Source organism: Corynebacterium bouchesdurhonense, assembly GCF_900078305.2.
Taxonomy (GTDB): Bacteria; Actinomycetota; Actinomycetes; order Mycobacteriales; family Mycobacteriaceae; genus Corynebacterium; species Corynebacterium bouchesdurhonense.
This window is the reverse complement of sequence record NZ_LT546028.1, coordinates 814570-869105: the sequence shown is the minus strand read 5'-3', so window position 1 is coordinate 869105 and position 54536 is coordinate 814570. Positions and strand designations below refer to the sequence as shown.

Below are 54536 nucleotides of genomic sequence, written 5' to 3'. Positions count from 1 at the left end.
GTGATGCGGCCCCGGTCCAGGTCGTACGGGGAGAGCTCCACGATGACCCGGTCCTCGGGGAGGATGCGGATGTAGTGCTGGCGCATCTTGCCACTGATGTGGGCGAGAACCTCGTGCCCGTTGTCGAGCTCGACACGGAACATCGCGTTCTTCAAGGGCTCGACGATGCGGCCCTCAACCTCGATTGCGCCTTCTTTTGCCATACACTCCACTTCCTACAGTGCCCGCGCATTTGCGCAGGTACTTAACGTTTTTCCACCAATTGCTACGTGGCACCGCACCCGGAAGCCCGGCTTCTGGAGCAGCACCAACGGGAAACTTTATCCAACTACCAGCAAAAAGACAACCCAGTACCACACGGGCACTGGGTTGACGGGGATCGGCGCGCGCCGGCTAGAACACGTACACCTTGTCGCCGTACTGCAGATCGTTGAAGTAACGGACCGCGTCGTTGTGGTACAGGTGGATGCACCCGTGGGACATCACGTACGGATCGCCCTCGTGGAAGGCGATGCCGTTGTTGGTGAAGTAGACGGAGTACGGCATCGGGGCGTTGCCAAACTCCCAGGAGATCTCGTCCTTGACCTTGCGGTTGACGTAGAAGGTGCCGCGCGGGGTCTCGTACCCCACGCGGCCGGTGCTCACCTGCACCGGGCCGTAGTAGATCTGGCCGTTGTTTTGCAGCCAGGACTTCTGGTTCTTCAGGTCGATGCAGGCCTTCGCGTCGGCCGGGCACGGGTTCGCTCGCGGTGCCGGCGCGGGTGCCGGGGCCGGAGCCGGAGCCGGCGCCGGTGCCGGGGCGGGAGCCGGCTTGGGCGTGCGCTCCGCGATCAGGCCGGGGAAGAAGGCCTCCACAGTCTGGTCGATGCCTGCCTTCGCCTGCGCCGGGGCCTGCGGTCCGAACACGGACAGGGCGTCGGCCTGCTGGCGCAGGGTGTTGCGGGTGTTCCAGGCGGCGTCGCGCGCGGCCTGGTTGTTGCTGGAGCCGAGGCCCGAGAGCTGCTCGGTTACCTGGGCGTTGAAGGCGTCAATGCCGGAGGACAAGCCAGCAACACTCGGGGCGGCCTCAGCCGCTCCCGGGTGAGCGGCCAGCGATGCGACGACGCCGAGGCCGGCAGCGACGGACGCAGCTCGGCGCTTCCACGGGGACGGCTTCGCGTGACGGGGAGTGTAAGACATGCGTCGAAGTATAGCCCCCATGCAACGCACCGCATATATGGAAACGCCTCACAGGTTTTCGCAGGCGTTCGTTACGTGCGCGGCGTGAGGATGCGCGGCCCGCCGGCGGTGGCCGCCACCGTGTGCTCCCAGTGGGCCGCCGGGGAGCCGTCGACGGTGACCACGGTCCACTCGTCCTCGAGCACCTCCGAATCCACCTCGCCGCCGAGGATCAGCATCGGCTCGATGGCCAGCACCGACCCCTCCTGGATGAGCGGCCCGCGGTGGGGCCGGCCCTCGTTGGCCAAAAACGGCTCCTCGTGCATGGTGCGCCCGATGCCGTGGCCTCCGTAGCCGTCCAGAATGCCGAGCTCAACCCCGAAGCGCTCCTCGGCCTCGCGGGTGGCCACCTCCAGCGCGTGGGAGACATCGGTGAGCTTGTTGCCGGGCACCATCGCCTCGATGCCGCGCGCCAGCACCCACTCGGTGGCGTCGTTCATCTTCGCCACCGCCGGGTCCAGCTCGCCCACGCCGAAGGTCCACGCCGAGTCCCCCACCCAGCCGTCGAGCGTGGCCCCGCAGTCGATGGACACCAGGTCGCCCTCGCCTAGCACCACACTTGCCGACGGAATCCCATGCACCACCACTTCGTTCACCGACGCGCAGATGGAGCCCGGGAACCCGTTGTACCCGAGGAACGTCGGGATCGCGCCGTGGTCGCGGATGACGGCCTCCGCCACGCGGTCCAGGTCGAGCGTGGTCGCCCCGGGCTTCGCGGCGGCGCGCACCTCCTGCAGCGCGGTACCGACGATGCGCCCGGCTGCCTCCATGGCGTTGAGCTGCTCGGGCGTCTTGGCCGCGATCTTGCGTTTGCGGAAGGCCATTGCGGTGTCTCCTTCAGGTTTCGTCGATAAGCAAATGCAAAAGGCCGGTGCACGCACCGGCCCTGAACAACGCGAAGGCTACCGCTTGAGTGCCTGCATGGCGCGCTCGTTGATCTCGTCCACGTCGCCCACGGCGTCGATGGAGATGATCTGGTCGCCGTAGTGCTCGATCAGCGGGGCGGTCTCGTCGCGGTACACGCCGAGGCGGGTGCGGATGGTCTCCTCGTTGTCGTCGGCGCGGCCGCGGGCCAGCATGCGCTCGACCACCACGTCCTCGTCCACCACAAAGTTCAGCACACCATCCAGCGAGTGCCCGGACTTCTGCAGCAGCTCCGAGAGGATCTCCGCCTGCTCCACGGTGCGGGGGAAGCCGTCCAGCAGGAAGCCGTCGGCCGCGTCCGGCTCCGCGAGGCGGGCCTCGACCATGCGGGCGGTCACGTCGGTGGGCACCAGCTTGCCTGCGTCGATGTAGCTCTTCGCCTCCACACCCAGCGGGGTGCCCTCGCCGATGTTGGCGCGGAACAAGTCGCCCGTGGAGATGTGGGGAACGCCCAGCTTGGTGGAGAGGATGGCAGCCTGGGTGCCCTTGCCGGCGCCGGGAGGGCCGAGAAGTACGAGACGCATTATCGCAGAAGTCCTTCGTAGTTGGATTGCAGGAGTTGGGATTCAATTTGCTTGACCGTGGTCAGCGCGACGGAGACCATGATCAGGATCGCGGTGCCGCCGAACGCGCTCATACCCATCCTGCCGGAACCGGTCACACCGGCATCCATGGCCAGGTTCGGCAACACAGCGATCGCGGCCAGGTAGATCGAGCCGACGAACAGCAGGCGGTTCATCACAAACCCGAGGTACTCGGCGGTGGCCCGGCCCGGGCGGATACCCGGGATGAAGCCGCCGTACTTCTTCATGTTGTCCGCCTGCTCGACCGGGTCGTACTGGATGGACACGTAGAAGTAGGAGAAGAAGATGATCAGCACCACGTAGCTGAGGATGTACTGCCACGAACCCGGGTTCTGCAGCCACGCCATCACGTGGTTCATCCACCAGTTGTCCGGCGGGGTCGGCTTGTTCATGGTGACGATCTGGGTGATGAGCACCGGCACGTACATCAGCGAGGAGGCGAAGATCACCGGGATCACGCCGGCCTGGTTCACCTTCAGCGGCAGGTAGGTGGACGAGCCGCCGTACTGGCGGCGGCCCACCATGCGCTTGGCGTACTGCACCGGGATCCGGCGCTGGCCCTGCTCAATGAAGATGATGCCCACCACGAGCGCGATGATTGCCAGTACCACCAAGGTCAGCGTCAACGGGCCGGAGTTCTGGTAAATGAACACGCCTTCCGACGGAATCTTGGTGGCGATACCGGCGATGATGAGCAGCGACATACCGTTGCCCACGCCCTTCTCGGTGATGATCTCACCCAGCCACATGATAAGGATGGCGCCCGAGGTCATAACGATGATCATCATCACCAGAGTCCAAATGTTGCGGTCCTCCACCAGCACGGGCATGCCGCGACCGAGCAGCTGCTCGCGGTCGGCGAGCGCCACGATGCCGGCGGATTGCAGCAACGCCAGCGCCACAGTGAGGTAGCGCGTGTACTGCGTCATCTTCGCCTGGCCGGACTGGCCTTCCTTCTTCAGCTCCTCGAACTTCGGAATCACCACAGTGAGCAGCTGCACGATGATGGACGCCGTGATGTAGGGCATGATGCCGATGGCGAAGATGGACAGCTGCAGCAGCGCCCCGCCGGAAAACAGGCCGATGATGGAGAACATCGTGGCCTGGTCGCCCTGCGAGATGTCCTGCAAGCGCTGGTTGATCAGCGCGTAGTCAACACCCGGGGTGGGGATCTGGGCACCGAGCCGGTACAAAACCATCAGCGCGACGGTGATCAGGATCTTCTTGCGCAGATCCGGATCCTTAAACGCCTGAGCAATTGCGGACACAAAGCCTCCTGGCTCCCAGCACGTACCGCGCTCGGGAGGTAGCGGACAGTTGACACTGGCAGATGCGGCGCACCCGAAGTTGGGCACGTCAAATCCGACCCAGCCGTCTTCGACCCCACCACCCTAGCAGCCGTCCCCCCGCATCCGGTATTTGCGCCACCGCTATGTGCGCCTCAGCCGTCTGCAGCCATCTGCAGCCACCTGTGCCTCCACGCGCAAAGACCCCCGCCGTCCCGGCACAGTGCCGGAAGGCGGGGGTCTCGGGCTGGCTAACCCGCTGCGTACGCACGGGCTGCCGCGGCGGCTTACGCCTCGGTCTGGTCAGCCTTGATTGCGGTGGAACCGCCCTGCAGCGGGTCGGAATCCAGCACGCCGCGGGCACCCTCGGTTGCCTCAGCGGCCGGGGTAGCCTCCCCAGCTGCGGACGCGGACGGTCCCTCGACGTTCTTCGGGGCGCGCTTGCTGTAGGACTCCGTGCTCACGGAGCCGCCTGCGGCCTCGATCTTCTCCACAGCGGACTTGGAGAACTTGGTGGCGGTGACGTCGAGCTTGACGTCGATGTCGCCGTTGCCCAGAACCTTCACCGGCTCCTTCGGGCGCACGAGGCCCGCGGCGACGATGTCGGCAATGGCAATGGTGCCGCCCTCCGGGAACGCCTTGGCCAGGTCGGCAACGTTGACAACCTGGTACTCGACGCGGTTCGGGTTCTTGAAACCCTTGAGCTTGGGCAGACGCATGTGCAGCGGCATCTGGCCACCCTCGAACGCGGCGGACACCTGGCGGCGAGCCTTGGTGCCCTTGGTGCCGCGGCCGGCGGTCTTACCCTTCGACGCTTCACCGCGACCGACGCGGGTCTTCGCCTTGTTGGCGCCCTGAGCCGGGCGCAGATCATGGAGCTTAATGATGTCAGCCATGTTCTATCTACTCCCCTGCTACTTCTTCAACGGTGACCAGGTGGCGCACCTTGAGGATCTGGCCGCGGGTAGCGGCGTTGTCCTGCTTGATCACAGACTGGCCGATCTTGCGCAGACCCAGAGCTTCCAGGTTCTTGCGGGTCGCCGGCTTCTCGCCCACCTTGCCGTGGTGCAGCGTAATCTTCAGTGCCATTTCGCTTACGCCTCCTGACCTGCGCGGGCGCGCAGCATACGGGCCGGAGCGACGTCCTCGATGGCCTTGCCGCGCTTCGCCGCAATCTCCTCGGGGCGAACGAGCTGCTTCAGGCCGGCAACGGTTGCCTGGACAACGTTCAGGGCGTTGTCGGAACCGAGGGACTTCGCCAGGATGTCCTGGATACCAGCGCACTCGAGCACCGGGCGGACAGCGCCGCCGGCGATGACACCGGTACCGGGGGCTGCCGGGCGGAGCATGACGATGCCCGCGGCCTCCTCAGCCTGCACCGGGTGCGGGATGGTGCCGCCGATCATCGGGACGCGGAAGAAGTTCTTGCGAGCTTCCTCGGCGCCCTTCTGGATGGCAGCCGGAACTTCCTTCGCCTTGCCGTAGCCCACGCCGACCATTCCCTGGCCGTCGCCGACCACCACGAGGGCGGTGAAGGACATGTTGCGGCCGCCCTTGACGGTCTTGGCCACGCGGTTGATGGTGATGACGCGCTCGATGTACTTATCGCGCTCGTCGTTCTGGTTGCGGCGGTCGTCGCGGTCGCGGCGGCCGCGGCCACCACGATCGCCGCGCTCGCCGCGGTTGTTGTTGTTCTCGTTGTCGGCGGAGCGCCCGCCGTCACGCCGTTCACGTTCGGCCATTACGCGATCCTTCCGTTGTTGATGTTGTTGGCGGTGATCATTAGAACTTCAGACCACCTTCACGAGCTGCGTCAGCCAGGGCCGCCACGCGGCCGTGGTACTTGTAGCCGCCGCGGTCGAAGACGATGGCGTCGATGCCGGCGTCCTTCGCGCGCTGGGCCACGAGTGCACCAACCTTGGCTGCCTTCTCCTTCTTGTCGCCCTCAAACGCGCGGATCTCCGGCTCCATGGAGGAGGCGGAAACGAGCGTGTGGCCCGCCAGGTCGTCGATGACCTGCACGTGGATGTGGCGCGAGGAGCGGTGCACGACGAGACGCGGGGTCTCCGGCGTGCCGCGCAGCTCCTTGCGGATGCGGTAGTGGCGACGAGCGCGAGCCTCGCGGCGGCGGGTAGAGATGTCCTTGCCCACCGGAGTGCGCTTCGCGTTTGCTGCGTTCTCTGCGGTATTGCTCATGATTACTTACCCGTCTTTCCGACCTTGCGGCGGATCTGCTCACCCTCGTAGCGGATGCCCTTACCCTTGTACGGGTCATCCTTGCGGAGGCGGCGGATGATCGCTGCGGTCTGGCCAACCTTCTGCTTGTCAATGCCCTCGATCGAGAACTTGGTGTTGCCGTCGACCGCGAAGGAGACGCCTTCCGGCGCCTCGATCAGGATCGGGTGCGAGTAGCCGAGCGAGAACTCGAGGTCCTTGCCCTTCTGCTGCACACGGTAACCAACACCGAAGATCTCCATGTTGATCTTGTAGCCCTCGGTCACGCCGACAACGAGGTTGTTGACCAGCGAGCGCGACAGGCCGTGCAGAGCGCGGTTCTTGCGGTGGTCGTCCGGACGGGACACCAGGATCTGGTTGTCCTCAACGGAAGCGGTGATCGGCTCCGGCAGCTCGAGGGAGAGGGTGCCCTTCGGGCCCTTCACCTCAACGTTGCGGCCGTCAATCTTGGTCTCCACGCCGTTCGGGATGGCGATGGGTGCGTTACCTACACGCGACATAGTCTGTGCAACCTCCCTTTACCAGACGTAAGCGAGGACTTCCCCGCCTACACCCTTCTCTTTTGCCTGGCGGTCGGTGAGCAGACCCTGGGAGGTGGAGATGATAGCCACACCCAGGCCGCCGAGCACCTGCGGCAGGTCGTTGGACTTTGCGTACACGCGCAGGCCCGGCTTGGACACGCGGCGCAGGCCAGCAATGGAAGCCTCGCGCGTCGGGCCGTACTTGAGGTCGAGGGTGAGCTTCTTGCCCACCTTCTCGTCCTCCACCTGGTAGTCGTTGATGTAGCCTTCCTGCTTCAAGATCTCGGCGATGTTCACCTTGAGCTTGGAGGAGGGCATGGACACGCTGTCGTGCTGCGCGTTGTTCGCGTTGCGCACGCGGGACAGCATGTCCGCGATCGGATCAGTCATGGTCATAAGGTGACCGTTTCCCTTTCTCGTTGCGGTTCCCTTGCCCACCTGACCCCGTGAAAGGTCGCGTTCTCCGTGTGGTCTGTCGGGGGCTACTTCACGCTCCCCGCGCTCAGTAACGCGGGGCGCTCGCCGCCTCCCTTGCACGCGGTCCGCATTCGGCGGGGGGCCTGCAACAAAGTTGGTTTCTTACGTTCTTGTCGGAAACGCGCGCACGGCAACACCGGCGCACAAGTCCGACGGTCTAAGCTACCTGCCCCGGCTGCGCATTAGCAAATTGCTTGTCGACGCCCCCTTCGCGCCCTCAACGCCTTCAAAACGGAAGTGCGGGCCGCGACTGCACTCGCGTCTGGCCGAGGTCGGTCATGCTCCCGGCATCCTGGCCCCGGTAGTACGCGTCGGCGTCGAAGGCGCGGCTGCGGCGGGTGGCGCCCGCCTTAAAGTACAGCCCCTGGGATTCGGCGTACGCGTTGCGGGCGCGCTCGGCTTCCAAGGCATCGTCGACAAGCGCGAGCTCATACGCGGAGCCGGCGGGCGACACCGTGCGCTCCGCGCTCTGCAGGCGCTTCGCGACGGTGGCGGCGAAGCCGCGCATGAACGAGCGCCGGCGCACCACCGCAGAGGCCCAGCCGTCCGGCTCCACGCCGCGCGCTCCGGCCATCATGACAGGCAGCAACATGGAATAGAGCAGGTCCACGCGCTCCATGTGCCGCCGCAGCCCGAAGACGTCCGCACTCTCCACGCGCGTGGACTGGGGTACGCCCTGGTAGTACCCGGTGCAGTGCAGCGCCTGTGCGATGGCCAGCAGCAGCCGCGACTGCATGTCGCTGTACGCGCCGGCGAACTCGTAGTGCTTATGGGCCACCAGATCCCCTTCGTCGGGCGCGGTCAGGTCCCGCTCATCGAAGCCGTAGGCCGCCATGAGGGCAAACGCCTTTTCGTAGAAGGAGTCCCCCTCGGGCGTGCCGGCGCGGTCCGCCGCCAGGTTGAGCAGCTTCTGCACCTTCTCCTTGATCTTGTCGATGTCCCGCATGTATCCCCCTTGTTTCGGTAGTTTCCTTGCTGTTGCATCGGTTATAGCAACCGCCCCCAACACGCGGAAGTGCTCGACGCCCGGCCTGTGGAATTCGGCGAAATTGGGGTGTGGATAACCCCCATGCGCACGGCTAGAGTCGTGCGCATGTCCGAGAAGGAACCACTGCGCACCACCCACGAATGGCTGGACGCCGTTTCCCGCGAGCTCGGGGTCGACCCCCAGCTCACGCGCGAGCTCGTCGGCGACGTGCTCGATATGACGGCGGCCGTGGCCCCCAACGGACCCGCCCGCCCCGCGGCCCCGCTGACCGCCTTCGTACTGGGTTTCGCCGCCGCGCGCCAAGACCAGCCCGGACCCGACCCGACCCGCGCGCTGATCGGGCAGGTCACGGAGCTGCTCGGGCGCTACGACAGCCCCGCCGCCCGCACCCCGCAAGCAAAGGACCTGCGCTAACCACATGAGCCGGATCAACCGACGATTCGCCGTTACCAAAGTCACCCGCGGCACGGGCGCGAACGAGGGGCGCTTCCTCACGGACACCCGCGCGGACACCGTCACGGCCGAGGAGCCGCTGGAGATCCGCGCCGGTGGCGAGACGCTGACCACCACCATGCGCACGCCCGGCCACGATGTCGAGCTCGCCCACGGCTGGCTCTACGCCGAAGGCCTCATCACCTCCGCCCGGGACGTCACCACCGCCCGCTACTGCGCGGGCGCCACCGGGCCCGACGGGGAGAACACCTATAACCTCCTGGACATCGACCTCGCCGCCAGCGCCACGCCGGTCACCCCGGAGTTCATCCGCCTCACCCCCACCACCAGCGCTTGCGGAGTGTGCGGCACGCAGTCCATCAGCGAGCTCCTGCACAAGGTGCACCAGCCCATCGAGCCGGTGGCGCTCGATCCAGAGCTGGTGATGGCACTGCCGGACCTGCTCGCGGCCGAGCAGCAGCAGTTTAAGAAAACCGGCGGCATACACGCTGCCGGCGCCTTCGACATGGACGGCAACGCGATCGTGGTGCGGGAGGACATTGGCAGGCACAACGCAGCCGACAAGGTCATCGGGCATTTGCTGCTTAGCGGCGCCCTCCCCGCCCGCAACACCATCCTCGTCATAAGCTCCCGGGCATCCTTTGAGCTGGTGCAAAAGGCCGCGATGGCCGGCTTCCCCGCGCTCGTGGCGGTCTCGGCCGCCTCCTCGTTGGCCGTCGAGCTGGCCCGCGAGGCGGGGATGGTGCTGGCGGGCTTCACCCGCCGGGACCGTTTCAACCTCTATTCCGGGGACGTGGCCGCCCCGGTGCGTTAGCGTGGGGGCATGACCACCCGTGATCTTTCCCCCGAGTACCAGGCCCCCTTCTACCCCGCGGTGCAGTACCTCGAGTCGGCGCTCGAGCCCGAAATCGCCGAGTACGCTTTCCTGCGTGCGTCCGCCCTGAACGGCTGCCGGGTCTGCACCGCCACGCACCGCCGCAACTCGCGCGGCCTCGGATTCCCGGAAGCCAAGATCACCGCCATCGAGCACTGGACCGAGCACAGGGCCGAATTCGAAGACAAGGAGATCGCACTGCTTGAGTTCACCGACGCGGTGACCACGCTCGAGGGCCGCGAAGCCGCGGTGCCCGACGAGTTGTGGGCGCGGATGGAGGACCACTACGGCAAGGACGGCACCCGCAACGTGCTCGTGGCCATCATCACCATGAACGTGTTCAACCGCTTCGGCATCGCGGCGCAGATGGACCCGGCGAAGGTCGAGGGCGCCAGCGAGTTCGACCTCGCCCAGTAACCCCCCGCGCCGCGCGCCGGCACACGTCAAAACCCGCACCTCCCAGTGAACGAGCAAGGGGAGATGCGGGTTTACTCGTGCGAAGCCTCGGCCTAGTCCTTGTACACGGTCTTTGTGTTGTTCAACCAGGCGTACACGGCGCCGATGCCGAGGCCGCCGCCGACGAAGTTGCCCAGCCACACCATCAGCCAGTTCAGGCCGACGGCCCCGAGCGTAAAGTTGTCCGGCTGCGGGTCGGCGAACAGCGTCATGGTCATCAGCGAGAAGTTGGCGATGATGTGCTCGAGGCCCAGGCCGACGAAGATGGCGATGATCGGCACGATGGCGAAGAACTTGGACACGATCTCCTTGGACTGCAGCGCCATCACGATGGCCATGTTGACCACAAAGTTAGCCAGCACCGCCTCAATGAACGCGCCCCACGCGGACTTGTTCAGCTTGCCCTCGGAGATGGTGGCGATGAGATGGGTGTTGTCCATCGAGCCGAGCTTGGCCGACTGGCTCAGGATGGCGGCTACCAAGAACGCGCCGACCAAATTGCACAGGGTCGCTGCGACGACGAACCAGACGGTCTTTCCCCAGGACTGGTTGCCCTTGGCCGAGGCCCATGAGCCAAACATCATGTCGCCGGTGGCCAGCTCACCGTTGAGCACCACGATGGCAAAGAGGCCGAAGCCGAAGAGCAGGGCGAATACCACGCTGCCGAGGCCGGGAGCCAGCTTCTCCACCGCGTTGCCCGCAACGCCCGCGAACGCGGTGGCCACGGTGAGGTAAATGCCGGCGAGGACGGCGCGGCCGGCGAAGCGGCCGAAGTCCTGATCGAGCAGCTCGACCTTCTTGGCCGCGCCCTTGTCAATGGTTTCTGCGAGAGACATGAGCGATACCTTAGCAGCGGGTGTGCTGCATCACATAGTTCGCTGCCCGCCCAGTTGCCGGCGCGAACGAGCCCATGCGAAAGCCCCCTGGACCGGGAAGCCGGTACAGGGGGCCGTCGGGAAGCACATGCTCCCTCAGCTGGCGTTTAGGCCTGCTGCATCTTGCCGTCCTTGTCCACGAACGGGAAGCCGAGGTGGCGCAGGAGCGCGCGGCCCTCGTCGTCGTTGGTGGCGGTGGTCACGAGCGTGATGTCCATGCCGCGCACGCGATCGATCTTGTCGATGTCGATCTCGTAGAACATAGTCTGCTCGGACAGGCCGAAGGTGTAGTTGCCGTTACCGTCGAACTGCTTGTCGTTCAGGCCGCGGAAGTCGCGGATACGCGGCAGTGCCACGGTGAGCAGGCGGTCCAGGAACTCCCACATGCGGTCGCCGCGGAGGGTGACCTTCGCGCCGATGGGCATGCCCTCGCGGAGCTTGAAGTTCGCGATGGACTTCTTGGCGCGGCGCAGCTGCGGCTTCTGGCCGGTGATGGCGGTGAGGTCCTCGAGCGCGCCGTTGATCACCTTGGAGTCGCGGGCGGCGTCGCCCACACCCATGTTGACCACGATCTTGGTCAGGCCCGGGATCTGCATCACGTTGTCGTAGCCGAACTCCTCGTTCAGCTTCGCGCGGATCTCGTCCTGGTAGCGCGTCTTCAGACGCGGGGTGTACGTGTTCACAGCCGAAGTGGATTCAGTCATGTCTAGATGTCCTTCCCGTTCGACTTGGCCACGCGGACCTTCTTGCCGTCCTCGTCGAAGCGGTAGCCCACGCGGGTGGGGCGGCCGTCAGAGTCGAGCAGCATCACGTTGGAGACGTGGATCGGAGCCTCCTGCGTAACGATGCCGCCGGACTCGGCGCCGCGCTCGTTGTAGGAGTTAGCAACGTGCTTCTTGATGCGGTTGACGCCCTCGACGAGGACCTTGTGGCGCTGCGGGTAGGCCTCGATGACCTTGCCCTGGGCACCCTTGTCCTTGCCGGAGATGACCTGCACCATGTCGCCCTTCTTGATCTTCATAAGTTAGATCACCTCCGGTGCGAGAGACACAATCTTCATGAACTTCTTGTCGCGCAGCTCGCGGGCCACGGGGCCGAAGATGCGGGTGCCGCGGGGCTCGGTGTCGTTCTTGATGATCACGGCGGCGTTCTCATCGAAGGCGATGTAGGAGCCGTCCGGACGACGGGTCTCCTTCTTCGCGCGGACGACGACGGCCTTGACAACCTCGCCCTCCTTGACGTTGCCGCCCGGGGCAGCTTCCTTCACGGTGGCGACGATCGTGTCGCCGATGCCGGCGAAGCGCTTGACAGAACCGCCGAGAACGCGGATGCACAGGATTTCGCGTGCGCCCGTGTTGTCGGCGACCTTCAGGCGCGATTCTTGCTGAATCACTTCTTGGTCTCCTGACCTGGATCGATGTGCGTCAGATTTCCGTCCTGTACGCACGTGGTCAATGTTTTCTCGGAGCCTATTGCTTATCGACGAACCCCGCGCGCCCGTTCCCCTCAAGCGGAGAAGCGCGCAACGTGGTCGAAGGGTCTCGGCCGGTTCACTCGGAAACGCGCGTTCCAGCCGACCAGCATTAGACAACTGGAGTATTCAACCACGTCGGTGGCGGTTTCCCAAAATCAGCTCCTGGAAAATCAGCTCTGGAGAATCGCGGGGAGGATCCGTCTATCGGTCTCGCTTTTAGGTATTACCTGTAATAGATTTGTGGCGTGAGTTTCTTTGAAGCAGCCCCCAAAATCATTTCGAACAAGCTGGCTCTGTTCGGGCAGGAGCCGGCCCGCTTCGCCACCCGCGCAGTCCTCGCGGGCGTCTACCTCGGCATCATGACCGCGTTCGCGGCCACTACCGCGCAGCTGCTCGACGAGTACGCGCCCGGCTGGGGCAAGTACGCGTTCGGCGCCATCTTCGCCTCGACGCTCTATATCATCATCGTCCTACAAGGCGAGCTCGCCACCGGTGACATGATGTTCATGACCTACGGGTCCATACACAAACTGAATTCGTTCTGGCGCGGCGTCCTTTTGGTCCTGTTCGTCACCTTGTTCAACCTGGTCGGCGCCGTTGCTATCGCCTGGCTCATCTCGCGAACCACCATCGGCCAGCACGTCGATGCGGACAGCTTCCTCCACGGGCTCCTCGTGGCCAAGCTGCAGAAGTCATCCGCCACCCTGTTTGTTGAGGCGATCCTGGCCAACATGGTGGTCAACATCGCCTTCATGCTGGCCACCCAGGCCGGCAAAGACTACAGCGCGAAGCTGTGGGGCGTCATCCTGATCATCCCGTCCTTCGCAACGATGAGCTACGAGCACTCCATCGCCAACTTCATCCTCACCACGCTCGGCGGCTTCACCCTCGGGCCGGACGCGATCGACGGCTTCACCGCCTGGAACGTGATCCGCAACTGGACCGTGGTGTGGCTGGGCAACTTCGTCGGCGGCGGCTTCATCATGGGTGGCCTCTACGGCTGGCTCAACCTGACCAAGACCGACTACAAGGATTAACCCGCGGCTCGCCGCGCGCCGGCCGGCCTGCGGGGCATGGGCGCGGGCGCGATCTGCCACAATAGGCAAGGTGAGCACACCCGAGCAGCTGCCCGAGCGCGCAGACGCAGACAGAGTCCCCTCCCACCAGGATGACCCGACGCAGGCGGTGCGCCGCCTGCGCGACACCGTTGCCGCCTCCGCCCTGCCGCCAGACGCGGCCGCCGAGGCCCGGGCCGTGGTGAACCAGTTCGACGACTACATCCTGCCGCGCCTGGCCAACCTGGACGCCCCGCTGCTGGCCGTCATCGGCGGCTCCACCGGCTCCGGCAAATCCACGCTGGTCAACGGCCTGTTGCGCGAGCGGGTCTCCAACCCGGGCGTGATCCGCCCCACCACCCGCCAGCCCATCCTCGTGGCCAACCCCGAGGACGCCGGCTGGTTCAACTCCCCCCGCGTCCTGCCGGGCCTTACCCGCTCCCACGGTGCCGGGGACGAGCAGTCCACCGCGCTGCGCATCGTGGAAACACCCTCGATCCCCGCGGGGCTTTCGCTTCTCGACGCTCCCGATTTCGACTCCATCGACGACCGCAACCGCGCCCTGGCCAGCCAGCTGCTCGCGGCGGCGGACCTCTGGATCTTCGTTACCACGCCCGCCCGCTACGCAGACCAGCTGGTGTGGAACTTCCTCAACGACGCCGCCGGCCGTGGGGTCGAGGTGGTGGTGGTGCTCAACCGCCTCGACGCGGCAGCCGCGCAGACCGTGCCGCAGGACCTGCGGCGCATGATGGACCAGGCGGGCCTCGGCGGCGCGACCGTGTTCACGGTGCCGTTTGTCCCGGATCTGGGCGACGACACCGCCGGAGAGTTCCTCTCCCCCGAGACGGTCGAGCCGCTGCGCGCCTACCTCACCCGGCTCGCCGAGGACTCGGCCGCACGCCGCGCGGTGGCCGGCAAGACCGTGGCGGGTGCGGTGGAGGGCGCGCTGGAGAGGGTGGACGCGCTGATCGAGCGCCGCGAACGCCAGGAGGCGTTCGCCCACCAGCTGGACCAGAGCGTCTTCGAGCACTACAAGGACGCGCACCGCCACATCATCGACGCCACCTCGGACGGCAAGATGCTGCGCACCGAGGTGATGGACCGTTGGCAGGACGTGGTGGGCACCTCCGACGTTGGCCGCGGCTTCGAGCGCTGGTTCTCCCAGGCCGTGGACAAGCTGGGCAGCTTCTTCAGCGGCGAGCCCGCACCCCTGCGTGAGGTGGAGACGGAGCTGGAGTCCGGCCTGCACGCCGTGATCGTGGACGCCGCGGACACGGCGGCCGCCCGCTCCTGGTCCCACATCGGCGCCGTCGCACCCGAGCTGCGCGCGGGCGCGGACCCCGCGCTCGCCCGCGCGAGCGCGGACATCGACGAGCGCGCGGCCCAGCTAGTGCGCGAGTGGCAGGCCGGCATCATCGAGCAGATCCAGGGCACCGCGGGCGAGAAGCGCCAGCGCGCCCGCGTGATGTCACTAGGCCTCAACGTGCTCACCGTGGCGCTCATCCTCATGGTGTTCGCCTCCACCGCGGGCCTGACCGGCGGCGAGGTGGCCATCGCCGGCGGCTCTGCCGTGCTCAGCCAGAGGCTGCTCGAGACGGTGTTCGGCGAGGACACGGTGCGCAAGATGGCCACGGACGCGCGCAACGACCTCAACCAGCGCCTCGACGCCCTCCTGCGCGTGGAGCGCGAGCGCTACTACGAGCTGACGGACCCGCTGCTGGACGGCGCGGGCGCCGAGGAGCTGCGCGCCGCCGCGGGCGAGGCCCGCCGCAGCGTGGACGAGCGCTTCCCCGGCATCCTCTCCCCCGCCCCGGCCGCGCTCGAGCCCGGCGCGGGTACCGGCGCCGGTGACGGCACTGGCGCGGACGACGTGGCGGAGAGCTTTGAGCGCGGCACACTGCGCGGCCTGTTCGACCAGCTGCGCGGCACGTTCGGTGCCCAAGGGGGTGGCCAGTAATGGCGGTGTTCAAGCGCAAGGCCCCGCTGGGGGACAGGCTGGCCGCGCTCGGCGAAGCCGCGGACATCGCGCGCCCCTACCTCCCGCAGGACGAGCTGGCCCGCCTCGAGCGGGTGGCAACCGCCGGGGCGGAGCGCCGTTCCCTCTCGGCCGAGCACACCGTAGTCGGCTTTTTCGGCGCCACGGGCTCCGGCAAGACGTCCCTGTTCAACGCTGTCGTGGGCGAGGACTTGGGCAAAGCCGCCGCCAGGCGCCCCACCACTTCCTCCCCGCTGGCCGCGATCTGGCAGCCGGAGGGGTCCGAGCAGCTGCTGGACTGGCTGGGCGTGGAGGACCGCCGCCCGCGCCAGGGCGAGTTCGCCCCCGGCGCCGGCCCACTGATCCTCCTGGACCTGCCGGATTTCGACTCGGTGGAGCTGTCCAACCGCGAGATTGCCACCCGCCTCGCCGGCCAAGTGGACATCCTCGTATGGGTCTCGGACCCCGAGAAGTACGCGGACAGCGTCATCCACGACGAGTTCATCCGCCCCCACGCCGCGCACTCCGCCGTCACCCTCGCCGTGCTCAACAAGTCCGACCTTCTGCGCGGCGCGGACATAGACGTGGTTGCCCGCTCATTTGAGCAGTTGCTTGTCCGCGACGGCCTACGCGGTGTCCAGGTCATCCCAACCTCCACGCTCACCGGCGCCGGTGTGGACGACCTGCGCGCCGCCATCACCAAGGTGGCGCGCGCCCACACCGCCCAGTCAGCGCGCATCGAGGCGGATATCCGGGCTGTGACCGGGGAGTATGTGGGACTTGGTCGGGCGGGGGGCGTCGACAAGCAAGCGAAGCGCGAAATGGATGCGGCCCTCTCCCAGGCCGCGGGTGCCGACCGCATCGCGGAGACCACCGCGGCGGCGTACCGCAAGCGCCTCCACGAGCGCACCGGGTGGCTGCTCACGTCCTGGGTGACCAAGTTCCGGCCGGATCCGCTGAAGCGGTTGGGGCTGCGGGAGGCCCCAGACGAGATCGGCGTGCACCGCACCTCGATGCCGGAGCTGGACGCCCCGTCCAAGGCGGTGGCCAACCGCGGCGTGCGCGGGTACGCCGCGGCCGCGGCCGAGGGCCTGCCGCACGCGTGGGCGGCCGCCGTGGAGGACCGCGCGGAGGAGATCTCGCGGGCGGTGCCGGCGGAGCTGGACCGCGCGGTGGCCCGCACCAAGCTGCCGGCGGAGCCGTCGAGGGGCTGGTCCGCCCTCACCGTGCTGCAGTGGCTCGCGCTGCTCGCCGCGCTGGTAGGCGTGCTGTGGTACCTGGCCGCCGCCTTTGTCCCCGGCGCACTGGCCCCGATCTTCGGCGGGGACCTCGTGCCGGAGGTTGAGGGGTGGCCGGTGCCCACGCTGTTGATCATGGCGGGCCTGCTCACCGGCCTCCTGGTAGGGCTCACCACCACCGTCTTCGGCGGGGTGATCGGCGCCGGCGTGAAGCGGCGCACCAGGGCCGCAATCCAGCGCGAGGTGGCGGCCGCGTCGGAGTCGGCCGTGGTGGACCCGCTGGCGCAGATCCGGGGGGATTACGACCGCTTCGCGGATCACGTAGCAATCGCAGCCGGTTAGCCCGGGTAAGCACGCGCGCCGCATGTGTAGCGTGGGCGGGAGTGATACCCCGAACCCGGAACCGCGAAAGGATCGCCTGATGCCCACGCAACCCGCGCAGCGCCACACCACCCCCAATATCTTGTCCATCGCCGGGACGGATCCCACCGGCGGCGCCGGGATCCAGGCAGATCTGAAGTCCATCGCCGCGGCCGGGGGCTACGGCATGTGCGTGGTCACCTCGCTGGTGGCGCAGAACACGCAGGGCGTGCGCGAGATCCACACGCCCCCGCAAGAGTTCCTGGCCGCCCAGCTTGAGGCCGTCTTCGACGATGTTGAGGTGGACGCCGTGAAGATCGGCATGCTGGGGGACGCCGAAACCACCGCCACCGTCTCCCGGTACCTCGCCCAGCACCCGGTGCGCCACGTGGTGGTGGACCCAGTGATGGTGGCCACCTCCGGCGACCGCCTGCTCACCGCCGACGCGGAGGACGCGCTGCGCGAGTTCGTGCGTGAGCACGCCACAGTTGTTACCCCCAACCTCCCGGAGCTCGCCGTGCTCACCGGCGAAGAGGTTGCCCAGGACTTCAACCAGGCAATTGAGCAGGGCCACAAGTTCGCCTCCGAGACGGGCGTGGCCGTGGTGGTCAAGGGCGGCCACCTCAAGGAAGGCGCTGCCTCCAACGCGCTGGTCAGCCCGGACGGGTCGGTGGAAGTGGCGGAGGTACCGCGCGTGGACACCAAGAACACCCACGGCACAGGTTGCTCCCTCTCCTCCGCGCTGGCCGCGCGCATCGCACTCAGCGGGGATCAGGCTCGTGCCCTGCGCTGGACCTCCCACTGGCTGCACGAGGCAATTGCAACCGCTGACGAGCTAAACGTTGGCCAGGGCCACGGCCCCGTCAACCACTTCCACCAGCTACGCCGCCTGGCGGGCAACGCCTCCACCCAGCCGTGGGACCTGTCGGGCACCCCTCCCGACGAAGGCGCAGAGCTACTCGCGGCGAAGATCGAGGCGGCAGGCCCGCACACCCAAGCCCTGTGGGACCGCGCCGCGGCGAAGGTGTGGCCGGACACCCTCAACCTGCCTCACATCCAGGCGCTGCGCTCCGGCGAACTACCACGCGAAGAGTTCGAGTTCTACCTGTTGCAAGACGCGCACTACCTGCAGGAGTACTCCCGCGCTCTGGCCAACCTCAGCGTGAAGGCTCACACCCCGGATGACCAGGTGTGGTGGGCGCAGAGCGCGGTGGTGGCAATTGAGGCCGAATCTGACCTGCACCACACCTGGTTTAGCAGCCACGATTTGGATTTCTCCGGCTCCGAGGTATCCCCCATTACCGCCGCGTACACCAACTTCCTCAAGGCGCAGGTTGCGCTGGAAGATTATGCGGTGGGCGCAGCGGCAGTGCTGCCCTGCTTCTGGCTCTACGCCGAGGTAGGCCTGCACCTGGCGGAGGCGAACCACGATGCTCACCCGTACAACGCCTGGTTGTCCATGTACGGCGGCGAGGAGTTCACCAGCGACGTCCGTACAGCTCTTGCCACAGTGGAGCGCGCGCTCGAGGCGGCTTCGCCCGAGGCACGCGAAAAGGCCGCGGACGCATTCATGTACGCCTGCTACTACGAGCTGGAGTTCTTCGACCAGTCCAGCCGCAGCGGCGACCTCTAATGCCGAGCGCTAGCGCTACTCGTAGCGCAGCGCCTCGATCGGGTTCATCTTCGCCGCCCTATTCGCCGGGTACCAACCGAAGAACAACCCGATCGCCAGAGAAAAGAGCAGTGCAACCACGATGGCCGTCACCGGCGGCAGCACCGTCACGCCCATGGCCGCGGTGCCGGCCATGCCCACCCCGGCACCTAGGAGCACCCCAAGTGCCCCGCCGAGCAGACAGATCATCATTGCCTCGGTGACAAACTGCGTGCGCACCGCCCGCCTCGTCGCGCCCAACGCCATACGCACGCCGATTTCACGGGTGCGCTCGGTGACGGACACCAGCATGATGTTCATCACGCCAATGCCGCCAACCAAAAGCGAGATCCCGCCAATGGCGGAGATCACCAGGCTGATCATCCCCATAGTCTGATTCACCTGGTCAATCTCAGACTTGGTGTCAAGCACCTGCGCCTCATAATCCGGGTCATCGAGATACGCCTGGGAGGACCAGGTGGCAACGTCTTGGGCCACCTCAGCGGTGCCTTCCGGCGTGAGCGCGCGGATCTGCAGTCCACGGAAGCCCTGCACCGGGTTGGCACTCAGCCGGGCCTGCGCGGTGTAGGGGACGTAGACTACGGCGTCCTCCGGCATCATCACCAGCGGGGAGGACGTCTCCGCGCGGCCGTAGGTGCCCACTACCTGAAAGCTTCCAAAGCGACCGTCTATGTCGATATCCAGGTTGGCGCCGATCGCCGAGGCTGGGTCCCCGTTGAAGTAGGTGTCCACCACCTCAGGCGAGATAACCGCGACTGCCCTGTCGGCCGAGATGTCGTCCTCGTTGAAAATGCGCCCGGCGGTCATGGTGTGGCGCTGCATCTCTACGTAATCGGCGTTGACAAACTCCACGCCCGCCCGGCCCTCGTTCAGGCCCCGGGTAAGCTTGCCGGTTTCACGCCCAGCGTCGAGCGCGATGCCCTGGATCTGTCCGCCGATGTATCCCCGCAGCTGGTCCACCATGTCCGGTGTAATGAGGGCCGAGTCAGGGATGTCCTCGTAGTACCAGGTGTTTTCGTCGCCGGTGTCGCGCGCTTTCACTTGCACGTTGACGTCGTTAAGCCCGAACTGCTCAAAGTCGGACTGCAGCTGCTGCTGCATCCCCTTGCCCAGGGACATGATCGCCACCACCGCGGCGATGCCGATGATCACGCCGAGGAGCGTGAGCACCGAGCGCAGCTTGTTTGCCCTCAGGCTGGTGGCGGCCAGCCCGATCGCGTCGCGGGCATCCACTACTGCGCCTTGCCGCTGGGCACGCGCACCCGCTGGCCAACCTGCGAGCGGTAATCCCCCGGGTTCTTCAGTACGCGGGTCTGCGGGTCAACCCCCTTCACCTGCACCTCAAGGTCCGTCACCAGCCCGAGCGTCACAGGCACCTCGGTGACCTCGTACTCGCCTTCGCCCGCGTCGCGCAGCGTGAGCAGGGAGTACTTACCGTTGTCATCGATGATGGTTTCGCGGGGCACGCTTAACGACGCCCGCGCGGTCCCCGTCACAATCTGCGCCTTCGCCGAACCGCCGATCCGCAGACCCTCCTTATCCCCAATCACCTCGATGGTGACGGGGAACTCCGGCCGTGCGGGCGTCTGCGCCGGGCCCTCCGCCCCACCCGCACTCGGCGCCGCCACTGGGGAGATGTCCTCCACGCGCCCGCGGAACTCCTTCATGCCGGTGCTGGGGGTGGTGAACGTAACCTCGTTGCCCACCTTGATGCGCCCGGAGTCCACCTCATTCACGTTGGCCGTGAGCAGCAGCCGCTCCGGGTCCGCAACGGTGAGCAGGTGGCCCGAAGAGGGCTGGCCGCGCTGCGCGACCACGTTGGTCACCACACCGTTGATCGGCGAGCGCACCTCCCCGTTTTGCAGGTCCACTTGCAGCTGGCCCTGTCCCACCGCGCCGGCGGTGCGGGACGCATCGAGGCCGCGCTGCGCTTGCTCTACGCCTGCGGCGCTGGCCTGCAAGTCCTGCTGCGCGGCAAGCCGCGCCACTTCCAGCGCAACGTCGGCGTTGCTCTTAGCCAGGTATGCCTGGCCCACTGCGCGCTGCTTGGCCTCCAAATCGGCGTCCACCTCGTGCAGCGCGATTTCGTAGCCACGCTGCGCGTCCGCGAGCTCGCGCCTCGCGCCCTTGTAGGCCTCGTCCGTTTCCAGGATGCCCACCACCGGCGTGATCTGGTCAACCTGACCGGTGAGCGCGTTGATGAAGTTCACGGCATTTGCGCGTACCGACGCAAGCCCCGCTATGGTGATGTTGCGGCGAGCCGCGTCAACAGCGTTGCCCTGTTGAAACAGCCGCGCATCCAGGCCCGCATCCACCTCAGCCTTGCGCTGCTGGAAGGATGCGTTCGCTTCACTGAGCGCCGCATCCGCGTCTCGCTGCGCGGCCTGCGCCTGGGCGATTTGCGGGTTGAGGCCACGGTTCATCGCCTCCTGCTTCTGGTTCAGCTCCTGCTGCGCGGCTTGCAGTTGGCTTTGTGACGTCGCCTCGGACACCATCTGCTGCGCCCGCTGGGTATCGAGCTCGCGTTGCACGCTGGATGTATCAACCCGGGCGAGCACCTGGCCCTCCTGCACGGGCTGCCCCACCCGTACATCAATCGCGGTCACTGGGCCGGTGAGCGCCGTGGTCAGCGCCACCACTTCACGCGAGTCAATCGTCGCGCTGGCCGAGACCCTGGAGACGACGTCCTTGGGCTCAAGCTCCACCGTGTCCGCCGCCGGCACCTCGGGAACGCTCGACCCGCACGCCGCCAGAGTTGTTGCGGAGAATAACAGCGTTACAGCACCCAGGATCTTCGTCTTTCGCACGCGCACAGATTAGCAAGGACAGGTGTGTTCCCACACCAAAGAAACCTCGGCGCGCTACTCCACGGTGACGGATTTAGCCAGGTTACGCGGCTGGTCCACGTTCAGGCCGCGGGCCTCCGCCACGGCGCACGCGAAGATTTGCAGCGGCACCGTGGCCAGCAGCGGCTGCAGCAGCCCCGGCGACTCCGGGATGCGGATGATGTGGTTAGCAAACTGCACCACGTCCTCGTCGCCCTCCTCCGCGATGACGATGGTCACCGCGCCGCGAGCACGCACCTCCTGGATGTTGGAAACCACCTTGGCGTGCAGGCTGTGGCGCGAGGACTTCGACGGCACGATGACAAACACCGGCTGCCCCTCCTCCACCAAGGCGATTGGACCGTGCTTCAGCTCGCCGGCCGCGAAGCCCTCGGAGTGCAGGTACGCCACCTCCTTCAGCTTCAGCGCGCCCTCGAGGGCGACCGGGAAGCCGACGTGGCGGCCCAGGAACAGCACGGACTTGGAATTGGCCAGCTCTTGGCCCAGCTCGCGCACCTGGTCAGCGTTCTCCAGCACCGAGGCGATCTTGTCCGGCATCTCCTGCAACTGCTCGATGATGCCGCGGATCTCGTCGGTGAACTTGTTCCCCCGCACCTGGGCCAGGTACAGCGCCAGCAGGTAGGCCGCCACGATCTGGGAGATGAAGGCCTTGGTGGAGGCCACCGCGATCTCCGGCCCCGCGTAGGTGTAGAGCACCGCGTCCGCCTCGCGCGGGATGGAGGAGCCCACCGTGTTGCAGATAGCGATGACCTTGGCGCCCTGTTCGCGCGCGTGGCGCACCGCCATGAGCGTGTCCATCGTCTCGCCGGACTGGGAGACGGCCACCACCAAGGTCTGCTCGGTGACGATTGGGTCACGGTAGCGGAACTCGTGGGCCAGCTCCACCTCCGTGGGGATGCGGCACCAGTGCTCGATGGCGTAGCGCGCCACCTGGCCCGCGTACGCGGCGGTGCCGCAGGCCACGATGATGATCTTGTTCACCGAGCGCAGCACCGACTCGTCGATGCGCAGCTCGTCGAGGGTGAGGCGGCCCTCCTCGTTGAAGCGGCCGTACAGCGTGTCTCGCACCGCCGCCGGCTGGTCGTGGATCTCCTTCTCCATGAAGGAGTTGTAGCCGCCCTTTTCCGCGGCGGTGACGTCCCACTCCACGCGGAACGGCTTGCCCTCGGCCGAGGCGCCGTCGAAGGTGGTGATGCTGTACCCGTCGGCGGTCAGCGTGACAATCTGCCCGTTGTCCATCTCCACGGCGTCGCGCGTGAACTCGATGAAGCCGGACACGTCGGAGCCAAGGAAGTTCTCGCCCTCGCCCACGCCGATCACCAGCGGGGAGTTCCAGCGCGCGGCCACAATACGGTCCGGCTGGCCCACCTCGATGGCGAGGAGGGTGAACGCGCCCTCGAGGCGCTGGGCGGTCAGCTGCATCGCGCGCGTCAGATCCTGGGATGCCTGGTTGACGTAGACGTCGAAAAGCAGGGCCCCCGCAACCTCGGTGTCCGTCTCCGAGAGGAAGGTGTAGCCCTTCGTCTCGAGCTCGGCGCGCAGGGAGGCGAAGTTCTCGATGATGCCGTTGTGCACCACGGCGAGCTTCCCGCCGCCAACCACGTGCGGGTGGGCGTTGACGTCGGTCGGGCCGCCGTGGGTGGCCCAGCGGGTGTGCCCGATGCCGAGGTGGGAGGCGTCCAGCGGGTGCGCCGCGATCTCTGCCTCCAGGTCAGCGACCTTGCCGGCCTTCTTGCGGCACTCGATACGGCCGTCCGCGACCACGGCCACACCGGCCGAGTCGTAGCCGCGGTACTCCAGCCGACGCAGCCCCTCGATGATGACGCTCTTCGCGTCCCGGCCGCCGCCTACGTATCCAACAATTCCACACATGCGGGCCAGTTTACCTAGTGCTCCAAATGCGCCGGACGGTGGCGGACAGCAAAGAGCCCACCGCGCCCCGGGCGGGGGCGGTGGGCTCTTCGAGGATGCGTCGAAAAGCGGAGTGCTTAACGAGCCTTCTCGATGATGTCCACGAGACGGAAGTGCTTGTCCTTGGACAGCGGACGCGTCTCCTCGATGTGGACGAGGTCGCCGACACCAGCGATGTTCTGCTCGTCGTGAGCCTTCACGCGCTTGGTGGTGCGGACAATCTTGCCGTACAGCGGGTGGGACTTGCGGTCCTCCACCTCGACCACGATGGTCTTGTCCATCTTGTCGGACACGACGTAGCCGCGGCGGCGCTTCTGCAGGCCCTTTTCCTTCTTGTTCTGGTTCTCAGTCACGTTTGCCTCAGTCATGGTTACGCCTCAGCTCCCGTGGACTCGGGGACAACGGACAGGCCGAGCTCGCGCTCGCGCAGCACGGTGTAGATGCGTGCGATGTCGCGCTTCACGGTGGAGATGCGGCGGTTGTTGGTCAGCTGCCCGGTGGCGAGCTGGAAGCGCAGGTTGAACAGCTCTTCCTTCGCCTCGGACAGGCGGGTGCGCAGCTCGTCGTCGTTGAGCTCGCGGAATTCGGATGCGGGGGTACCGGCAGCCATTAGAACTGGTCCTCCTTCTTGATCACGCGGACCTTGCAAGGAAGCTTGGCGCCGGCGCGGCGCAGTGCCTCCAAGGCGACCTCTTCGTTCGGGTAGGACATCTCGAAGAGGATGCGGCCGGGCTTCACGTTGGCCACCCACTTCTCCACCGGGCCCTTACCGGAACCCATACGCACGCCGAGCGGCTTCTGGGTCAGCGGGCGGTCCGGGAAGATGTTGATCCACACCTTGCCGCCGCGCTTGACGTGGCGGTTGATGGCGATACGAGCGGACTCGATCTGGCGGTTGGTGATGTAGGCCGGCTCGAGAGCCTGCAGGCCGTAGTCACCGAAGGTGATCTTGTTGCCGCCCTTGGACACGCCGGAACGGCCCGGGCGGTGCTGGCGGCGGTACTTCACGCGCTTAGGAATAAGCATGCTTAGCCCTCCTGCTTCTGGTCAGCGCGCTGCTGGCGGCGCTGGCCGCCGCGGCGCGGGCGGCGGTCGCGGTCACCGCGGCCGCGGCGGTCGTTGCTCGGTGCGTTGAGCTCGGACTCGCGGACGCCACCAACGACATCGCCCTTGTAGATCCACACCTTGACGCCGATGACGCCGAAGGTGGTGTGTGCTTCTGCCGTGCCGTAGTCGATCTCCGCACGCAGGGTGTGCAGGGGCACACGGCCTTCGTGGTAGCGCTCGACACGGGACATCTCGGCGCCACCCAGGCGGCCAGAGGTCATGATCTTGATGCCCTTGACCTGCGGGTTGCGCATTGCGGACTGGATAGCCTTGCGCATCGCGCGGCGGAACGCCACGCGGTTCACAAGCTGCTCCGCAACGGACTGCGCGACCAGGGTCGCGTTGGCGTCGACGTTCTTGACCTCGAGGATGTTGAGGGCGACCATCTTGCCGGTGAGCTTCTCCAGCTCACGGCGGATACGGTCGGCCTCAGCACCGCGGCGGCCGATCACAATGCCCGGGCGGGCGGTGTGGATGTCAACGCGGACGCGGTCGCGGGTGCGCTCGATAACCACATCGGCGATGCCGGCGCGCTCGAGGTTCTTCTCCAGGTACTCCCGGATCTTGATGTCCTCGGCGACGTAGTCGGCGTAGTTCTTGTCGGCGTACCAGTGGGACTTCCAGTCAGAAGTGATACCCAGGCGCAGGCCGTGTGGGTGAATTTTCTGGCCCATTACTTAGCCCCTTCCTCGGACTCGACAACAACGGTGATGTGGGAGGTGCGCTTCCGGATCTGGAAGGCGCGGCCCTGGGCGCGCGGCTGGTAGCGGCGCATGGTCGGCCCCTCGTTCGCCCAGCATTCGGAGATGACGAGCGTGCGCGGGTCCAGGCCGAAGTTGTTCTCTGCGTTGGCTGCCGCGGAAGCGACAACCTTGGCCACCGGCTTGGCGGCGTCCTGCGGAGCGTACTTCAGAATTGCGAGGGCCTCGGAGACGGACTTGCCGCGGACGAGAGCCAGCACGCGGCGGGCCTTCATCGGGGAAGTACGGACGAACTTGGCCGTCGCAGATGCAGTGGTGATCGTGTCAGCCATTGCTTATCGACGTCCCTTCTGTTCCTTAACGTGACCCTTGAAGGTCTTGGTTGGTGCGAACTCACCGAGCTTGTGGCCGACCATGGACTCGTCGACGAACACCGGCACGTGCTTGCGGCCGTCGTGGACGGCGAAGGTGTGACCGATGAAGTCGGGGAGAATGGTCGAGCGGCGAGACCAGGTCTTAATAACCTGCTTGGTGCCGGCCTCGTTCTGAGCATCCACCTTGTTGAGGAGGTGCTCATCGACGAACGGGCCCTTCTTCAGGCTGCGTGGCATGTTGACTTACCTCCTCTTAGCGCTTCTTCGTGCGACGACGGCGCACGATCATGTTGTTCGAGTAACGGTTCGGGTTGCGGGTGCGGCCTTCCTTCTGGCCCCACGGCGAAACCGGGTGGCGGCCACCGGAGGTCTTACCCTCACCACCACCGTGCGGGTGGTCGACCGGGTTCATAACCACACCACGAACGGTCGGGCGCCAGCCCTTCCAACGCATGCGGCCAGCCTTACCCCAGCGGATGTTGATCTGGTCGGCGTTGCCCACCTCACCAACGGTTGCACGGCAGCGGATGTCCACGCGGCGGATCTCGGAGGACGGCATACGCAGCACGGCGTAGTTGCCCTCCTTACCCAGAAGCTGGATGGACGTGCCTGCGGAACGGGCGAGCTTGGCGCCCGCGCCCGGCTTCAGCTCCACGGCGTGGATGGTGGTACCGGTGGGGATGTTGCGCAGCGGCAGGTTGTTCCCCACCTTGATGTCGGCGTTCGGGCCGGACTCGACGACGGTGCCCTGGGTCAGGCCCTTCGGCGCGATGATGTAGCGCTTCTCACCGTCGTAGTAGTGCAGCAGCGCGATGTTGGCGGTGCGGTTCGGGTCGTACTCGATGTGGGCGACCTTGGCCAGCACGCCGTCCTTGTCCGAACGACGGAAGTCGATCACGCGGTAGCGACGCTTGTGGCCGCCGCCGCGGTGGCGCGTGGTGATGTGGCCGTGCGTGTTGCGGCCACCCTTCTTCGGGAGCGGGCGCAGCAGGGACTTCTCCGGCTCGGAACGAGTGATCTCGTCGAACTGGGAAACAGAGCTGTTGCGGCGACCCGGGGTTGTCGGCTTGTACTTACGAATAGCCATAGTGTGTCCTTTTCTATCGTCTCTTCATAGAGGCGACGGCCCTAGGCCGTCGCGCCGCCGAAGATGTCGATGGAGTCGCTGCCCTCGCGGAGAGTGACGTAGGCGCGCTTGGTGTCCTTGCGCTTACCAAAGCCGGTGCGGGAGCGCTTGCGCTTACCCTCGCGGTTGGTGGTGTTCACCGAAGCGACGTCGACGCCGAAGATCTCTTCCACGGCGATCTTGATCTGGGTCTTGTTGGCAGACGGGTCCACGAAGAACGTGTACGTGTTCTGCTCCATCAGCGTGTAGGTCTTCTCGGAGAGGACCGGGGCGATGATGATGTCGCGCGGATTCGCGGTCTTAGCCATTTACTTCTCCTCCTCCGCGTTGGCGCCGGCGAGAACGGCGTTCTCGCTGCCGCGGTTAATGAAGGTGTGCAGCGCTTCGACCGAGAACACAACGTCGTCGGCGTTGAGCACGTCGTACGTGTTCAGCTGGGAAGGCTCAAGGATGTTCACGCCCGGCAGGTTCCTTGCGGAGAGGCGGGAGTTGAGATCCTCACGGCCAACCACCAGCAGCACGGACTTGCGGTCGGACAGTCGCTCGATGAACGCGCGCGCGGACTTCGTGGACGGGGTCTGGCCCGGCACGAGCTCCTCAACCACGTGGATGCGGCCGCCGCGGGCGCGGTCGGTCAAGGCGCCCGCGAGGGCGGCCTTGATCATCTTCTTGGGGGTCCGCTGCGCGTAGGAACGCGGCTGCGGACCGTGGACGGTGCCGCCGCCGGTGAAGTGCGGCGCGCGGGTCGAGCCCTGGCGGGCGCGGCCGGTGCCCTTCTGGCGGAACGGCTTCTTGCCGCCACCGCTGACCATGCCGCGGGTCTTGGTGGCGTGGGTGCCCTGACGAGCGGCCGCCAGCTGAGCGGTGACCACCTGGTGCATCAGGGGGATGGAAGCTTCGCGGTCAAACCACTCTGCCGGAAGCTCGACGGAACCGTTGGTCTTCCCGTCTGCGGTGTGGACGTCAAGCGTCAGGTTCGTCATGCGTGAGCACCGCCCTTCACTGCGGTCTTGACGGTAACAACGCTGCCCTTGGCGCCGGGGATGGCACCCTTGATCAGGATCAGGTTGTTGTCGCCGTCGATGCGTTGGATCTTCAGGTTCTGGGTAGTAACGCGGTTACCGCCCATGCGGCCGGCCATCCGGGTGCCCTTGAAAACGCGGGCCGGGGTGGCGCAGGCGCCGATGCCGCCGACGCGGCGGTGGGCTGCCTGGTTACCGTGGGAGGCGCCCTGGCCGGCGAAGCCGTGGCGCTTCATTGCGCCGGCGTAGCCCTTGCCCTTGGTGGTGCCAACCACGTCGACGAACACGTCGCCGTCGAAGATGGTCGCGTTGTACTCCTGGCCCACCTCGTACTCCGAGGTGTCGTCCATGCGGATCTCAGCGACGTAGCGGCGCGGGTTCACGCCGGCCTTCTTGAAGTGGCCGGCCTGCGGCTTCTTGGTCTTACGGGGATCAACGTCGCCGTAAGCGATCTGGATGGCGGAGTAGCCATCGGTCTCGGGGGTACGGATCTGGGTGACCACGCACGGACCAGCCTCGACGACGGTCACCGGAATCACTCGGTTCTCCTCGTCGAAGATCTGGGTCATGCCGATCTTCTTGCCCAGAATGCCCTTCATCTGGTTGTCAGACATGTATCAGTTCTCCACTACTAACAGTCGGGAATCTCTGGTGATTACTGGATGTTCACGTCAACGCTGGCCGGGAGGTCGATGCGCATGAGCGCGTCGACGGTCTTCGGCGTCGGATCGAGAATATCGATGAGGCGCTTGTGCGTGCGCATCTCGAAGTGCTCGCGAGAATCCTTGTACTTGTGGGGAGAACGAATAACGGCGTACACGTTCTTTTCGGTGGGCAACGGCACCGGTCCAACGACGCGGGCACCCGTGCGGGTGACCGTCTCGACGATCTTCTTCGCGGATGCGTCGATCGCCTCGTGGTCGTAGGCCTTGAGCCTGATGCGGATCTTCTGTCCCGCCACGCTTACCTCTTCCTCGCATCCCCACGTTCAGCCTCTCGCCCCGCTCGAGCGAACCTCGAGTGAGTGGAACGAGCGCGAAGCGGTGGGGTTGTAGCTTCTAGTTTCTCTATAACGTTGTCCGGGCTGGGCCCTTGGCTCAACGCCAGTGTCGTTATGACTGCCATGACGGTTCCGGAAGGTGGGCACGGCGCAAACAAGCGCGTACATCAGTGCTTCCGCCTAGCGCGCACGGTGGGCGCCGGGTGTCAGGCTCGGAAGGGTGCGTGACCCTCGCGTACTGCCGCTGTTTATTTGCCATGGCCCTCGCCGGTTCCGCTTCCGCGGAGCCTTCATCCGAAGGTGTCATGGTCGCTTCACCACCGCCCGCTCGAGGCGGGCCATGTCAAAGCAACCCGAGTAGTTAAGCACACCGCGGAAAGTATTGCAAGCTTTGCTTTTCGACGTTCGCGTTGAGCAACACGTCGCAGGGAAGCGTCGAAAAGCAACAGCCCCTCCCAGGTAGGGCGAAACCGGGTACGATTGGTCGCGTGCGCCCGCTCGGCGGGCACGCCGCTATCCACGGCCCATCCACGAAAGGACCATCATGGCTAACAACACCCCGAACACCAACCGCGAGAACGACACCACCGCCGCTAACACCGCTGCGACCTCGGCGAACACCTCCGCCCCGGCGGCCTCCACCTCCTCCGCCGTCGAGCCGGAGCAGCTGCGCCCGCGCAACGAGAACCTCGAGACCGACCACGGCACCACCACCATCGACGACAACGTTGTGGGCAAGATCGCCGGCATCGCCGCGCGCGAGGTGTCCGGCGTGCACAACCTCGGTGGCGGCGCCGCCCGCATGTGGGGCGCGGTGCGCGAGTCCTTCACCTCCTCCACCAACGTGCAGCAGGGCGTGAACGTGGCGGTCGAGGACGGCCACGTCAACGTTGCCGTTGCCATCATCGCCGAGTACGGCGTGGCCATCCACGAGCTGGCCAACGCCATCCGCGAGAACATCACCGTGGCCATCACCCGCATGACCGGCCTGATCGTGGACCGCGTGGACGTCACCGTGCACGACGTGAACCTGCCGGAGCAGGAGACCAACGCCGAGCAGTACGAGGAGCCGGTGAACTACCAGGCCGCTAACCCGGCCCTGGGCCAGTAGCCATGGCGCCGGCCTCCGTCACCCGCGAGACCGGAGAGAAGGCGCGCGACGCCGCGCTGTCCGTCCCCGGCGTGGCCGGGCTCCACGGCGGCCGCGTCGGCGAGGTCGCGCTCTTGCTACCCGGCACGCGCATCGAGGGCATCCGCGCCGCCAACCGCGGCGACGAATCCGGCCTCGAGGTGCACATCGTGTTCGACGTCAGCTCGGAGCGAGACGTGCGCGCCGTGGCGGACAGCGTGCGCGAGCAAGTCTCCCGCGCGGCGGGCGTAGACGTCGTCGACGTGGTTGTGGCCGATGCCGTAGCCAGGCCGCAACCCGCATCCCCATCCGGGAACTAGCCCGCTAGCTCCCTCCCCTACTCAGCCCGCGCCGCGTCCCGCGCGGCCGGGCAATCGGGCAATTAGGTGCAAACATGAACATTTTTGCTAACAAAACCCTCACCGGGATCCTCATCGGCGTAGTTGTGGCGTTCTTCGTCACCTTCGGCGGCGCCCAGGGCCTGCTGTGGCTGCTGCTCTTCTCCGTGGTCGGCGGCATCGTCGGCGCCCAACTCGACGGGCGCCTCGACCTCGCCCAGCTGATGAGCTCCGCGTCCGGCAAGGGCCGAGGCTGATGGACACATCGTTTTACCACATCAGTGAGAAAGCGGTGGAGCGTGTCGCCGAGACGGCTGCGCTGACCGTGCCCGGCGTCCGCGCGCTGGACGCCAAGCTCGCCGGCTTGGCGGGCCGGAGCTTCCCCCGCGTGGAGGTGCGCCTAGACCGCGCCACCGCCACCGCGGCGGTGGAGGCGGACATCGCCACCACGTACCCCTCCCCCGTGGCAGCGATCACCGACGCGGTGCGGGCCACCATTATCGCCCACATCCGCACCCTCTGCGGGCTGGACGTCTCCCGCGTGAAGGTGAACGTTGCCAACGTCGAGGCAGACCCGGCCGGCGGCCGGGTGACGTGGGACGACGTGGCAAGCCACACCGCGGGCGTTGTGCCGGTTCCTGTGCTGGTCACCCCGTCCGAGGTCTCCTCCCCCGTGGTGGCGGAGCGCAAGGACCTGCTCCCCATCGACGTGGAGTCCTCCGCAGATCACCTGCGCCACGTGGTGGTACCGGCCCCGCCGGAGGTCGAGCACATCCGCACGCCGGAACCGCCCGCGGTGGAGAGCGTGGAAACGCCGGAGCCAATCGAGCCCCGGGTTTCCGGCTTTGTGGGTCATGTGCCGCCGCTGGTCCACCCCGAGGCGCCCGCGCCGCGTCCGGTGCGCGTGCCGCTGCCGCCGCGCGAGCGCTCGCTCGTACCGATCATGGTCCGGGAACCCGAGGTGCGGCCCGTGCGCACCCCGGCCCCTGCCGCGCTGCGTCCGGTGCGCATGGAACCTCCCCGCCGCCTGATCCCCCCGGTGGTCGAACACCCGGTGCGCGTGGCGCGGCCAGTGGTACCACCGCGGCAGCCGCTCAAGCAGGTTGTGGTGCAGCGCCAACCCCTCGTGCCCATCCGCATCGAGCCGGCCGCGCCACTACGCCGCGTCGTCCCGCCGCAGCCGGATGCCGTGCTGCACCCCGTCGCGCCGCGCCCGCAGCCGCTGAAGCAGATCACCATCCAACCGGTGGAGAAGTACTATGACCGCACCCGCTAACGCCCACGAGACCGAGGCCCACCGCCCGTTCGGCCCCCACCCGGGCCTCGAGCCGCGCCGCAACCCCGCCGCGCGCTGGGTCACCATCCTGGTGGGCGTGACCTTCCTCGCGCTGTCCGGCCTGCTCGCCCGCGAGCTCTGGTTCCACTACCAGGACCAGCCGTTCACGTCCTGGGTGCGGCCCGTGCTCGACTTTCTCGGCACCCGGGCGGTCGATGCCGCCGCGGTGACCGTAGGCATCATCATCTCGCTTCTGGGCCTCTGGCTGATCATCAGCTCGTTCATGCCCCGCGGCCGCACGCACATGCAGGTGGAATCTCCCGCCTCCATCTGGGTCCGCCCGGTGGATGTGGCGCGCAAGTCCACCTACGCCGCGCGCGCCGAAGTCGGCGGAGAGAGCGTCCGCTCCAAGGCGGACCGCAAGCGCGTCACCGTCTCCGTGGAGGACGACGGCTCGGGCCACGTCGAGGAGCTAGTGCAGGGTGCCGTGGGGCGCGAGCTGCGCCGCCTCTCTCACCCGCCCGCTGTTGCAGTGAAGGTGCTGCCCCGCACGGGATCTTCGCAGCAGACGGCACCCCAGCCCGTAGAGCCCCACCGCACCGACCTCGACCAGGTAGAGGAGGAGCTCCGATGAGCAAGACCCTGGCGTTCTTTGACCGCTTCATTGTGTTTCTGATCGGCCTGTTGCTGCTCCTCGCCGGGCTGCTGCCGGCCGCGATGTACTGGGACATTCCCTACGTCAGCGAGTACGTCAACCGGCTCAACCGCGGTGAGCTCACCGAGCTGCCCAATTACCCGTGGTACATCAACGCGCTGATCGCCACCGCGGTGGTGCTCTTCCTGCTCGGCCTCTGGTTCGTGCTCGCGAACATCCGCAGCCGCGCGTTCTCCAACCGCGCGATCGAGGCAGCCGACCCAGAGCACGGCGAGACGGTGATCAACGTCCAGCGCCTCGGCGACGCCGCCTGCGCGGCCCTCACGCAGACGGAGGCGGTGCAGAAAGCGGACTGCCGCGTCGCGGTGGAGCGTGAGCGCCCGACCGCCACCTTCACGGTCACGGCGGACCCCGCGTTCAGCATGGATGACCTCATCGACCTCGTGGAGCGCGCCAACGAGGATTTCCGCGTGGCTAACCACACCATGGAGATCGACACAGTGTGGAAGCTCCACTTCGACCGGGTGGCCGCCTAGGCCTCCACAAGCAGCACCCGCTCCACCCGCCCCAGCAGGACCGGCTTCCCGCCGCCTGCTGGGGTTATTTGCATGCGCTCACCGGGGGCAAGCTTGTCGACGCTCCCCCAAGCCAACGCCTCCACCCGCGTCTCGCGCCCCACGCTCTCCCAGATGCGGATGCGCGGGCCGATGAGCGCTCGGGCGGGTGCGTCGAAAAGCACAAGCCACCGCTCCCCGCCGATCTCCCCCTGCCGCAGCACCCGCGGGAGGGAGACGGGCGAATCGAACGGGCGCACCGCCTCGACCACGCCGAGCCGGTGCTCGACACCCTCGGCGTCGGCGACCACGAGCGGGCGCCCCGGGCCCGTGGGGCGGAACCCGGTGGCGGACCAGACCGCTGGTGGCCGCTGCGGGTCCTCGACACTGCGCACCACCGCGGTGTCCCCGATGAGCGTGACCGCGTGGCGGGGTGCGGTAGTGGTGATGAGCACGGGCCGGTCCAGCGGGGAGGCGATGCGGCTGGGGCGTTCGTCGCGAAGGTCGGCGAGCAGCGCCAGGAGTTCCGCTTCGCTCCACGCCCACGTCAGGCCCCGTGCCTGCAGCATGCCCAGAAATGCCGGGAGAGAAAGGTCCGGCTGCCCCTCCCACGCCTCCTGGAGGGCGGCCATCAGCGCCGGGATCCGGGTCGGGTCTAGCTCGCGCACAACGGGTGAGTGTACGCGAAAGGGCCGCGCCCCCAGGCGGGGAGCGCGGCCCTTAGCTCAGGCAGCTGGTGCTAGCCAGGATCCGGCTGGATTAGTCGAGGATCTTGGTCACGCGGCCGGCGCCGACGGTGCGGGAGCCCTCGCGGATAGCGAAGCGCAGGCCCTCGTCCATAGCGACCGGCTGGATCAGCTCGACGGTCATCTCAACGTTATCGCCCGGCATGACCATCTCGGTGCCCTCCGGCAGCTTCACCACACCGGTCACGTCGGTGGTGCGGAAGTAGAACTGCGGACGGTAGTTGTCGAAGAACGGGGTGTGGCGGCCGCCCTCGTCCTTGGACAGGACGTACACGGAACCCTCGAACTTGGTGTGCGGGGTGTAAGCGCCCGGCTTGATGACGACCTGGCCGCGCTCGACGTCCTCGCGCTTCAGACCGCGGAGCAGCAGAGCGGCGTTGTCGCCGGCCTCAGCGGTGTCGAGCAGCTTGTTGAACATCTCGATGGAGGTGACGGTGGTCTTCTGGGACTTCTCGCGGATACCGATGATCTCCACCTCGTCGTTGAGGTTGAGGACACCGCGCTCCACACGACCGGTAACCACGGTACCGCGGCCGGAAATGGTGAAGATGTCCTCGATCGGCATCAGGAAGTCGCGGTCGGTCTCGCGGACCGGGTCCGGAATAGCGTCGTCGCAGGCCTGCATGAGGTCGAGCACGGACTGAACCCACTTCTCGTCGCCCTCGAGAGCCTTCAGAGCGGAGATGTGGACGATCGGAGCTTCCTCGTCGTAGTCCTGCTCGGCCAGCAGCTCGCGGACCTCCATCTCGACGAGCTCGATGATCTCCTCGTCGTCCACCATGTCGCACTTGTTCAGCGCAACGAGGATGTACGGAACGCCCACCTGGCGGGCGAGCAGCACGTGCTCGCGGGTCTGCGGCATCGGGCCGTCGGTGGCGGCCACAACGAGGATGGCGCCGTCCATCTGCGCAGCACCGGTGATCATGTTCTTGATGTAGTCGGCGTGGCCCGGGGCGTCCACGTGAGCGTAGTGGCGCTTCGGGGTGTTGTACTCCACGTGGGAGATGTTGATGGTAATACCGCGCTCGCGCTCCTCCGGAGCCTTGTCGATCGCGTCGAACGCGAAGGCCTTGTTCTCCTCCGGGTAAGCGTCAGCGAGCACCTTGGTGATGGCAGCCGTGGTGGTGGTCTTGCCGTGGTCGACGTGACCGATGGTGCCGATGTTGACGTGCGGCTTCGTACGCTCGAACTTTGCCTTTGCCACTTGTTGTCCTCCTGGACTTCGTGGTGGCTACGACCTTCGCAGCCACGTGTTTACATTTGCCTTGCCTCATGGCCCGCATGCGCGAGACATGCTGCACGACCATTTCACAATGTGCCAGTTACATAATCCTAGATATCTCGAGACCGTTTTTCAAACCAAGCGATCCGGAGAAATCCTGGTCTCCCGAGCGGGTAACGGCCAGCTCAGCGCCACCCGCACACCCAGCAAAGCGGGGTTGCGGGTCCGGGCTCAGCAAGCCGCTACCCACCGGGCAGCGGCACCCACCTCTATTCCCGTGCTTCACGACCGGCGGCGTGGAGCGCGGGGGCGGGTGCTGCGTGCGACTTACTTGCCGTTGCGCTCGTCGATGATCTCCTGGGCCACGGACTGCGGAACCTCAGCGTAGGAGTCGAACACCATGGTGAAGTTCGCGCGGCCGGCGGTCGAGGAACGCAGATCGCCGATGTAGCCGAACATCTCGGACAGGGGCACCTTGGCCTTGACCACCTTGGCGCCGGAGCGGTCCTCCATGGCGTACACCTGGCCACGGCGGGAGCTAATGTCACCGTTGACGGTGCCCATGTACTCCTCCGGGGTCACAACCTCGACGGCCATGAGCGGCTCGAGCAGCACCGGCTTCGCCTTTGCCACAGCCTCCTTCAGAGCCTGGGAGCCGGCGACCTTGAAGGCCATCTCAGAGGAGTCGACCTCGTGGTAGGCGCCGTCCTCGAGGGTGGCCTTGATGTTCACCAGCGGGAAGCCAGCGAGGTAGCCGTACTGCATCGCGTCCTGGATACCGGCATCCACGGACGGGATGTACTCCTTGGGCACGCGACCACCGGTGACGGCGTTCTCGAAGGCGTAGGTGGCGGACTGGCCCTCCTCCAGCTCCTCCGGCTCCGGGTTGTACGGCTCGATGGTGACGATGACCTTTGCAAACTGGCCGGAACCACCGGTCTGCTTCTTGTGGGTGTAGTCCAGGTGCTCGACCTTCTTGCGGATGGTCTCGCGGTACGCCACCTGCGGGGAACCGATGTTGGCCTCAACCTTGAACTCGCGCTTCATGCGGTCCACCAGCACGTCGAGGTGCAGCTCGCCCATGCCGCCGATGACGGTCTGGCCGGTCTCCTCATCCAACTTCACGGTGAAGGTCGGGTCCTCCTCCGCCAGCTTCTGGATGGCGGTGCCCAGCTTCTCCTGGTCAGCCTTCGTCTTCGGCTCGATGGCCACCTGGATAACCGGGTCCGGGAAGTCCATGGACTCAAGGATGATCGGGTGATCCGGGTTGCACAGGGTGTCACCCGTGGTGGTTTCCTTCAGGCCGATGAACGCGTAGATGTTACCGGCGTCGGCGTGCTCGACCGGGTTCTCCTTGTTCGCGTGCATCTGGAAGAGCTTGCCCACGCGCTCCTTCTTGCCCTTGGTGGAGTTGAGCATCTGCTCACCCGGGATGGCCTGGCCGGAGTACACGCGGACGTAGGTCAGCTTGCCGAAGAAGGGGTGGACGGCAATCTTGAACGCCAGCGCGGAGAAGGGCTCCTCCACGGACGGCTTGCGGGTCAGGTCCTGGTCGCCGTCGACGGAGGTGCCGTGCACCTCGCCGATGTCGAGCGGGCTCGGCAGGTAGTCCACAACAGCGTCGAGGATCGGCTCGATGCCCTTGTTGCGGTACGCGGAGCCACAGAAGACCGGGTAAATCTCGGAGTTGACGGTCAGCTTGCGGATGGCGCCCTTGATCTCCTCGATCGTGAGCTCCTCGCCGCCGAAGTACTTCTCCATCAGCTCTTCGTCGGACTCGGCGACGGTCTCGAGCAGCTTCTCGCGGTACTCCTCGGCCTTCTCCTGCAGCTCGGCCGGGATCTCCTGGATCTGCGGCGGGGTGCCGGTCTCGACCTTGCCCGGCCACATCATGGCCTTCATCTCGAGCAGGTCGATAACGCCGTCGAAGTCGTCCTCGGCGCCGACCGGGATCTGCATGACCAGCGGCTTCGCGCCGAGGCGATCCACGATGGTGCTGACGGTGAAGAAGAAGTCCGCACCCAGCTTGTCCATCTTGTTCACGAAGCAGATACGGGGCACGTCGTACTTAGCGGCCTGACGCCACACCTGCTCAGACTGCGGCTCAACGCCCTCCTTGCCGTCGAACACGGCAACGGCGCCGTCGAGCACGCGCAGGGAGCGCTCCACCTCAACGGTGAAGTCCACGTGGCCCGGGGTGTCGATGATGTTGATCTGGTTGCTGTTCCAGAAACAGGTCACCGCGGCGGACGTAATGGTGATGCCGCGCTCCTTCTCCTGCTCCATCCAGTCGGTGGTGGCGCCACCGTCGTGGGTCTCACCAACCTTGCGGTTGATACCCGTGTAGAAGAGGATGCGCTCAGTGGTGGTGGTCTTACCAGCATCGATGTGGGCCATGATGCCGATGTTGCGGACCTTGTTCAGATCCTTAAGCACTTCTTGTGCCACGTTTATTACCCCAACTTTTACGTTGTCGGCGCCGCCGCCCTCCCGGTTGCCCGGGGCCGGCGGCGCCTATAGCGGATATTGTCCTTGATCGATTATTCCACTACTTAGCCTAAGTAGCAGCGTGAAGTCCGGCGCATACACGTCCGACCCGGTGGCAACTCACAGCCCCGCAAGGGGGCGGCATGAGGCCTGCGCGGGGCGCGGGCACATTGTCCACCGGGTCGGCATGCGTGCGAACGGGAGCCAGAACTACCAGCGGTAGTGGGCGAAGGCGCGGTTGGCCTCGGCCATCTTGTGGGTGTCCTCGCGGCGCTTCACGGATGCGCCGAGACCGTTGGATGCATCCAGGATCTCGTTGGCGAGACGCTCGGTCATGGAGTTCTCGCGGCGCTGGCGGGTGAAGGTGACCATCCAGCGCAGGGCGAGGGTGTTCGAGCGCGACGGCTCGACCTTCACCGGCACCTGGTAGGTGGCGCCACCCACGCGGCGGGAGCGGACCTCGAGATCCGGGCGGATGTTGCCGAGGGCCTTCTCGAGGGTGCCCACCGGGTCGGTGCCGGTCTTCTCGCGGCACATCTCGAGGGCACCGTAGACGATGCGCTCGGCGGTGGACTTCTTGCCGTCCAGGAGGACCTTGTTCACGAGCTGGGTGACCAGTTCGGAGTTGTACACCGGATCCTTAACAACGGGACGCTTCGGAGCTTGCTGCTTACGCATGATTCTTTACTGTCCCTTCTTCGCGCCGTAACGGGAGCGAGCCTGCTTGCGGTCCTTGACACCCTGGGTATCCAGCGCGCCGCGGATGATCTTGTAACGCACACCCGGCAGGTCCTTCACACGACCGCCGCGCACGAGCACCATGGAGTGCTCCTGCAGGTTGTGGCCCTCGCCCGGGATGTAGGCGGAAACCTCGACACCGGAGGTCAGGCGCACACGGGCGACCTTGCGCAGTGCGGAGTTCGGCTTCTTCGGGGTGGTGGTGTACACGCGGGTGCACACGCCGCGGCGCTGCGGGGAGCCCTTCAGGGCGGCCGTAGCGACCTTGGTCTTCTTATCGTGGCGGCCCTTGCGGACCAGCTGCTGAATAGTAGGCATTCACACTCTTTTCTGTGTCTGCGGCCAGCGCACGCGCCCGTACATGCAAAAATGGGGGCTCTTTGCGGGGCCCTTCCGTCTGCACGAACCAACGCACGCGGCGGGTGCCGCATGGAGTTCTGAAACTTCGTACCGCGCACGCGCGAACGAAACCTTGCTCAAAGTACTACAGCGCGGCCACAACAGGCAAATCCCCTGCCCCGGTTGCTTAGTACACTCAAAGTATGAGCCAGCCACACAGCGACAACCTCCCCCGCAAACGCGTCTCCCAGGTCGCACGCCAGCACGCCGTTGACACCCTCACCGCCGCGTACTCCGACGGCCAGCTCAGCACGCAGGAGTTCGACGAGCGCTCCGCCGCCGCGTGGCGCGCGACCTTCCACGACGACCTTATCCCGCTCATCGCAGACCTCGACATAGCGGAGCCCACGCTTGCCGACGTCACTTCCACCCACCCCGTCCTCCCCACCGGCGAACCCGGCGGCGTAGCCACCTCATTCGCAGTCATGGGCGGAGTTGAGCACCACGGCGACTGGCTCATCGCACCCAGCCACCTCTCCATCGCGTTCATGGGCGGCACCGACCTCAACCTCCAGCGCGCACGCTTAAGCTCCGCGCACACGTCGATACGTGTCGCGGCGGTCATGGGCGGGGGGCGCGTGGTCGTTCCCGAGGACGTCCGCGTCAAGAGCGAGGGCGCCGCAATCATGGGCGGCTTCGGCATCGTCGACCACCCGAGCGTGACCGTGCCCCAATCCGAGCTTCCCCCCAACGCGCCGTCGATCACCATCTCCGGCTTCTCCTTGATGGGAGGTGTTGAAGTTATCCGCGCCGCGCGCGACGCCGAGGTGGGCTGAGGGTCGGAGTCGCGCGGCGGGTGGAATTGGCGTCGATAAGCAAACATGCGAAAGGGCGGGCCCCTGAAGTGGGGAACCCGCCCTTTTGAAGCAGACCTAGCTACAGTGCCAGTGGGCTAGATCTGGTCGAAGCCGTACTCGTCCAGCGGCACGGAGGCGCCGGTGAACTCGCCGTAGCCCTCGTCGCCGTAGATCGAATCGCCGAAGCTCGGGATCGAGTAGGCCGCGGAGCGGGCCGCCTCGGTCGGCTTGACCTGGATGTTGCGGTAGCGCGAGATGCCGGTACCGGCCGGGATCAACTTACCGATGATCACGTTCTCCTTCAGGCCGATGAGCTTGTCGGAGCGCTTGTTGATCGCGGCGTCGGTGAGCACGCGGGTGGTCTCCTGGAAGGAGGCCGCGGACAGCCAGGACTCGGTTGCCAGCGATGCCTTGGTGATGCCCATGATCTCGGAGCGCATCTCCGCCGGCTCGCCGCCGTCCGCCACTGCCGCGGCGTTGACCTGGCGCGCCTCGGAGAGGTCGACCAGGGTGCCCGGCAGGAACTCGGTGGTGCCCGAGTCGATGACGGTGCCGCGGCGCAGCATCTGGCGGATGATGATCTCGATGTGCTTGTCGTGGATGGACACACCCTGGGTGCGGTACACGGCCTGCACCTCGTTGATCAGGTGCTTCTCCACGCCGCGGCGGCCGAGGACCTCGAGCACGTCGTGCGGGTCGGCGGCGCCGCGCAGGAGGCGCTCGCCCACCTCGACGTGGTCGCCCTCGCGCAGGGTGCGCTCGATGTAGGCGTCCGGGTTGGACTCCATCGGGCGGCGCACCTGGGCCAGGCCCTGGCGCTTGGACAGCTTCTCGTAGACCACGTCGTCCGAGCCGTCATCCGGGTGGATGGTCAGCGTCCAGAAGTTGCCCTCGTCCTCCAGAGTGATGGTGCCGGCCGCCGACGCGATCGGTGCGCGGTTCTTCGGCACGCGAGCCTCGAACAGCTCCTGCACGCGGGGCAGACCACCGGTGATGTCGCCGCCGACACCACCCTGGTGGAAGGTACGCATGGTCAGCTGCGTACCAGGCTCACCAATGGACTGGGCGGCGACGATGCCCACGGCCTCGCCGATGTCCACCAGCTGGCCGGAGGCCATGGACTTGCCGTAGCACTTCGCGCACACACCGGTCGGGGTCTGGCAGGTGAGCACGGAGCGCACCTTCACGTCGGTCACGCCGGCCGCCACGAGGGCGTCGATACGCTCCTCGGACAGTTCGGTGCCGGCCTCGAGCACCACGTTGCCGTCGGCATCGGTGGCATCGGCGGCCAGGACGCGGCCGGAGACGGAGGTCTCCACCAAGTCGTGGCGCACGAAGGCATCGCCCGCGGCCTCCGCCACCGGCACGCGCACACCCTGGTGGGTGCCGCAGTCGTCCTCGCGCACGATGACGTCCTGCGCCACATCCACCAGACGGCGGGTGAGGTAGCCGGAGTCGGCGGTGCGCAGCGCGGTATCGGCCAGGCCCTTGCGGGAACCGTGGGAGTTGTTGAAGTACTCCATCACGCTCAGGCCTTCGCGGAAGGAGGTCTTGATCGGGCGGGTGATGTACTCGCCGCGCGAGTTCACAACCATGCCCTTCATACCGGCCAGTGTCCAGATCTGGCGCATGTTGCCGGCCGCGCCGGACTTCACAATCATCGGGATCGGGTTGTCGTCCGGGTAGAGGTCCTCCACGGCCTGACCCACCTTGTTGGTGGCGTCCTGCCACAGCTCGACCAGGCGGTCGTAGCGGTTCTCCTCGGTCAGCGCGCCCTTCTCCCAGAACTTGCGCTCGATCTCCTCGGCCTCGCGCTCGTACTCCTCCAGGACCTCGGTCTTGTTCGGGAGCACCAGCACGTCGGACATGGTGATGGTCACGCCGGAGCGGGTGGCCCAGTAGAAGCCGGCGTCCTTCATCTTGTCCAGCACCTGCGCAACGGTGATCATGGGGTACTTCTCCACCATGGACTGGATGATGTCGCCCAAAAGCACCTTGCCGGAGCCGCCGCCCTTACGCACCATCGCGCCTTCCTGGTACGGGAAGTTGAACGGCAGCAGCTCGTTGAACATGATGCGGCCGAGCGTGGTGGTGGTCATCCACGGCTGGCCCTTGGACCAGCCGTCCGGGAACTGCTCAAGCTCGATCTCCGGCGTCGGGCGCAGGTGGTCGATGCGCACCTGGATCGGCGCCTGCAGGCCGAGCACGCCGCGGTCGTACGCCATGATGGCCTCGCGGTAGGAGGAGTACACGCCGCGTGCCGGGCCCTGCTCGTCGGCCGGCTTGTACGCGCCCTCGCCGCCGATCTCGTCCTCGCCCTTGAGCATGGTGAGGAAGTAGAGGCCGGTGACCATGTCCAGGCGCGGCATGGCCAGGGGCTTACCGGACGCCGGGGACAGGATGTTGTTGGAGGACAGCATGAGCACGCGGGCCTCGGCCTGCGCCTCGGCGGACAGCGGCAGGTGCACAGCCATCTGGTCGCCGTCGAAGTCGGCGTTGAAGGCCTCGCACGCCAGCGGGTGCAGCTGGATGGCCTTACCCTCGACCAGCTTCGGCTCGAAGGCCTGGATGCCCAGGCGGTGCAGGGTCGGCGCGCGGTTGAGCAGCACCGGGTGCTCGGAGATGGCCTCCTCGAGCACGTCCCACACCTCGGGGCGCTGGCGCTCCACCATGCGCTTGGCGCTCTTGATGTTCTGCGCGTAGTCATTGTCCACCAGGCGCTTCATCACAAACGGCTTGAACAGCTCGAGCGCCATCAGCTTCGGCAGGCCGCACTCGTGCAGCTGCAGCTGCGGGCCGACGATGATCACGGAACGGCCGGAGTAGTCCACGCGCTTACCCAGCAGGTTCTGGCGGAAGCGGCCCTGCTTGCCCTTGAGCAGGTCGGACAGGGACTTCAGCGGGCGGTTGCCCGGGCCGGTGACGGGGCGGCCGCGACGGCCGTTGTCGAACAGCGCGTCCACGGACTCCTGCAGCATGCGCTTCTCGTTGTTCACGATGATCTCGGGCGCGCCGAGGTCGATCATGCGCTTGAGGCGGTTGTTGCGGTTGATCACGCGGCGGTACAGGTCGTTCAGGTCCGAGGTGGCGAAGCGGCCACCGTCGAGCTGCACCATCGGGCGCAGCTCCGGCGGGATCACCGGAATCGCGTCCAGGATCATGCCGGCCGGGTCATTGCCGGAGCGCTGGAACGCGGCGACAACCTTCAGGCGCTTCAGCGCGCGAACCTTCTTCTGGCCCTTGCCCTCGGCGATGATGGTGCGCAGCTCCTCGGCCTCGGCGTCGAGGTCGAAGCCGCGGATCAGGGTCTGGATCGCCTCGGCGCCCATGCCGCCGGTGAAGTAGTCCTCGTAGCGGTCCACGAGCTCCTCGTAGAGGTTCTCGTCGATGATCATTTGCTTCGGCGCGAGCTTGGTAAAGGTGGTCCAGATCTCGTCCAGGCGCTCCACCTCGCGCTCACCCGCCTCGCGGATGTGCTGCATCTCCTTGTCCGCGGCGTTCTGCACCTTCTTGCGGGCAGCGGCGGTCGCGCCGGCGGCCTCGAGCTCGGCGAGGTCCTCCTCCAGCTTCTGCGCGCGCTCCGCGATCTCGGAGTTGGCGTCCGCCTCAACTTCCTTCTTCTCCAGGATCATCTCCGCCTCGAGGGTGGACATGTCGTTGTGGCGGGCCTCATCGTCCACGGAGGTGATGATGTTGGCGGCGAAGTAGATGATGCGCTCGAGGTCCTTCGGCGCCAGGTCCAGCAGGTAGCCGAGGCGCGAGGGCACGCCCTTGAAGTACCAGATGTGGGTCACGGGCGCGGCCAGCTCGATGTGGCCCATGCGCTCGCGGCGCACCTTGGACTTGGTCACCTCGACGCCGCAGCGCTCGCAGATGATGCCCTTGTAGCGCACGCGCTTGTACTTGCCGCAGGCGCACTCCCAGTCGCGGGTCGGACCGAAGATGCGCTCGCAGAACAGGCCGTCCTTCTCCGGCTTCAGGGTGCGGTAGTTGATGGTCTCCGGCTTCTTTACCTCGCCGTGGGACCAACGACGGATGTCGTCGGCGGTGGCCAGGCCGATGCGAAGCTCGTCGAAGAGGTTTACGTCAAACACGTAAATATCCCTTTCACCTTCCACGTTCGGAAGGGTGTTCGTTTATTAGTGCTAGTTCGTTTTTCGAAAGGGTTGCGTCGAGAAGCAATTGCTTGCCGACGCCCCCTTCGAACCTGGCGCTAGGCCGTATCCGCCGCGGACCCCTCGTCGCGCGAGAGGTTAATGCCGAGGGAGGATCCTGCCTGGTCGAATTCGTCGTCGTCGCCGTCGAGCTCCATCGGGGTGCCGTCGGTGGAGAGCACCTCCACGTTCAGGCAGAGGGACTGCAGCTCCTTCAGCAACACCTTGAAGGACTCCGGAATGCCCGGATCCGGGATGTTGTCGCCCTTCACAATGGCCTCGTACACCTTCACGCGGCCAACCACGTCGTCCGACTTGATGGTGAGCAGCTCCTGCAGGGTGTAGGCGGCGCCGTACGCCTGCATCGCCCACACCTCCATCTCGCCGAAGCGCTGGCCACCGAACTGGGCCTTACCACCCAGCGGCTGCTGGGTAATCATGGAGTACGGGCCGGTGGAGCGGGCGTGGATCTTCTCGTCCACGAGGTGGTGCAGCTTGAGCATGTACATGTAGCCCACCGAGATCGGGTACTTGTACGGCTCGCCCGAGCGGCCGTCGAACAGCGTGGTCTTGCCGTTGCCGTCCACCATCACGTCGCCGTCGCGGTTCGGCTTGGAGTTCGCGAGCAGGCCCGCGATCTCCTCGTTCGTCGCGCCGTCGAACACCGGGGTGGCGGTCAGGGACTCGGCCGGCACGTCGTAGAGGTGCTCCGGCAGGGTCTCCAGCAGCTTGGCGTTCTTCGGGTCGTCCGGGTTCACGGTCCAGCCGGCCTTGGCCAGCCAGCCCAGGTGCACCTCGAGGACCTGGCCGATGTTCATACGGCGCGGCACGCCGTGGGTATTCAAGATGATGTCCACCGGGGTGCCGTCCGCCATGAACGGCATGTCCTCCTGCGGGAGGATCTTGCCCACGACACCCTTGTTGCCGTGGCGGCCAGCCATCTTGTCGCCATCCTGGATCTTGCGCTTCTGAGCAACGTAGACGCGGATCATCTCGTTCACGCCCGGGGCCAGATCGTCATCGTCCTCGCGGGAGAAGCGGCGCACCGCGATAACCTTGCCGGTCTCGCCGTGCGGCACCTTCAGGGAGGTATCGCGCACCTCGCGGGCCTTCTCGCCGAAGATGGCGCGCAGCAGGCGCTCCTCCGGGGTCAGCTCGGTCTCGCCCTTCGGGGTGACCTTGCCCACCAGGATGTCGCCGTCGCGCACGTCCGCACCGATGCGGATGATGCCGCGCTCGTCCAGGTCCTTCAGCACGTCCTCGGACACGTTCGGGATCTCGCGGGTGATCTCCTCGGCACCCAGCTTGGTGTCGCGGGCGTCGATCTCGTGCTCCTCGATGTGCACGGAGGTGAGGATGTCCTCCTCCACCACGCGCTGGTTGAGGATGATGGCGTCCTCGTAGTTGTGGCCCTCCCACGGCATGAACGCCACGAGCAGGTTGCGGCCGAGCGCCATCTCGCCGTTCTTGGTGCCCGGGCCGTCGGCGATGACCTGGCCGGCCTCGACGCGCTCGCCCTGGCTCACAATCGGGGTCTGGTTGTAGCAGGTGCCCTGGTTGGTGCGCTCGAAGGTGCGCAGCATGTAGGTGTCGCGCACGCCCTCGTCGTCCATCACGGTGATGAAATCGCCCGTGACGTTCTCAATCACGCCGGCCTTCTTGGTAATCACCGTGTCGCCCGCGTCGTACGCCGCGCGCTGCTCCATACCGGTGGCCACGTAGGCCGCCTCGGAGCGCAGCAGGGGCACGGCCTGCTTCTGCATGTTCGCACCCATGAGGGCACGGTTCGCGTCGTCGTGCTCCAGGAACGGAATCATGGCGGTGGCCACGGACACCATCTGGCGCGGGGAAATGTCCAGGTAGTCCACGCCCTGCGGGCCGACCACGCCGATGTCGCCGTCCTTCAGGCGCACCTCGATGCGCTCGCCGGTGAGGTTGCGGTCCTTATCCATCGGGGTGGCCGCCTGCGCGATGGCGTAGCGGTCCTCCTCGTCGGCGGTGAGGTAGTCGATCTGGTCGGTGAGCTGGCCGTTGTCCACCTTCTGGTACGGCGTCTCGATGAAGCCGAAGGGGTTCACGCGCGCGTAGGACGCGAGCGCGCCGATCAGGCCGATGTTCGGGCCCTCGGGGGTCTCGATCGGGCACATGCGGCCGTAGTGGGACGGGTGCACGTCTCGCACCTCGATGCCGGCGCGCTCGCGCGAGAGGCCGCCCGGGCCCAGCGCGGACAGGCGGCGCTTGTGGGTCAGGCCGGACAGGGAATTGTTCTGGTCCATGAACTGCGACAGCTGGGAGGTGCCGAAGAACTCGCGGATGGCGGCGGAGACCGGGCGCACGTTGATCAGGGACGTCGGGGTGATGGACTCCGCGTCCTGGGTGGTCATGCGCTCGCGGACCACGCGCTCCATGCGGGACAGGCCAACGCGGACCTGGTTCTGGATCAGCTCGCCCACGGTGCGCAGGCGGCGGTTGCCAAAGTGGTCAATGTCGTCGGTGCTGATCGGGATCATGTCGCCGTTCGGCGCCTTCATCTCGGTCTCCCCGGCGTGCAGGCGCACGAGGTACTCGAGGGTGGTGGCGATGTCCTCCTCGGTCAGCGTCATCAGACCCTCGTGGTCCCCGCCCAGGCCCAGCTTGCGGTTGACCTTGTAGCGGCCCACGCGCGCAAGGTCGTAGCGCTTGGCCTTGAAGAAGGCGTTCTCCAGCAGGGACTGCGCCAAGTCGCGCGTCGGCTGCTCGCCTGGGCGCTGCTTGCGGTAGATCTCCAGCAGGGCCTCGTCGGTGTTGGCCACGCCGTCGGACTCCAGGGTGGCCATCATGATCTCGGAGAAGCCGAAGCGCTCCGTGATCTGCTCGGTGGTCCAGCCCAGGGCCTTCAGGAGCACGGTCACCGGCTGGCGGCGCTTGCGGTCGATGCGCACGCCCACGGTGTCGCGCTTGTCCACGTCGAACTCGAGCCAGGCGCCGCGGGACGGGATGACCTTCACGGAGTGCAGCGGGCGCTCGGTGGACTTATCAATCGTCTCATCGAAGTACACGCCCGGTGAGCGCACGAGCTGGGAGACCACGACACGCTCGGTGCCGTTAACAATGAAGGTGCCCTTGTCCGTCATCAGCGGGAAGTCGCCGATGAAGACGGTCTGGGACTTGATCTCCTGCGTTTCGTTGTTGATGAACTCCGCGGTGACGTAGAGGGGCGCGGAGTAGTTGATGTCCTTGTCCTTCGCCTCCTCGATGGAGTACTTCACGTCCTCGAAGCGCGGCTCCGACAGGGACAGGCTCATGTTGCCCGAGTAGTCCTGGATCGGGGAGATCTCCTCGAGGATGTCCTCGAGGCCGCTCGTCACGCGCGCCGCGTCGCCGCGCAGCTCCTGCTCGCGCTCGCGCCACTCCGGCGTGCCCACGAGCCACGCGAAGGATTCGAGCTGCACGTCGAGGAGACCCGGGACGGAGATGGGCTCGGCGATTTTGGCGAACGAGTAGCGCTCGGGCGCCCCGGGGATTTCAGCCACTGACCTGGTCTGGTTCATGGTCTGGTTTGAGACTGCCAAGTTTTGGGTCCTTCCAGCACCTCAGGCGGACGCCGCGTACACCCTGCTCTGGCACAGCAAGATCGCGGCGTTTCCGCTGGTTAAATTAGCATTTGGTCTGCTTCGGAAGACCCGCCCCCAGAGACAACAAAATCACCTTGTCAAATCGGTGTGTAAAACCGCTCGAGCAAGGTTTGCGCGCACACTGGAGACGGCTTCCAGCGCAACGAGTTAGCCTATACCACAATCGTGCGCTTGTAAAGGGCACCCACCCCAGCGCCTCTTCCCGCGCCGCCGCCCCGTATAGCCGTCCGGGGCGCCGCTGCGCGATGTAGCCGGAAGCCTACCACCACCAGCCGCCCGCGCGGGAAATCAGCGCGCGTGCCGCGGCGGGCGGGTCTCGCGGGAGCGACGCCGAGCCGCGGCCATGGCAAGCCCCACCAGTGCGAGCAGCGCGCCGGCGGCCGCGACGGCCCAGGAGATCGAGCGGCCGCGGGACTCAGGCTCCACGCCGGCCAGCTCCCCGAGCAGGGCGCGCACCTGGGCTTCGTCCGCACGCGCGTCGTACGTCACCACGTTGCGGATGCCGCGGCCCTGCGCGTCGCCGTAGTAGTCATCCACCTTCTCATCGATGCCCACCACGAGGCCGCTCACCTGATCCACCGTCAGCACGCGCTCGGCGGAGTGGAAGAGGAAGGCGCGCACCGGCTCCCCGCCGGGCCCCTCCACGTACGTGGTGTTGCGCTCGTCGGCGAAGCGCTGCGCCAGGTTGGTAGGCGCGATGCGCTGGTGGAAGCGGTACACGCTGCGCCCCTCCAGCTCGTCCTCGCCCACAAACTCGGCGGGAGCCGCTCCGCGCAGCACCGGGTCGAAGACGTCGTAGCTGCGCTGCTCCACGTCCACGGGGAACTTCAACCACACGCCCTCGACGGGCACCTCGGCAGCGGGCATGGCCATCACCAGCTGCGCGCTGGCGGGCTCGGGCACCTCGCCGGTCACGCGGTCGAAGGCGAAGGCCCAGGTGGAGGCGGACACCAGGTTGTCAAAGTCGGCGCCGGCCACGCCCGCGCGCAGGGAGTCGCCCACGCGCACGTTCACCGTGTCCCCGTCGGAGGGGTTGCGCACCTCCATGTGCAGCTGCCGCACCACCGGCTCGCGGCGCCCGTCGCGCACGCCGTCCGGGTCCGACATGGTCCACGTGGTGTTGGTTAGGGACAGTGGAAAGCGGGCGTCGATAAGCAATGCCCTCGGAGCGAGCAACCCGCCCACGATGAGGGCGATGCCGAGTCCGACAAGCAGCGCGGGGAGCGCCCGAGATTTCCGCATGGCAGGCACCTTACCGCAGCCCCCTCAATCGGCGGCCGAGGGGAGGAACGCGAAACCCCCTCCGTTCGCGGTTGCGACCGGAGGGGGTGACGCTGAAAAGCAGAAGCTCTTACTTGAGGGTGACGGTAGCGCCGGCCTCTTCGAGCTTGGTCTTGGCGGCCTCGGCGTCGTCCTTGCTGGCGCCCTCGAGGATGGCCTTCGGGGCACCCTCGACCATTTCCTTGGCGTCCTTCAGGCCCAGGCCCGGAACCAGCTCGCGCACGACCTTGATCACGCCGATCTTCTTGTCGCCGGCGTTCTCCAGCACGACGTCGAACTCGTCCTTCTCCTCAGCCGCAGCAGCCTCGCCGCCGGCAGCGCCCGGAGCGGCCGCAACTGCAACCGGAGCAGCAGCGGTCACGTCGAAGACCTCCTCGAACTCCTTCAGGAACTCGGAGAGCTCGATGAGGGTCATTTCCTTGAACTGCTCAATGAGCTCGTCCTTGGTGAGCTTAGCCATGATGGCATCCTTTCTTTCGGCCGCCGCATGCGGCCGGTAAATGGGGTGTGTAGTTGTTGGTGCGGGCGCCGCTTACGCGGCGTCCTCCTGCTTGTCCTGCAGCGCGGCAACGAGTCGTGCCGTCTTGGATGCCGGAGCCTGGAACAGGCCGGCAGCCTTCGCCAGAGAGCCCTGGAACGCGCCGGCGAGCTTGGCAAGGGTGGTCTCGCGGTTGTCCATCTCCGCGACGGCAGCAACCTGGGCTGCGTCGAGGGGGTTACCGTCCATGTAGCCGCCCTTGACAACGAACGCGTCGTTGTCGCTGGCGAACTTCTTCATCGCCTTCGCGGCGTCAACCGTGGCGTCGCCCTTGATGAAGGCGACGGCGGTCGGGCCGACAAGGAGATCATCGAGACCCTCAATGCCCTGCTCGTTGGCAGCGATCTTCACGAGGGTGTTCTTGGCGACGTGCAGTTCAACATCAAATCCGAGCTCACCGCGCAGCTGCTGCAGCTGGCCCACGGTCAGACCGCGGTACTCGGTGAGGAACACAGCGCTGGAGCCTGCGAACTTGTCCTTCAGCTCTGCAAGCTCAGCAACGTTCTTCGGGTTTGCCATGACACACGCCTCCTTCCAATACTTGTCTTGTTGTATCCGCCCGGGGCAGTTGCTTGTCGACGCTCCCGATGGAACCAACCAGCCCCAACGGAGTACCGAAACAAAAACTGCCCCGTGCAGAAGCACGAGGCAGTCTTGTTTAAGAGGTGCCACGTTTCTCCTGCGTGGGCCGATCCCCTTGAAGGGGGATACCTTCGACTCCCGTTGCTGTTGCGCCGGGAGTAGCCGACGGTCTTCGGTGAAACTTGAGCTCGGGCCAAAGCCCGTTCAAACTTCGAGCGGTAATGCTAGCGCTGGCGGGCGGCAAACTCCAAATCGCCCTTCTGAGAAAAGCAGCGGCGCCCCCACCCGGGCAGTTCCTGGGCGGGGGCGCTGGGGCCGTCGGGGCGCTAAAGGGCTACGCCTGCTCGGTGTAGTTCTTCTGCACGGACGGGTCAACCTGGATGCCCGGGCCCTGCGTGGCGGACACGGTGATCTTCTTCAGGTAGATGCCCTTGGCGGACGCCGGCTTCAGGCGCAGCACCTCGTCCAGCAGCGCGCCGTAGTTCTGGGCGAGCTGCTCCGGGGTGAAGGATGCCTTGCCGATCAGGGCGTGGAGGTTGGAGGCCTTGTCCACGCGGAAGGCGATCTTGCCGCCCTTGGAGTCCTGCACGGCCTTCGCCACGTCAGGGGTGACGGTGCCGGTCTTCGGGTTCGGCATCAGGCCGCGGGGGCCGAGCACGCGGGCGACGCGGCCTACCTTGGCCATCTGGTCCGGGGTGGCGATGGCCACGTCGAAGTTGATCTGGCCGTTGTTGATCTGCTCGATCAGCTCGTCGGTGCCCACGATGTCCGCGCCGGCCTCCTGGGCCTTGGTCGCGTTCTCGCCCTCGGCGAAGACGGCCACGCGCACGGTCTTACCGGTGCCGTTGGGCAGGTTGACGGTGCCGCGGACCAGCTGGTCAGCCTTGCGCGGGTCGACAGAGAGGCGCATTGCCACGTCGATGGTCGCGTCGTAGTTCTTGGACGAGGTCTCCTGCGCGAGCTTCACAGCCTCGAGAGGGCTGTAGAGCTTCTCGCGGTCAACCTTGGAGGACTGCTCGTTGTAGTGCTTGGACTTAGTAGCCATGTTGTGTTCCTTTCAGGATTGTGGTGAGCGGGCCTGGCACGGCCCTGCCACGAGAAGTGAGCGAGGTGCTACTTCTCTACCTCGATGCCCATGGAGCGGGCGGTACCGGCGATGATCGCGGCGCCAGCCTCGATGTCGCGGGCGTTGAGGTCGTTCTTCTTGGTCTCGGCGATCTCCTTGCACTGCTCCCAGGTCACCTTGCCCACCTTGTCGGTGTGCGGGACGCCGGAGCCCTTCTGCAGGCCGGCGGCCTTCAGCAGCAGGGACGCAGCCGGCGGGGACTTCAGCACGAAGTCGAAGGAGCGGTCCTCGTAGACCGTGATCTCGACCGGGATGATGTTGCCGCGCATAGACTCGGTAGCCGCGTTGTACGCCTTGGTGAACTCGACGATGTTCACGCCGTGCGCACCCAGCGCCGGACCGACCGGCGGAGCCGGGTTAGCCATGCCAGCCTCAATCTGCAGCTTGATCAGGCCGCTGACCTTCTTCTTAGCCATCGGATTACCTCTTTTCCTTGGTACAGGCCGCGCCACGATGCTTAACGGGGCCTTCCGGATGCCGGGAGTGACCCAGCCACCGGGGATGAACGATCAAAAAACGCCGCGCAGCCTGTATGCAGGCATGCGCGGCGCTTGATGTTACGCGGTCGGTGCGGGCGAACGCAAAAACGTGTTAGATGATCCGCTCGATCTGGTCGGCGGTGAGCTCCACCGGGGTCTCGCGGCCGAAGATGGACACGAGCGCCTCGATCTTGCCGGTCTCCGGATCGATCGCGTTGATGGTGGCGGAGACGCTGGCGAGCGCGCCGGAGAGGATGGTCACAGCCTCGCCCACCTTGTAGTCGTGCGCAACCTTCGGCGCGTTGTCCTCCTCCGGCATCGCGATGACGGTCTCGCCATCCTCGTTCGCCGCGGCCTTCTCGCCCGCAACCGGCTCGGTCTTGGGCATGAGGAACTTGGCCACGTCGCGGTGCTTGACCGGGGTGGCGTTGCCCTCGTTGCCCACGAAGCTGGTCACGCCCGGGGTCTCGCGGACCACGGACCAGGCGGCGTCGTTCATTTCCATGCGCACCAGCACGTAGCCCGGCAGCAGCTTGCGCTTGACCAGCTTTCGCTTGCCGTCTTTGAGCTCCAAGGCCTGCTCGATGGGCACCACCACGTCGAAGATGGAGTCCTCCACCTCGAGGGTCTGGATACGCATATCCAGGTTGGTCTTCACCTTGTTCTCGTAGCCCGAGTAGGACTGGATGATGTACCACTCGCCGGGGAGCTTCTTCAGCTCCTTGGTGTACTCGCGCAGACGGCGGCGGTACTCGGAGTCGCTCTCCTCCGCCTCCCCGCCAAGCGCCGCCTCGGCCGCGGCCAAGTCGCCGTCCTGGATCGGCTCCTCCTCAACCTCAGCCTCTACCTCGGCGGAGGTGTCCAGCAGCGGCTCAGTCTCGGGCTGCACGGGCGCGCCCTCATCGATCATCTCCTGGTTGTCTTCGATCTCCTCGACAACCTCGGTGATCGACTCGGCGGCCTCGGCACTCTCAGGCTCGGTCTCAAGCTCGGCCTCGGCAGCCTCGCCCTCCGGGGTGTCCTCGAGGTAGCCGGCCTCCGCCGCCGCCTCCAGCTCGGATTCCGGCGCGCCGGCCTCGGCGGCGCCGTCGCGGCCGTCGCGGCCGTCGCGGTCCTCGCGCTCCACGTTCAGGTCCTGCTCGTTATCCATGCGTGTTCCCCCCTAGTTGGAGGTTTCCTCCTCCTCGCGCTCCGGGTCGGTGCTGGGCTGCACGGGGCCTCCCTCCGCGATCATCTTCTCCTCGCGCTGCTCGAGGTTGCTCTCGTTGTTCTTCGCGTCGTTCTTCGCGTCAGCCATGGTCGGCTCCTCTCGTACTCGGTTACCCGTTGCTGCGTTGTAAGCGTACCCACCCTTGCATGAGGTGAGCCTAAAACGTATCCCGCCTCCCTCGGCGTCCGAGGTGGCGGGAATTGGTACGTGGGTGAGTATAGCTAGCGGATCAGGGTCCACTCAACTAGCTTCGCGCCGAGCAGGTCGGTGCCCCACATGAGCAGGGTGGTCACGATGAGGAAGGCGAACACGATCAGCGTGTAGTTGAGCATCTGGCGACCGGTGGGCCAGATCACCTTCTTCATCTCCGAGGCCACCTCGCCGGGGAATGCCCCGATCCCGCCCCCGGGGGTGTCCTCGTCGCGCTCCTGCTTGGCGGGAGCGCGCTTCTCCTCGTACGAGGAGGATGAGACAGGAGAAGTCCCCTGCAGCTGACGCTTGCCGGTCGGCTGCGCGGGGGTCTGACCGTTCGGATTAGTCAAAAGAACTCCTCCAACTTCCACGTTCTTGCAGGGGCGACAGGACTCGAACCTGCAACCTACGGTTTTGGAGACCGTTGCGCTACCAATTGCGCCACGCCCCTAGGACACCGCGGAGCAGTCCGCAATGCACCTAGACCCTACCACGGGCGCCTAGGCCCCCGTTTCAAGGTGAGTAGCGATGGAGAGAATTGAACTCTCGACACAGCGATTATGAGTCGCTTGCTCTACCACTGAGCTACACCGCCATGTGTTCGCGCCGCTCGCGCCCGTGGCACTAGGCGGACAAACAACAGAGCCCCCTGACAGAATCGAACTGTCGACCTTTTCCTTACCATGGAAACGCTCTGCCGACTGAGCTAAGGGGGCACAGCCTCTATGTTGTGAACCTCACCTTCCGGTGTGGCCCGCTCCGTTGAAGCCTTGAAAAGAGTAACCCGATACTGTTTTAGAACACAAATCGCCAGCTGAAAGCGTTTTTTTGGGGCATTTTGCTTCTCGACGCTCCCCTACCCCGCCCCCACCCCAAGCGCGGGTTAAGGGTCAGAATGTGTGTCCGGAATCGGTGATTTCCGGGACCTGACCTCGTTCTTCAGCGAAAGTATACGCTTCCAGGGCGTATACCGAGCTGGGGTCGGCGAAATCCTCGGTGTGGCAATCGGGATGTGGTATGCGCTTTTGGTGTTGTAGCCCAATGCCAAAGAACCGACCACGCTGCCACTGCGGCGCTGAAATGAAACGCAACGGCACCACATCTAAAGGCACAACCCGGTGGCGGTGTAAAGCCTGTGGCTTCTCCGCCTCCAAAAAACGCCCCGACGTCACCAACGCCGCCACGTTCGCCCAATTCATCACGCACTGCACCACCACGGAGACCCTCTCGGTCACCGCGAAACGACTCGGCGTGAGCCGCTCCACACTGAAACGGCGTTTCACCTGGTGTTGGCTCGTTGACGTGCCTGATCCCACCATCAGTCACACCGGGCGCGTCTACGACCAGATCTTCATTGACGGCACCTACACCGCAGGCGGGTGCCTTATCGTCGCCGCAACTATCGACCACGTCATTGCCTGGCACTGGTGCTACCGGGAAACCAGTCGCGACTACCAACACCTGCTCTCACGTATCCCCGCCCCCTTGATCGTTGTGCTCGACGGTGGGCAAGGCGCAGCAAGCGCGATCAAAACGTGTTGGCCAACTACCAAAGTGCAGCGTTGCTTAGTTCACGCTCAACGCGTTGTGCGCCGCCACACCACCTCGCGCCCGCGCACCGACGCAGGACAAACGATCTACCGGCTGGCGCTCAACCTCACCCAGATCACCACATTGGACCAGGCCGCCACCTGGGGTGGGCAGCTGCATGAATTCTCCACCATCTACCAAAAATGGATGAACGAGAAAACCAGAAGCAAAGACCCCGCAACCGGAATGTGGGTCACCACCTGGACCCACGCAAACGTGCGCAAGGCCTACAACAGCCTCAATCACCTGTGGCGAAACAACCTGCTGTTTGTCTACCTCGACCCACCCGAAGGCGTACTCGATCCCGCCCGAGTCAAAGCCACAACCAACAGTCTTGAAGGCGGGATCAACGCCCAAGTCAAAGCACTTGCCCACGCCCACCGCGGGCGCACCAACGAGCACCAACGCCGCATGCTCGACTGGTGGCTGTATCTGAAAACAGAACTGCCTGACGACCCCATCAAGATCGCCAGACAGTCCAACTGGGGAAAGGATCAACTCGCCAAAGTCCAGATCCTGACCCACGACGAGAACCGCGCCGACCACGAAACAGGACGACCAGCCCTCTACGACAACGCTATCGACACCAACTACAACCACTCAACAGGCATCCAAAAAGGCCAGATCTAACCCCAGCGACACGCCGACGCCAGACACACTTTTTGACCCTTAACCCG

At 66.0% G+C, this 54536-nt stretch carries 59 protein-coding genes, 3 tRNA genes and 1 pseudogene (1 of these 63 running past the window's edge); 15 read left to right on the top strand and 48 right to left on the bottom strand.

Annotation, left to right across the window (positions count from 1 at the left end; all coding sequences use genetic code 11):
- The 12 genes and pseudogenes from infA to BN4252_RS08820 form a co-directional block, all read right to left on the bottom strand.
- Positions 1-203, bottom strand: partial view of a translation initiation factor IF-1 gene (infA, locus tag BN4252_RS08875; protein ID WP_018017508.1) — the 5' portion only. 16 nt of this gene lie to the left of the window's left edge; only the first 203 of its 219 coding nucleotides appear in the window; it begins with the start codon at positions 201-203; the stop codon falls past the left edge of the window.
- Between the two features lie 190 nt (positions 204-393).
- Entirely contained in the window at positions 394-1179 is a 786-nt protein-coding gene (locus BN4252_RS08870) for a L,D-transpeptidase (protein WP_078056873.1), read from the bottom strand.
- A gap of 71 nt (positions 1180-1250) precedes the next feature.
- Positions 1251-2042, bottom strand: coding sequence for a type I methionyl aminopeptidase (map, locus tag BN4252_RS08865; protein WP_066529576.1), 792 nt, complete (start codon positions 2040-2042; stop codon positions 1251-1253).
- A 78-nt stretch (positions 2043-2120) separates the two neighbouring features.
- Entirely contained in the window at positions 2121-2666 is a 546-nt protein-coding gene (locus BN4252_RS08860; RefSeq protein WP_066529571.1) for an adenylate kinase, read from the bottom strand.
- Positions 2666-3994 carry a preprotein translocase subunit SecY gene (secY, locus tag BN4252_RS08855; RefSeq protein WP_066529566.1) on the bottom strand — a complete coding sequence of 443 codons (1329 nt, stop codon included), beginning with the start codon at positions 3992-3994 and terminating at the stop codon, positions 2666-2668. The genes BN4252_RS08860 and secY overlap by 1 nt, the downstream gene beginning before the upstream one ends.
- A gap of 476 nt (positions 3995-4470) precedes the next feature.
- Positions 4471-4908: pseudogene (rplO, locus tag BN4252_RS08850) on the bottom strand (50S ribosomal protein L15); the annotation flags it as partial.
- Between the two features lie 7 nt (positions 4909-4915).
- Positions 4916-5101 carry a 50S ribosomal protein L30 gene (gene rpmD / locus BN4252_RS08845; RefSeq protein WP_066529559.1) on the bottom strand — a complete coding sequence of 62 codons (186 nt, stop codon included), beginning with the start codon at positions 5099-5101 and terminating at the stop codon, positions 4916-4918.
- A 5-nt stretch (positions 5102-5106) separates the two neighbouring features.
- Complete coding sequence (rpsE, locus tag BN4252_RS08840; RefSeq protein ID WP_066529556.1) at positions 5107-5754, bottom strand: 30S ribosomal protein S5; 648 nt, start codon at positions 5752-5754, stop codon at positions 5107-5109.
- Between the two features lie 40 nt (positions 5755-5794).
- Positions 5795-6208, bottom strand: coding sequence for a 50S ribosomal protein L18 (gene rplR, locus BN4252_RS08835; RefSeq protein WP_066529550.1), 414 nt, complete (start codon positions 6206-6208; stop codon positions 5795-5797).
- A 2-nt stretch (positions 6209-6210) separates the two neighbouring features.
- Positions 6211-6747 (bottom strand): 50S ribosomal protein L6, encoded by a 537-nt coding sequence (gene rplF / locus BN4252_RS08830; protein WP_066529544.1) that lies wholly within the window; start codon positions 6745-6747, stop codon positions 6211-6213.
- Positions 6748-6765: 18 nt separating this feature from the next.
- Positions 6766-7164 carry a 30S ribosomal protein S8 gene (gene rpsH, locus BN4252_RS08825; protein WP_066529541.1) on the bottom strand — a complete coding sequence of 133 codons (399 nt, stop codon included), beginning with the start codon at positions 7162-7164 and terminating at the stop codon, positions 6766-6768.
- Positions 7165-7471: 307 nt separating this feature from the next.
- On the bottom strand, positions 7472-8191 hold the full coding sequence (locus tag BN4252_RS08820; RefSeq protein ID WP_066529537.1) for a DUF2786 domain-containing protein: 720 nt from the start codon (positions 8189-8191) through the stop codon (positions 7472-7474).
- A gap of 147 nt (positions 8192-8338) precedes the next feature.
- On the opposite strand from BN4252_RS08820, the gene BN4252_RS08815 reads away from it, so the two are divergent.
- Genes BN4252_RS08815 through BN4252_RS08805 form a run of 3 tightly spaced genes read left to right on the top strand, consistent with a single transcriptional unit; the run spans position 8339 to position 9977 of the window.
- Positions 8339-8647 carry a DUF6457 domain-containing protein gene (locus BN4252_RS08815; protein ID WP_066529535.1) on the top strand — a complete coding sequence of 103 codons (309 nt, stop codon included), beginning with the start codon at positions 8339-8341 and terminating at the stop codon, positions 8645-8647.
- Between the two features lie 4 nt (positions 8648-8651).
- Positions 8652-9500: a formate dehydrogenase accessory sulfurtransferase FdhD gene (gene fdhD, locus BN4252_RS08810; protein ID WP_066529530.1), complete on the top strand. Its 849-nt coding sequence runs from the start codon at positions 8652-8654 to the stop codon at positions 9498-9500.
- 9 nt (positions 9501-9509) lie between these two features.
- On the top strand, positions 9510-9977 hold the full coding sequence (locus BN4252_RS08805) for a carboxymuconolactone decarboxylase family protein (RefSeq protein ID WP_066529527.1): 468 nt from the start codon (positions 9510-9512) through the stop codon (positions 9975-9977).
- A gap of 92 nt (positions 9978-10069) precedes the next feature.
- Here BN4252_RS08805 and BN4252_RS08800 read toward each other — a convergent pair whose 3' ends face one another.
- The 4 genes from BN4252_RS08800 to rplN all read right to left on the bottom strand — a co-directional run bounded on the left by BN4252_RS08800 (position 10070) and on the right by rplN (position 12284).
- Complete coding sequence (locus tag BN4252_RS08800) at positions 10070-10852, bottom strand: formate/nitrite transporter family protein (RefSeq protein ID WP_066529522.1); 783 nt, start codon at positions 10850-10852, stop codon at positions 10070-10072.
- A 146-nt stretch (positions 10853-10998) separates the two neighbouring features.
- A complete protein-coding gene (gene rplE, locus BN4252_RS08795; RefSeq protein ID WP_066529519.1) occupies positions 10999-11595 on the bottom strand; it encodes a 50S ribosomal protein L5 in 597 nt (198 codons plus the stop codon).
- A gap of 2 nt (positions 11596-11597) precedes the next feature.
- Positions 11598-11912, bottom strand: coding sequence for a 50S ribosomal protein L24 (rplX, locus tag BN4252_RS08790; RefSeq protein WP_066529518.1), 315 nt, complete (start codon positions 11910-11912; stop codon positions 11598-11600).
- Between the two features lie 3 nt (positions 11913-11915).
- Entirely contained in the window at positions 11916-12284 is a 369-nt protein-coding gene (rplN, locus tag BN4252_RS08785; protein WP_066529512.1) for a 50S ribosomal protein L14, read from the bottom strand.
- Between the two features lie 326 nt (positions 12285-12610).
- Here rplN and BN4252_RS08780 point away from each other — a divergent pair, with 326 nt between their 5' ends.
- The 4 genes from BN4252_RS08780 (at position 12611) to BN4252_RS08765 (ending at position 18626) form a co-directional block, all read left to right on the top strand.
- Positions 12611-13402 carry a formate/nitrite transporter family protein gene (locus tag BN4252_RS08780; protein WP_066529509.1) on the top strand — a complete coding sequence of 264 codons (792 nt, stop codon included), beginning with the start codon at positions 12611-12613 and terminating at the stop codon, positions 13400-13402.
- Between the two features lie 70 nt (positions 13403-13472).
- Positions 13473-15377 (top strand): GTPase family protein, encoded by a 1905-nt coding sequence (locus BN4252_RS08775; protein ID WP_316244777.1) that lies wholly within the window; start codon positions 13473-13475, stop codon positions 15375-15377.
- On the top strand, positions 15377-16975 hold the full coding sequence (locus BN4252_RS08770) for a GTPase (protein WP_187370944.1): 1599 nt from the start codon (positions 15377-15379) through the stop codon (positions 16973-16975). The genes BN4252_RS08775 and BN4252_RS08770 overlap by 1 nt, the downstream gene beginning before the upstream one ends.
- Before the next feature lie 79 nt (positions 16976-17054).
- A complete protein-coding gene (locus BN4252_RS08765; RefSeq protein ID WP_066529504.1) occupies positions 17055-18626 on the top strand; it encodes a bifunctional hydroxymethylpyrimidine kinase/phosphomethylpyrimidine kinase in 1572 nt (523 codons plus the stop codon).
- A 15-nt stretch (positions 18627-18641) separates the two neighbouring features.
- Here BN4252_RS08765 and BN4252_RS08760 read toward each other — a convergent pair whose 3' ends face one another.
- The 14 genes from BN4252_RS08760 to rpsJ all read right to left on the bottom strand — a co-directional run bounded on the left by BN4252_RS08760 (position 18642) and on the right by rpsJ (position 28713).
- Entirely contained in the window at positions 18642-19898 is a 1257-nt protein-coding gene (locus tag BN4252_RS08760; RefSeq protein WP_066529502.1) for an ABC transporter permease, read from the bottom strand.
- Entirely contained in the window at positions 19898-21472 is a 1575-nt protein-coding gene (locus BN4252_RS08755) for an efflux RND transporter periplasmic adaptor subunit (protein WP_143341193.1), read from the bottom strand. The genes BN4252_RS08760 and BN4252_RS08755 overlap by 1 nt, the downstream gene beginning before the upstream one ends.
- 54 nt (positions 21473-21526) lie before the next feature.
- On the bottom strand, positions 21527-23383 hold the full coding sequence (gene glmS, locus BN4252_RS08750; RefSeq protein WP_066529493.1) for a glutamine--fructose-6-phosphate transaminase (isomerizing): 1857 nt from the start codon (positions 23381-23383) through the stop codon (positions 21527-21529).
- A 116-nt stretch (positions 23384-23499) separates the two neighbouring features.
- The gene (gene rpsQ / locus BN4252_RS08745; RefSeq protein WP_066529491.1) at positions 23500-23790 is read right to left on the bottom strand and encodes a 30S ribosomal protein S17; all 291 of its coding nucleotides are present in this window, start codon (positions 23788-23790) and stop codon (positions 23500-23502) included.
- 2 nt (positions 23791-23792) lie between these two features.
- Positions 23793-24032, bottom strand: a complete 240-nt coding sequence (gene rpmC / locus BN4252_RS08740) for a 50S ribosomal protein L29 (RefSeq protein WP_066529489.1) — start codon at positions 24030-24032, stop codon at positions 23793-23795.
- Positions 24032-24448: a 50S ribosomal protein L16 gene (gene rplP / locus BN4252_RS08735; protein ID WP_066529487.1), complete on the bottom strand. Its 417-nt coding sequence runs from the start codon at positions 24446-24448 to the stop codon at positions 24032-24034. Before rplP ends, rpmC begins: the two co-directional genes overlap by 1 nt.
- Positions 24449-24450: 2 nt before the next feature.
- Positions 24451-25203 (bottom strand): 30S ribosomal protein S3, encoded by a 753-nt coding sequence (rpsC, locus tag BN4252_RS08730; protein ID WP_066529485.1) that lies wholly within the window; start codon positions 25201-25203, stop codon positions 24451-24453.
- Complete coding sequence (rplV, locus tag BN4252_RS08725; protein ID WP_066529482.1) at positions 25203-25562, bottom strand: 50S ribosomal protein L22; 360 nt, start codon at positions 25560-25562, stop codon at positions 25203-25205. The genes rpsC and rplV overlap by 1 nt, the downstream gene beginning before the upstream one ends.
- Before the next feature lie 3 nt (positions 25563-25565).
- Positions 25566-25841, bottom strand: a complete 276-nt coding sequence (gene rpsS / locus BN4252_RS08720; RefSeq protein WP_018017481.1) for a 30S ribosomal protein S19 — start codon at positions 25839-25841, stop codon at positions 25566-25568.
- Between the two features lie 16 nt (positions 25842-25857).
- Positions 25858-26691, bottom strand: a complete 834-nt coding sequence (gene rplB / locus BN4252_RS08715) for a 50S ribosomal protein L2 (RefSeq protein WP_066529479.1) — start codon at positions 26689-26691, stop codon at positions 25858-25860.
- A gap of 41 nt (positions 26692-26732) precedes the next feature.
- Entirely contained in the window at positions 26733-27038 is a 306-nt protein-coding gene (gene rplW / locus BN4252_RS08710; RefSeq protein ID WP_066529477.1) for a 50S ribosomal protein L23, read from the bottom strand.
- On the bottom strand, positions 27039-27713 hold the full coding sequence (gene rplD / locus BN4252_RS08705) for a 50S ribosomal protein L4 (protein ID WP_066529475.1): 675 nt from the start codon (positions 27711-27713) through the stop codon (positions 27039-27041).
- A complete protein-coding gene (gene rplC, locus BN4252_RS08700) occupies positions 27710-28366 on the bottom strand; it encodes a 50S ribosomal protein L3 (protein WP_066529472.1) in 657 nt (218 codons plus the stop codon). Before rplC ends, rplD begins: the two co-directional genes overlap by 4 nt.
- A 41-nt stretch (positions 28367-28407) precedes the next feature.
- Positions 28408-28713: a 30S ribosomal protein S10 gene (gene rpsJ / locus BN4252_RS08695; protein WP_003848085.1), complete on the bottom strand. Its 306-nt coding sequence runs from the start codon at positions 28711-28713 to the stop codon at positions 28408-28410.
- A 583-nt stretch (positions 28714-29296) separates the two neighbouring features.
- Here rpsJ and BN4252_RS08690 point away from each other — a divergent pair.
- The 6 genes from BN4252_RS08690 (at position 29297) to BN4252_RS08665 (ending at position 32686) form a co-directional block, all read left to right on the top strand.
- A complete protein-coding gene (locus BN4252_RS08690) occupies positions 29297-29863 on the top strand; it encodes an Asp23/Gls24 family envelope stress response protein (RefSeq protein WP_078056871.1) in 567 nt (188 codons plus the stop codon).
- A gap of 2 nt (positions 29864-29865) precedes the next feature.
- Positions 29866-30201, top strand: a complete 336-nt coding sequence (locus BN4252_RS08685; protein WP_066529469.1) for an Asp23/Gls24 family envelope stress response protein — start codon at positions 29866-29868, stop codon at positions 30199-30201.
- Positions 30202-30275: 74 nt separating this feature from the next.
- On the top strand, positions 30276-30476 hold the full coding sequence (locus tag BN4252_RS08680) for a hypothetical protein (protein ID WP_066529466.1): 201 nt from the start codon (positions 30276-30278) through the stop codon (positions 30474-30476).
- The gene (locus tag BN4252_RS08675) at positions 30476-31495 is read left to right on the top strand and encodes an Asp23/Gls24 family envelope stress response protein (protein WP_066529463.1); all 1020 of its coding nucleotides are present in this window, start codon (positions 30476-30478) and stop codon (positions 31493-31495) included. The genes BN4252_RS08680 and BN4252_RS08675 overlap by 1 nt, the downstream gene beginning before the upstream one ends.
- Positions 31479-32129 carry an Asp23/Gls24 family envelope stress response protein gene (locus tag BN4252_RS08670; RefSeq protein WP_066529460.1) on the top strand — a complete coding sequence of 217 codons (651 nt, stop codon included), beginning with the start codon at positions 31479-31481 and terminating at the stop codon, positions 32127-32129. The genes BN4252_RS08675 and BN4252_RS08670 overlap by 17 nt, the downstream gene beginning before the upstream one ends.
- Complete coding sequence (locus tag BN4252_RS08665) at positions 32126-32686, top strand: Asp23/Gls24 family envelope stress response protein (RefSeq protein ID WP_066529457.1); 561 nt, start codon at positions 32126-32128, stop codon at positions 32684-32686. The genes BN4252_RS08670 and BN4252_RS08665 overlap by 4 nt, the downstream gene beginning before the upstream one ends.
- Here BN4252_RS08665 and BN4252_RS08660 read toward each other — a convergent pair.
- From BN4252_RS08660 to rpsL, 5 genes are all read right to left on the bottom strand, one after another.
- A complete protein-coding gene (locus tag BN4252_RS08660; RefSeq protein WP_096877794.1) occupies positions 32683-33372 on the bottom strand; it encodes a hypothetical protein in 690 nt (229 codons plus the stop codon). The two genes, BN4252_RS08665 and BN4252_RS08660, sit on opposite strands and share 4 nt — an antisense overlap.
- Positions 33373-33463: 91 nt before the next feature.
- On the bottom strand, positions 33464-34654 hold the full coding sequence (gene tuf / locus BN4252_RS08655; protein ID WP_066529446.1) for an elongation factor Tu: 1191 nt from the start codon (positions 34652-34654) through the stop codon (positions 33464-33466).
- Between the two features lie 345 nt (positions 34655-34999).
- Positions 35000-37120 (bottom strand): elongation factor G, encoded by a 2121-nt coding sequence (gene fusA / locus BN4252_RS08650; RefSeq protein WP_066529445.1) that lies wholly within the window; start codon positions 37118-37120, stop codon positions 35000-35002.
- A 249-nt stretch (positions 37121-37369) separates the two neighbouring features.
- On the bottom strand, positions 37370-37840 hold the full coding sequence (gene rpsG, locus BN4252_RS08645; protein ID WP_066529444.1) for a 30S ribosomal protein S7: 471 nt from the start codon (positions 37838-37840) through the stop codon (positions 37370-37372).
- 3 nt (positions 37841-37843) lie between these two features.
- Positions 37844-38215, bottom strand: a complete 372-nt coding sequence (rpsL, locus tag BN4252_RS08640) for a 30S ribosomal protein S12 (protein ID WP_066529438.1) — start codon at positions 38213-38215, stop codon at positions 37844-37846.
- A 224-nt stretch (positions 38216-38439) separates the two neighbouring features.
- Here rpsL and BN4252_RS08635 point away from each other — a divergent pair, with 224 nt between their 5' ends.
- Positions 38440-39072 carry a DUF1707 SHOCT-like domain-containing protein gene (locus BN4252_RS08635; protein ID WP_066529435.1) on the top strand — a complete coding sequence of 211 codons (633 nt, stop codon included), beginning with the start codon at positions 38440-38442 and terminating at the stop codon, positions 39070-39072.
- 116 nt (positions 39073-39188) lie between these two features.
- Here the strand turns inward: BN4252_RS08635 and BN4252_RS08630 are convergent, their stop codons facing one another.
- The 13 genes from BN4252_RS08630 to BN4252_RS08575 all read right to left on the bottom strand — a co-directional run bounded on the left by BN4252_RS08630 (position 39189) and on the right by BN4252_RS08575 (position 52985).
- The gene (locus BN4252_RS08630; protein WP_066529432.1) at positions 39189-43187 is read right to left on the bottom strand and encodes a DNA-directed RNA polymerase subunit beta'; all 3999 of its coding nucleotides are present in this window, start codon (positions 43185-43187) and stop codon (positions 39189-39191) included.
- A 119-nt stretch (positions 43188-43306) separates the two neighbouring features.
- Positions 43307-46777 (bottom strand): DNA-directed RNA polymerase subunit beta, encoded by a 3471-nt coding sequence (gene rpoB, locus BN4252_RS08625; protein ID WP_066529428.1) that lies wholly within the window; start codon positions 46775-46777, stop codon positions 43307-43309.
- Positions 46778-47149: 372 nt separating this feature from the next.
- The gene (locus tag BN4252_RS08620; RefSeq protein ID WP_066529425.1) at positions 47150-48103 is read right to left on the bottom strand and encodes a DUF3068 domain-containing protein; all 954 of its coding nucleotides are present in this window, start codon (positions 48101-48103) and stop codon (positions 47150-47152) included.
- A gap of 109 nt (positions 48104-48212) precedes the next feature.
- Positions 48213-48602, bottom strand: a complete 390-nt coding sequence (gene rplL, locus BN4252_RS08615; protein WP_066529422.1) for a 50S ribosomal protein L7/L12 — start codon at positions 48600-48602, stop codon at positions 48213-48215.
- 72 nt (positions 48603-48674) lie between these two features.
- Complete coding sequence (rplJ, locus tag BN4252_RS08610; RefSeq protein WP_066529418.1) at positions 48675-49199, bottom strand: 50S ribosomal protein L10; 525 nt, start codon at positions 49197-49199, stop codon at positions 48675-48677.
- A gap of 397 nt (positions 49200-49596) precedes the next feature.
- The gene (gene rplA / locus BN4252_RS08605) at positions 49597-50307 is read right to left on the bottom strand and encodes a 50S ribosomal protein L1 (RefSeq protein ID WP_066529415.1); all 711 of its coding nucleotides are present in this window, start codon (positions 50305-50307) and stop codon (positions 49597-49599) included.
- A 68-nt stretch (positions 50308-50375) separates the two neighbouring features.
- Positions 50376-50804 (bottom strand): 50S ribosomal protein L11, encoded by a 429-nt coding sequence (gene rplK / locus BN4252_RS08600; RefSeq protein ID WP_066529408.1) that lies wholly within the window; start codon positions 50802-50804, stop codon positions 50376-50378.
- 175 nt (positions 50805-50979) lie between these two features.
- Positions 50980-51777 (bottom strand): transcription termination/antitermination protein NusG, encoded by a 798-nt coding sequence (gene nusG, locus BN4252_RS08595; RefSeq protein WP_066530797.1) that lies wholly within the window; start codon positions 51775-51777, stop codon positions 50980-50982.
- Positions 51778-52029: 252 nt separating this feature from the next.
- Positions 52030-52164: a hypothetical protein gene (locus tag BN4252_RS11555; protein WP_262360155.1), complete on the bottom strand. Its 135-nt coding sequence runs from the start codon at positions 52162-52164 to the stop codon at positions 52030-52032.
- Between the two features lie 134 nt (positions 52165-52298).
- Positions 52299-52619 carry a preprotein translocase subunit SecE gene (secE, locus tag BN4252_RS08590; RefSeq protein WP_066529405.1) on the bottom strand — a complete coding sequence of 107 codons (321 nt, stop codon included), beginning with the start codon at positions 52617-52619 and terminating at the stop codon, positions 52299-52301.
- Positions 52620-52647: 28 nt separating this feature from the next.
- Positions 52648-52720 (bottom strand) — tRNA-Trp (locus tag BN4252_RS08585).
- 72 nt (positions 52721-52792) lie between these two features.
- A tRNA-Met gene (locus tag BN4252_RS08580) sits at positions 52793-52864 on the bottom strand.
- A gap of 48 nt (positions 52865-52912) precedes the next feature.
- Positions 52913-52985: transfer RNA gene (locus BN4252_RS08575), tRNA-Thr, on the bottom strand.
- Between the two features lie 325 nt (positions 52986-53310).
- Between BN4252_RS08575 and BN4252_RS08570 the strand changes: the two genes are divergently transcribed.
- The gene (locus BN4252_RS08570) at positions 53311-54489 is read left to right on the top strand and encodes an IS1249 family transposase (protein ID WP_066529075.1); all 1179 of its coding nucleotides are present in this window, start codon (positions 53311-53313) and stop codon (positions 54487-54489) included.
- Positions 54490-54536 lie beyond the last annotated feature (47 nt).

Coding starts and splice junctions, on each gene's coding strand:
- BN4252_RS08870 (WP_078056873.1), bottom strand. CDS start 1,179: ATGTCTTACACTCCCCGTCACGCGAAGCCGTCCCCGTGGAAGCGCCGA.
- map (WP_066529576.1), bottom strand. CDS start 2,042: ATGGCCTTCCGCAAACGCAAGATCGCGGCCAAGACGCCCGAGCAGCTC.
- BN4252_RS08860 (WP_066529571.1), bottom strand. CDS start 2,666: ATGCGTCTCGTACTTCTCGGCCCTCCCGGCGCCGGCAAGGGCACCCAG.
- rpmD (WP_066529559.1), bottom strand. CDS start 5,101: ATGGCACTGAAGATTACGCTGCACCACGGCAAGGTGGGCGAGAAGCCG.
- rpsE (WP_066529556.1), bottom strand. CDS start 5,754: ATGGCCGAACGTGAACGGCGTGACGGCGGGCGCTCCGCCGACAACGAG.
- rplR (WP_066529550.1), bottom strand. CDS start 6,208: ATGAGCAATACCGCAGAGAACGCAGCAAACGCGAAGCGCACTCCGGTG.
- rplF (WP_066529544.1), bottom strand. CDS start 6,747: ATGTCGCGTGTAGGTAACGCACCCATCGCCATCCCGAACGGCGTGGAG.
- rpsH (WP_066529541.1), bottom strand. CDS start 7,164: ATGACCATGACTGATCCGATCGCGGACATGCTGTCCCGCGTGCGCAAC.
- BN4252_RS08820 (WP_066529537.1), bottom strand. CDS start 8,191: ATGCGGGACATCGACAAGATCAAGGAGAAGGTGCAGAAGCTGCTCAAC.
- BN4252_RS08815 (WP_066529535.1), top strand. CDS start 8,339: ATGTCCGAGAAGGAACCACTGCGCACCACCCACGAATGGCTGGACGCC.
- fdhD (WP_066529530.1), top strand. CDS start 8,652: ATGAGCCGGATCAACCGACGATTCGCCGTTACCAAAGTCACCCGCGGC.
- BN4252_RS08805 (WP_066529527.1), top strand. CDS start 9,510: ATGACCACCCGTGATCTTTCCCCCGAGTACCAGGCCCCCTTCTACCCC.
- BN4252_RS08800 (WP_066529522.1), bottom strand. CDS start 10,852: ATGTCTCTCGCAGAAACCATTGACAAGGGCGCGGCCAAGAAGGTCGAG.
- rplE (WP_066529519.1), bottom strand. CDS start 11,595: ATGACTGAATCCACTTCGGCTGTGAACACGTACACCCCGCGTCTGAAG.
- rplX (WP_066529518.1), bottom strand. CDS start 11,912: ATGAAGATCAAGAAGGGCGACATGGTGCAGGTCATCTCCGGCAAGGAC.
- BN4252_RS08770 (WP_187370944.1), top strand. CDS start 15,377: ATGGCGGTGTTCAAGCGCAAGGCCCCGCTGGGGGACAGGCTGGCCGCG.
- BN4252_RS08765 (WP_066529504.1), top strand. CDS start 17,055: ATGCCCACGCAACCCGCGCAGCGCCACACCACCCCCAATATCTTGTCC.
- glmS (WP_066529493.1), bottom strand. CDS start 23,383: ATGTGTGGAATTGTTGGATACGTAGGCGGCGGCCGGGACGCGAAGAGC.
- rpsQ (WP_066529491.1), bottom strand. CDS start 23,790: ATGACTGAGGCAAACGTGACTGAGAACCAGAACAAGAAGGAAAAGGGC.
- rpmC (WP_066529489.1), bottom strand. CDS start 24,032: ATGGCTGCCGGTACCCCCGCATCCGAATTCCGCGAGCTCAACGACGAC.
- rplP (WP_066529487.1), bottom strand. CDS start 24,448: ATGCTTATTCCTAAGCGCGTGAAGTACCGCCGCCAGCACCGCCCGGGC.
- rpsC (WP_066529485.1), bottom strand. CDS start 25,203: ATGGGCCAGAAAATTCACCCACACGGCCTGCGCCTGGGTATCACTTCT.
- rplV (WP_066529482.1), bottom strand. CDS start 25,562: ATGGCTGACACGATCACCACTGCATCTGCGACGGCCAAGTTCGTCCGT.
- rpsS (WP_018017481.1), bottom strand. CDS start 25,841: ATGCCACGCAGCCTGAAGAAGGGCCCGTTCGTCGATGAGCACCTCCTC.
- rplB (WP_066529479.1), bottom strand. CDS start 26,691: ATGGCTATTCGTAAGTACAAGCCGACAACCCCGGGTCGCCGCAACAGC.
- rplW (WP_066529477.1), bottom strand. CDS start 27,038: ATGGCTAAGACCGCGAATCCGCGCGACATCATCATCGCCCCGGTCCTC.
- rplD (WP_066529475.1), bottom strand. CDS start 27,713: ATGACGAACCTGACGCTTGACGTCCACACCGCAGACGGGAAGACCAAC.
- rplC (WP_066529472.1), bottom strand. CDS start 28,366: ATGTCTGACAACCAGATGAAGGGCATTCTGGGCAAGAAGATCGGCATG.
- BN4252_RS08690 (WP_078056871.1), top strand. CDS start 29,297: ATGGCTAACAACACCCCGAACACCAACCGCGAGAACGACACCACCGCC.
- BN4252_RS08685 (WP_066529469.1), top strand. CDS start 29,866: ATGGCGCCGGCCTCCGTCACCCGCGAGACCGGAGAGAAGGCGCGCGAC.
- BN4252_RS08680 (WP_066529466.1), top strand. CDS start 30,276: ATGAACATTTTTGCTAACAAAACCCTCACCGGGATCCTCATCGGCGTA.
- BN4252_RS08675 (WP_066529463.1), top strand. CDS start 30,476: ATGGACACATCGTTTTACCACATCAGTGAGAAAGCGGTGGAGCGTGTC.
- BN4252_RS08670 (WP_066529460.1), top strand. CDS start 31,479: ATGACCGCACCCGCTAACGCCCACGAGACCGAGGCCCACCGCCCGTTC.
- BN4252_RS08665 (WP_066529457.1), top strand. CDS start 32,126: ATGAGCAAGACCCTGGCGTTCTTTGACCGCTTCATTGTGTTTCTGATC.
- rpsL (WP_066529438.1), bottom strand. CDS start 38,215: ATGCCTACTATTCAGCAGCTGGTCCGCAAGGGCCGCCACGATAAGAAG.
- BN4252_RS08635 (WP_066529435.1), top strand. CDS start 38,440: ATGAGCCAGCCACACAGCGACAACCTCCCCCGCAAACGCGTCTCCCAG.
- rpoB (WP_066529428.1), bottom strand. CDS start 46,777: ATGAACCAGACCAGGTCAGTGGCTGAAATCCCCGGGGCGCCCGAGCGC.
- BN4252_RS08620 (WP_066529425.1), bottom strand. CDS start 48,103: ATGCGGAAATCTCGGGCGCTCCCCGCGCTGCTTGTCGGACTCGGCATC.
- rplL (WP_066529422.1), bottom strand. CDS start 48,602: ATGGCTAAGCTCACCAAGGACGAGCTCATTGAGCAGTTCAAGGAAATG.
- rplJ (WP_066529418.1), bottom strand. CDS start 49,199: ATGGCAAACCCGAAGAACGTTGCTGAGCTTGCAGAGCTGAAGGACAAG.
- rplA (WP_066529415.1), bottom strand. CDS start 50,307: ATGGCTACTAAGTCCAAGCACTACAACGAGCAGTCCTCCAAGGTTGAC.
- rplK (WP_066529408.1), bottom strand. CDS start 50,804: ATGGCTAAGAAGAAGGTCAGCGGCCTGATCAAGCTGCAGATTGAGGCT.
- nusG (WP_066530797.1), bottom strand. CDS start 51,777: ATGATCGATGAGGGCGCGCCCGTGCAGCCCGAGACTGAGCCGCTGCTG.
- BN4252_RS11555 (WP_262360155.1), bottom strand. CDS start 52,164: ATGGCTGACGCGAAGAACGACGCGAAGAACAACGAGAGCAACCTCGAG.
- BN4252_RS08570 (WP_066529075.1), top strand. CDS start 53,311: ATGCCAAAGAACCGACCACGCTGCCACTGCGGCGCTGAAATGAAACGC.